This window comes from Rhizobium sp. LC145 (assembly GCF_001005825.1).
Taxonomy (GTDB): Bacteria; Pseudomonadota; Alphaproteobacteria; order Rhizobiales; family Rhizobiaceae; genus Neorhizobium.
In genome coordinates this window covers 228,952-284,862 of the sequence record NZ_LBHV01000002.1, presented here as the reverse complement: position 1 = coordinate 284,862, position 55,911 = coordinate 228,952, and the positions used below count along the sequence as shown (strand labels likewise).

General features: G+C 61.0%; 55 protein-coding genes, 1 pseudogene and 1 riboswitch (2 of these 57 cut by a window edge). Of the genes and pseudogenes, 22 read left to right on the top strand and 34 right to left on the bottom strand.

Annotated features, from left to right (window positions below; all coding sequences use genetic code 11):
* The 3 genes in view from nrdE to nrdH are tightly spaced (at most 12 nt apart) and all read right to left on the bottom strand, a layout consistent with a single transcriptional unit that may run on beyond the window.
* Window positions 1–190 carry the 5' end (the start) of a class 1b ribonucleoside-diphosphate reductase subunit alpha gene (nrdE, locus tag YH62_RS06080; RefSeq protein WP_046793283.1) on the bottom strand. Its footprint begins 1,964 nt before the window's first position, so only the first 190 of its 2,154 coding nucleotides appear in the window; the start codon lies at window positions 188–190; its stop codon lies off the left edge, out of view.
* Window positions 178–585 (bottom strand): class Ib ribonucleoside-diphosphate reductase assembly flavoprotein NrdI, encoded by a 408-nt coding sequence (nrdI, locus tag YH62_RS06075; protein ID WP_046793282.1) that lies wholly within the window; start codon window positions 583–585, stop codon window positions 178–180. Before nrdI ends, nrdE begins: the two co-directional genes overlap by 13 nt.
* Window positions 586–597: 12 nt before the next feature.
* Window positions 598–822, bottom strand: a complete 225-nt coding sequence (gene nrdH / locus YH62_RS06070) for a glutaredoxin-like protein NrdH (RefSeq protein WP_046793281.1) — start codon at window positions 820–822, stop codon at window positions 598–600.
* A 250-nt stretch (window positions 823–1,072) separates the two neighbouring features.
* A riboswitch (cobalamin riboswitch) is annotated at window positions 1,073–1,298 on the bottom strand.
* Between the two features lie 172 nt (window positions 1,299–1,470).
* Here nrdH and aztD point away from each other — a divergent pair.
* From aztD to YH62_RS06020, 10 genes are all read left to right on the top strand, one after another.
* On the top strand, window positions 1,471–2,703 hold the full coding sequence (gene aztD / locus YH62_RS06065) for a zinc metallochaperone AztD (protein ID WP_046793280.1): 1,233 nt from the start codon (window positions 1,471–1,473) through the stop codon (window positions 2,701–2,703).
* A gap of 123 nt (window positions 2,704–2,826) precedes the next feature.
* A complete protein-coding gene (locus tag YH62_RS06060; RefSeq protein WP_046793279.1) occupies window positions 2,827–3,105 on the top strand; it encodes a DUF982 domain-containing protein in 279 nt (92 codons plus the stop codon).
* A 109-nt stretch (window positions 3,106–3,214) separates the two neighbouring features.
* Window positions 3,215–3,946 carry a FadR/GntR family transcriptional regulator gene (locus tag YH62_RS06055; RefSeq protein WP_046793695.1) on the top strand — a complete coding sequence of 244 codons (732 nt, stop codon included), beginning with the start codon at window positions 3,215–3,217 and terminating at the stop codon, window positions 3,944–3,946.
* Entirely contained in the window at window positions 3,943–5,529 is a 1,587-nt protein-coding gene (locus YH62_RS06050) for an ABC transporter substrate-binding protein (protein ID WP_046793278.1), read from the top strand. Before YH62_RS06055 ends, YH62_RS06050 begins: the two co-directional genes overlap by 4 nt.
* A 66-nt stretch (window positions 5,530–5,595) precedes the next feature.
* On the top strand, window positions 5,596–6,555 hold the full coding sequence (locus YH62_RS30450) for an ABC transporter permease (protein WP_046793277.1): 960 nt from the start codon (window positions 5,596–5,598) through the stop codon (window positions 6,553–6,555).
* Between the two features lie 3 nt (window positions 6,556–6,558).
* Window positions 6,559–7,434 carry an ABC transporter permease gene (locus YH62_RS30445; RefSeq protein WP_046793276.1) on the top strand — a complete coding sequence of 292 codons (876 nt, stop codon included), beginning with the start codon at window positions 6,559–6,561 and terminating at the stop codon, window positions 7,432–7,434.
* Window positions 7,435–7,452: 18 nt separating this feature from the next.
* Entirely contained in the window at window positions 7,453–8,370 is a 918-nt protein-coding gene (locus YH62_RS06035) for a dihydrodipicolinate synthase family protein (RefSeq protein ID WP_046793275.1), read from the top strand.
* 8 nt (window positions 8,371–8,378) lie between these two features.
* On the top strand, window positions 8,379–9,395 hold the full coding sequence (locus YH62_RS06030) for an ABC transporter ATP-binding protein (protein ID WP_046793694.1): 1,017 nt from the start codon (window positions 8,379–8,381) through the stop codon (window positions 9,393–9,395).
* Window positions 9,396–10,349, top strand: a complete 954-nt coding sequence (locus YH62_RS06025; protein WP_046793274.1) for an oligopeptide/dipeptide ABC transporter ATP-binding protein — start codon at window positions 9,396–9,398, stop codon at window positions 10,347–10,349.
* 13 nt (window positions 10,350–10,362) lie between these two features.
* Window positions 10,363–11,301, top strand: coding sequence for a dihydrodipicolinate synthase family protein (locus YH62_RS06020; protein WP_046793273.1), 939 nt, complete (start codon window positions 10,363–10,365; stop codon window positions 11,299–11,301).
* Between the two features lie 16 nt (window positions 11,302–11,317).
* On the opposite strand, the gene YH62_RS06015 is transcribed toward YH62_RS06020, so the two are convergent.
* From YH62_RS06015 to proV, 4 genes are all read right to left on the bottom strand, one after another.
* Complete coding sequence (locus tag YH62_RS06015; RefSeq protein WP_046793693.1) at window positions 11,318–11,626, bottom strand: helix-turn-helix transcriptional regulator; 309 nt, start codon at window positions 11,624–11,626, stop codon at window positions 11,318–11,320.
* Between the two features lie 72 nt (window positions 11,627–11,698).
* Window positions 11,699–12,574 (bottom strand): glycine betaine ABC transporter substrate-binding protein, encoded by an 876-nt coding sequence (locus YH62_RS06010; RefSeq protein ID WP_046793272.1) that lies wholly within the window; start codon window positions 12,572–12,574, stop codon window positions 11,699–11,701.
* A 61-nt stretch (window positions 12,575–12,635) separates the two neighbouring features.
* Entirely contained in the window at window positions 12,636–13,517 is an 882-nt protein-coding gene (locus YH62_RS06005; protein WP_046793271.1) for a proline/glycine betaine ABC transporter permease, read from the bottom strand.
* A 23-nt stretch (window positions 13,518–13,540) separates the two neighbouring features.
* Window positions 13,541–14,773, bottom strand: a complete 1,233-nt coding sequence (gene proV / locus YH62_RS06000) for a glycine betaine/L-proline ABC transporter ATP-binding protein ProV (RefSeq protein WP_046793270.1) — start codon at window positions 14,771–14,773, stop codon at window positions 13,541–13,543.
* A gap of 563 nt (window positions 14,774–15,336) precedes the next feature.
* Here proV and YH62_RS05995 point away from each other — a divergent pair.
* From YH62_RS05995 to YH62_RS29070, 3 genes are all read left to right on the top strand, one after another.
* Complete coding sequence (locus YH62_RS05995; protein ID WP_046793269.1) at window positions 15,337–16,980, top strand: alpha/beta-hydrolase family protein; 1,644 nt, start codon at window positions 15,337–15,339, stop codon at window positions 16,978–16,980.
* A 251-nt stretch (window positions 16,981–17,231) separates the two neighbouring features.
* Window positions 17,232–19,319: an ATP-binding protein gene (locus YH62_RS05990; RefSeq protein WP_046793268.1), complete on the top strand. Its 2,088-nt coding sequence runs from the start codon at window positions 17,232–17,234 to the stop codon at window positions 19,317–19,319.
* A complete protein-coding gene (locus YH62_RS29070) occupies window positions 19,319–20,221 on the top strand; it encodes a response regulator (protein ID WP_052760351.1) in 903 nt (300 codons plus the stop codon). Before YH62_RS05990 ends, YH62_RS29070 begins: the two co-directional genes overlap by 1 nt.
* Before the next feature lie 20 nt (window positions 20,222–20,241).
* Here YH62_RS29070 and YH62_RS05980 read toward each other — a convergent pair whose 3' ends face one another.
* The 9 genes from YH62_RS05980 to YH62_RS05940 all read right to left on the bottom strand — a co-directional run bounded on the left by YH62_RS05980 (window position 20,242) and on the right by YH62_RS05940 (window position 29,880).
* On the bottom strand, window positions 20,242–21,657 hold the full coding sequence (locus YH62_RS05980; protein WP_046793267.1) for a hypothetical protein: 1,416 nt from the start codon (window positions 21,655–21,657) through the stop codon (window positions 20,242–20,244).
* Between the two features lie 5 nt (window positions 21,658–21,662).
* Window positions 21,663–22,631: a DUF6384 family protein gene (locus YH62_RS05975; protein WP_046793266.1), complete on the bottom strand. Its 969-nt coding sequence runs from the start codon at window positions 22,629–22,631 to the stop codon at window positions 21,663–21,665.
* Window positions 22,624–23,802 carry a hypothetical protein gene (locus YH62_RS05970; protein WP_046793265.1) on the bottom strand — a complete coding sequence of 393 codons (1,179 nt, stop codon included), beginning with the start codon at window positions 23,800–23,802 and terminating at the stop codon, window positions 22,624–22,626. The genes YH62_RS05975 and YH62_RS05970 overlap by 8 nt, the downstream gene beginning before the upstream one ends.
* 257 nt (window positions 23,803–24,059) lie before the next feature.
* The gene (locus tag YH62_RS05965; protein ID WP_046793264.1) at window positions 24,060–24,896 is read right to left on the bottom strand and encodes a GNAT family N-acetyltransferase; all 837 of its coding nucleotides are present in this window, start codon (window positions 24,894–24,896) and stop codon (window positions 24,060–24,062) included.
* Window positions 24,893–25,639, bottom strand: a complete 747-nt coding sequence (locus YH62_RS05960) for an aspartate/glutamate racemase family protein (RefSeq protein ID WP_046793263.1) — start codon at window positions 25,637–25,639, stop codon at window positions 24,893–24,895. Before YH62_RS05960 ends, YH62_RS05965 begins: the two co-directional genes overlap by 4 nt.
* A 5-nt stretch (window positions 25,640–25,644) precedes the next feature.
* The gene (locus YH62_RS05955; protein WP_046793262.1) at window positions 25,645–26,463 is read right to left on the bottom strand and encodes an ABC transporter permease; all 819 of its coding nucleotides are present in this window, start codon (window positions 26,461–26,463) and stop codon (window positions 25,645–25,647) included.
* A gap of 3 nt (window positions 26,464–26,466) precedes the next feature.
* On the bottom strand, window positions 26,467–27,378 hold the full coding sequence (locus YH62_RS05950; protein WP_046793261.1) for an ABC transporter permease: 912 nt from the start codon (window positions 27,376–27,378) through the stop codon (window positions 26,467–26,469).
* 83 nt (window positions 27,379–27,461) lie between these two features.
* Window positions 27,462–28,754, bottom strand: a complete 1,293-nt coding sequence (locus YH62_RS05945) for a PotD/PotF family extracellular solute-binding protein (protein WP_046793260.1) — start codon at window positions 28,752–28,754, stop codon at window positions 27,462–27,464.
* Window positions 28,755–28,788: 34 nt separating this feature from the next.
* Window positions 28,789–29,880 (bottom strand): ABC transporter ATP-binding protein, encoded by a 1,092-nt coding sequence (locus tag YH62_RS05940; protein WP_046793259.1) that lies wholly within the window; start codon window positions 29,878–29,880, stop codon window positions 28,789–28,791.
* A 251-nt stretch (window positions 29,881–30,131) separates the two neighbouring features.
* On the opposite strand from YH62_RS05940, the gene YH62_RS05935 reads away from it, so the two are divergent.
* Window positions 30,132–30,842: a GntR family transcriptional regulator gene (locus YH62_RS05935; RefSeq protein WP_046793691.1), complete on the top strand. Its 711-nt coding sequence runs from the start codon at window positions 30,132–30,134 to the stop codon at window positions 30,840–30,842.
* An 11-nt stretch (window positions 30,843–30,853) separates the two neighbouring features.
* Here the strand turns inward: YH62_RS05935 and doeB are convergent, their stop codons facing one another.
* The 10 genes from doeB to YH62_RS05885 all read right to left on the bottom strand — a co-directional run bounded on the left by doeB (window position 30,854) and on the right by YH62_RS05885 (window position 40,533).
* Entirely contained in the window at window positions 30,854–31,861 is a 1,008-nt protein-coding gene (gene doeB / locus YH62_RS05930) for a N(2)-acetyl-L-2,4-diaminobutanoate deacetylase DoeB (protein ID WP_046793258.1), read from the bottom strand.
* 4 nt (window positions 31,862–31,865) lie between these two features.
* Window positions 31,866–33,047 (bottom strand): ectoine hydrolase DoeA, encoded by a 1,182-nt coding sequence (gene doeA, locus YH62_RS05925; protein ID WP_046793257.1) that lies wholly within the window; start codon window positions 33,045–33,047, stop codon window positions 31,866–31,868.
* A gap of 35 nt (window positions 33,048–33,082) precedes the next feature.
* A complete protein-coding gene (gene eutC, locus YH62_RS05920; protein ID WP_046793256.1) occupies window positions 33,083–34,075 on the bottom strand; it encodes an ectoine utilization protein EutC in 993 nt (330 codons plus the stop codon).
* The gene (eutB, locus tag YH62_RS05915; RefSeq protein ID WP_046793255.1) at window positions 34,072–35,073 is read right to left on the bottom strand and encodes a hydroxyectoine utilization dehydratase EutB; all 1,002 of its coding nucleotides are present in this window, start codon (window positions 35,071–35,073) and stop codon (window positions 34,072–34,074) included. The genes eutC and eutB overlap by 4 nt, the downstream gene beginning before the upstream one ends.
* 4 nt (window positions 35,074–35,077) lie before the next feature.
* Window positions 35,078–35,854, bottom strand: coding sequence for an ectoine utilization protein EutA (gene eutA, locus YH62_RS05910; protein WP_046793254.1), 777 nt, complete (start codon window positions 35,852–35,854; stop codon window positions 35,078–35,080).
* 1 nt (window position 35,855) lies between these two features.
* Window positions 35,856–36,515 carry an ectoine/hydroxyectoine ABC transporter permease subunit EhuD gene (ehuD, locus tag YH62_RS05905; protein WP_046793253.1) on the bottom strand — a complete coding sequence of 220 codons (660 nt, stop codon included), beginning with the start codon at window positions 36,513–36,515 and terminating at the stop codon, window positions 35,856–35,858.
* A 2-nt stretch (window positions 36,516–36,517) separates the two neighbouring features.
* A complete protein-coding gene (gene ehuC / locus YH62_RS05900; RefSeq protein WP_046793252.1) occupies window positions 36,518–37,177 on the bottom strand; it encodes an ectoine/hydroxyectoine ABC transporter permease subunit EhuC in 660 nt (219 codons plus the stop codon).
* Window positions 37,178–37,332: 155 nt separating this feature from the next.
* Entirely contained in the window at window positions 37,333–38,175 is an 843-nt protein-coding gene (gene ehuB / locus YH62_RS05895; protein WP_046793251.1) for an ectoine/hydroxyectoine ABC transporter substrate-binding protein EhuB, read from the bottom strand.
* A 64-nt stretch (window positions 38,176–38,239) separates the two neighbouring features.
* Window positions 38,240–39,025 carry an ectoine/hydroxyectoine ABC transporter ATP-binding protein EhuA gene (gene ehuA, locus YH62_RS05890; RefSeq protein WP_046793250.1) on the bottom strand — a complete coding sequence of 262 codons (786 nt, stop codon included), beginning with the start codon at window positions 39,023–39,025 and terminating at the stop codon, window positions 38,240–38,242.
* A gap of 122 nt (window positions 39,026–39,147) precedes the next feature.
* Window positions 39,148–40,533: a PLP-dependent aminotransferase family protein gene (locus YH62_RS05885; protein ID WP_046793249.1), complete on the bottom strand. Its 1,386-nt coding sequence runs from the start codon at window positions 40,531–40,533 to the stop codon at window positions 39,148–39,150.
* An 88-nt stretch (window positions 40,534–40,621) separates the two neighbouring features.
* Here YH62_RS05885 and YH62_RS05880 point away from each other — a divergent pair, with 88 nt between their 5' ends.
* The 4 genes from YH62_RS05880 to YH62_RS05865 all read left to right on the top strand — a co-directional run bounded on the left by YH62_RS05880 (window position 40,622) and on the right by YH62_RS05865 (window position 45,224).
* Window positions 40,622–41,140, top strand: coding sequence for an Lrp/AsnC family transcriptional regulator (locus YH62_RS05880; RefSeq protein WP_046793248.1), 519 nt, complete (start codon window positions 40,622–40,624; stop codon window positions 41,138–41,140).
* Between the two features lie 89 nt (window positions 41,141–41,229).
* The gene (locus tag YH62_RS05875) at window positions 41,230–42,726 is read left to right on the top strand and encodes an NAD-dependent succinate-semialdehyde dehydrogenase (protein ID WP_046793247.1); all 1,497 of its coding nucleotides are present in this window, start codon (window positions 41,230–41,232) and stop codon (window positions 42,724–42,726) included.
* Window positions 42,727–42,749: 23 nt separating this feature from the next.
* Window positions 42,750–44,129 carry an aspartate aminotransferase family protein gene (locus YH62_RS05870; protein ID WP_046793246.1) on the top strand — a complete coding sequence of 460 codons (1,380 nt, stop codon included), beginning with the start codon at window positions 42,750–42,752 and terminating at the stop codon, window positions 44,127–44,129.
* A 15-nt stretch (window positions 44,130–44,144) separates the two neighbouring features.
* The gene (locus tag YH62_RS05865; RefSeq protein ID WP_046793690.1) at window positions 44,145–45,224 is read left to right on the top strand and encodes an alcohol dehydrogenase family protein; all 1,080 of its coding nucleotides are present in this window, start codon (window positions 44,145–44,147) and stop codon (window positions 45,222–45,224) included.
* Between the two features lie 196 nt (window positions 45,225–45,420).
* Here YH62_RS05865 and YH62_RS05860 read toward each other — a convergent pair whose 3' ends face one another.
* Window positions 45,421–45,834 carry a type II toxin-antitoxin system VapC family toxin gene (locus YH62_RS05860; RefSeq protein ID WP_082118259.1) on the bottom strand — a complete coding sequence of 138 codons (414 nt, stop codon included), beginning with the start codon at window positions 45,832–45,834 and terminating at the stop codon, window positions 45,421–45,423.
* The gene (locus tag YH62_RS05855) at window positions 45,831–46,103 is read right to left on the bottom strand and encodes a type II toxin-antitoxin system VapB family antitoxin (protein WP_046793245.1); all 273 of its coding nucleotides are present in this window, start codon (window positions 46,101–46,103) and stop codon (window positions 45,831–45,833) included. The genes YH62_RS05860 and YH62_RS05855 overlap by 4 nt, the downstream gene beginning before the upstream one ends.
* Window positions 46,104–46,300: 197 nt before the next feature.
* Between YH62_RS05855 and YH62_RS30740 the strand changes: the two are divergent.
* Window positions 46,301–46,495: pseudogene (locus YH62_RS30740) on the top strand (aspartate aminotransferase family protein); the annotation flags it as partial.
* Between the two features lie 18 nt (window positions 46,496–46,513).
* On the opposite strand, the gene YH62_RS05850 reads toward YH62_RS30740, so the two are convergent.
* Window positions 46,514–47,281, bottom strand: coding sequence for an aldolase/citrate lyase family protein (locus tag YH62_RS05850; protein WP_046793244.1), 768 nt, complete (start codon window positions 47,279–47,281; stop codon window positions 46,514–46,516).
* Window positions 47,278–48,285 (bottom strand): 4-hydroxythreonine-4-phosphate dehydrogenase PdxA, encoded by a 1,008-nt coding sequence (gene pdxA, locus YH62_RS05845; protein WP_046793243.1) that lies wholly within the window; start codon window positions 48,283–48,285, stop codon window positions 47,278–47,280. The genes YH62_RS05850 and pdxA overlap by 4 nt, the downstream gene beginning before the upstream one ends.
* Before the next feature lie 194 nt (window positions 48,286–48,479).
* Between pdxA and YH62_RS05840 the strand changes: the two genes are divergently transcribed.
* Entirely contained in the window at window positions 48,480–49,568 is a 1,089-nt protein-coding gene (locus YH62_RS05840) for a four-carbon acid sugar kinase family protein (RefSeq protein ID WP_052760350.1), read from the top strand.
* The gene (locus tag YH62_RS05835) at window positions 49,565–50,344 is read left to right on the top strand and encodes a FadR/GntR family transcriptional regulator (protein WP_046793241.1); all 780 of its coding nucleotides are present in this window, start codon (window positions 49,565–49,567) and stop codon (window positions 50,342–50,344) included. The genes YH62_RS05840 and YH62_RS05835 overlap by 4 nt, the downstream gene beginning before the upstream one ends.
* 78 nt (window positions 50,345–50,422) lie before the next feature.
* Here YH62_RS05835 and YH62_RS05830 read toward each other — a convergent pair whose 3' ends face one another.
* On the bottom strand, window positions 50,423–51,322 hold the full coding sequence (locus YH62_RS05830) for a dihydrodipicolinate synthase family protein (protein WP_046793240.1): 900 nt from the start codon (window positions 51,320–51,322) through the stop codon (window positions 50,423–50,425).
* A gap of 446 nt (window positions 51,323–51,768) precedes the next feature.
* Between YH62_RS05830 and YH62_RS05825 the strand changes: the two genes are divergently transcribed.
* Window positions 51,769–52,899: an iron-containing alcohol dehydrogenase gene (locus tag YH62_RS05825; protein ID WP_046793239.1), complete on the top strand. Its 1,131-nt coding sequence runs from the start codon at window positions 51,769–51,771 to the stop codon at window positions 52,897–52,899.
* A 62-nt stretch (window positions 52,900–52,961) separates the two neighbouring features.
* On the opposite strand, the gene YH62_RS05820 is transcribed toward YH62_RS05825, so the two are convergent.
* The 3 genes from YH62_RS05820 to YH62_RS05810 all read right to left on the bottom strand — a co-directional run.
* Entirely contained in the window at window positions 52,962–54,581 is a 1,620-nt protein-coding gene (locus YH62_RS05820; RefSeq protein ID WP_046793238.1) for an ABC transporter ATP-binding protein, read from the bottom strand.
* Complete coding sequence (locus YH62_RS05815) at window positions 54,574–55,431, bottom strand: ABC transporter permease (RefSeq protein ID WP_245282062.1); 858 nt, start codon at window positions 55,429–55,431, stop codon at window positions 54,574–54,576. Before YH62_RS05815 ends, YH62_RS05820 begins: the two co-directional genes overlap by 8 nt.
* An 85-nt stretch (window positions 55,432–55,516) precedes the next feature.
* A protein-coding gene (locus tag YH62_RS05810) for an ABC transporter permease (protein WP_046793237.1) crosses the window boundary here: on the bottom strand, window positions 55,517–55,911 show its end. 520 nt of this gene lie beyond the right edge of the window; only the last 395 of its 915 coding nucleotides appear in the window; its start codon lies beyond the right edge, outside the window — the gene reads right to left on this strand; it ends in the stop codon at window positions 55,517–55,519.

Sequence of the window (55,911 nt, the reverse complement as noted above, 5' to 3'; positions counted from 1 at the left end):
CCCTGAGATTATGGAAGAAGACGGTGTTCTGGTTGACATGGCTGAGGAAATACTGTCGCGCGGCTAGCCGGTCCTTGTCGAACTGGATTTGCCCCTGCTCGTCGTAGAGGTTCAGCATGGCATTAAGCGCATGGTAGTCGTGCGCGGTCTCGGCCGTCTTTGCGGGCCTTTCAAGCGTTAGCGTGTCCAAAATCGTTCCAATCCATGTCTGACGTTCACGACATCCTCCTGCGTGCCCAGAAGCTCGAACCGGTAAAGATACGGCACCTGGCATTTGGCGGAGATGATGTCGCCGGCGATCCCGAAGGTCGCTCCGAAATTGCTGTTGCCCGCGGCGATCACGCCGCGAAGGTTTGCGCGGTTTTCAGCATCGTTGAGAAAGCGGATCACCTGTTTTGGAACGGCACCCTTCACACCCCCTTGACCGTCTTCGCCGCAATAGGTCGGCACAACGAGAACAAAGGCTCCTTCGACCTTCAGCGCCTCATCAGCACGAAGAGGAATGCGCAAAGCCGGGACGCCGAGCTTTTTGACAAAGCGGTGGGTGTTTTCCGATCGGCTGGAAAAATAGACGATCTCGCCCATTACACGGCATCTTCAGGCTGCAAGCGCGCTGATCATGTCCGGGCGGAAGCCGGCCCAATGCCGTTCGCCGGCGATGACGACGGGAACCTGGCGATAACCGAGACCCTGGACGAGTTCATAGGCTTCGGCATCGGCGGAGACGTCGACCACGGTATAGTCGACACCCTGCCGGTCGAGCGCGCGTGTGGTAGCAGCGCACTGGACGCAGGCCGGCTTGCTGTAGACGGTGATTGTCATTTGTAATCCTCGTATCTTGGATAAGGGCGTGCGAACTCGTTCGGGCATCCGCCGATGTCCGAGCGAAGGAGTTGGAAAATGAAGGCAGCCGTAGCCGATTGCCGGGCGCTATACGCCCGTCACTCGCGCCGGTGCGGATTGGAACTCATAGACATAAGACTTCCCCCGAAGTGGCTTTGCGGCGCGTTCGGGAGCGGTGTGCGCGAGCACATACCCACGCATCATCGCGACCCTCCGGACACCCCCGCCCGTGGACGTTCAAGTTCGAGGCAGGTCTCCTGGCTTGCGGGTCGCGGCATCCGTTTTCACCTTCCCAGGACCTCACGACCCCAGTGGCTTTTCTGAACGAACGCTCGCCGCTTACAGTTGCGGGGGCAGCTCCGGCATTGCTCGGCCCATCATGGACGTCACGCACCGTATTCCCGTCTTAGCTCCCGATCTTGCGAATCGGGAGAACCTCGAACACTAGATATAGTAGCCGAGGTTAAATTTACGTCAATAGCTTCGATGCCGCGCTTTCTTTTTCGCGACAACAGCGCCCGTCATGTTTTCCCTTTTTTCAACCGGGGCCCGCCTGCCTTCTGGACAAGTGGTTCGTAACTTTATAACAGAAACTTCGTAATGTTATTACATTCAAGAGGAGCAACCATGTCCCGCCCCGTTTCGAGCGCCACCCTCAGGGTGGCTGCCTTCACCTCCACTGCCCTGCTTGCATTTCCGTCATTCGCGGAAGAGGCCGAAAAGGAAAGCTGGAGGCTTTTCATCGCAGACCATACGCTCCCCGTCGTCCGCGCCGTGGATGTCGAGAGCGGCAAGGAGCTCGGCCGGTTCGACCTCGAGGGATATGCCGCGCTTTCGCTCAGCGAATCGGGCAAGACCGTCTTCGCCATACAGGGCGACAAGAACATCGTCCACGCCATCACCACCGGCATATCGCTCTCCGACCATGGCGAGCACCGGGATATCGAGATTTCGGAGCCGAAGCTCCTGACCACGACGATCAAGGGCGAGAAGCCCGGCCATGTGGTGACCCATGGCGACGACGTGGCGGTATTCTACGACCGCACCGCAAGGTTCGATCTGCTCAAGGAAAGCGCTTTGAGCGAAGGCCATGCCGATATCAAGGCCTTCGATACCATTGCCGCCCATCACGGCGTCGCCGTGCCGATGGGCAACCACCTCCTGGTGTCGGTGCCGAACACGGATGCCGCGGTCAAGGAGGGCGAACTGCCGCCGCGGCTCGGCCTGCGGGTCGTGGACATCGAGGGCAAGCAGGTTGGCGAAGTCGCGCCCTGCACCGCGTTGCACGGAGAAGCGACGTCCGCGCGGCTGGTGGCCTTCGGCTGCGAGGAAGGCGTACTTGTCGTGCGCCCCGGCGGCATGGACGGTCCGGAGCTTGAAATGCTCGCCTATGGCGACGCCCTGCCGAAGGGAAAGGTCTCGACCCTGCTGGGCGGCACTTCCATGCAGTTCTTTCTGGGCAACTATGGCGAGGACAAGGTCGTGCTCATCGATCCGGATAGCGATGAACCCTACAGGCTCGTCGAACTGGCCACGAGGCGCGTGGATTTCGTGCTGGACCCGGCCAAGCCGCGCAATGCCTATATCCTGACGGAAGACGGCAAGCTGCATCTTCTCGACGTCGTCAGCGGCGCTGTCACCAAATCCGAGACGGTCACGGAACCCTACAGCAAGGACGGCCATTGGCGCGATCCGCGCCCGCGCCTTGCAGTCGCCGGCGACCGCATCGCGGTTACCGATCCAAGACACAGCCTCGTCCGCCTCGTCGATAGCGAGACGTTGAAGGAAGCGCGGACCATTCCGGTGGAAGGTCAGCCCTTCGCGATCGTCGCGGCAGGCGGTTCCGGCGCGACGCACTAAAGCCCGCCCAATCCGTCAATCCGCAAGGGACGCTGGTCTGATGACCGGCGTCCCTTCGTGCATAGGCGCCCTTAAGCGAACTCACCGCCGTTCCGGCATGCATTTTGCAACGCCATCGTCGTCATGGTGAACAAGCGGCAAAAAGTCCCGAAATCGGACAGTCTGCATCGGTTCCGCTCTGTTGGGGTGGCGGTGCACGGCCCGGTATTGTGCCGAATCGTCAATTCCGTCGAGGACGCAGCCCACCTCCTGCTCCGCGATTGGCCGCTGGACGACGGCGACGAATTCTATGTAGCCGTCAAGGCCTGTCTGGACGGGCTGCACGGTGAGATGCCGGCTGCGGAGGTAAGGGCTGCCTTCGTGGCGGCCGCGCGGGAAGCCAATCTTAGCGTCTTCGCCTGATCGTCTTTCAACCATCTCCCCAGGGTTCTCTACTTTTCGTGTCCATTTGACAGATATCCTACAAGTGGATATGTTTCGGAACATGGCCGCCAATCTGGATGGAACCTGCATGACGCTCAAGACGATGAAGCCTTTGATCCGCGCGCCTTTGTTGCACGTTTCCGTCCAGGAGAGCCTCCGGGCCTATATCGCGGATAACGGGCTGCAACCGGGCACCTTGCTGCCGGCGGAAGGCGAACTTGCCCAGCAGCTCGGCGTCAGCCGCAATTCCCTGCGGGAGGGCATCAAGGCGCTGGAATCACTCGGTGTCCTCGAAACGCGCCGCGGCGTCGGCATTTTCGTAAAGGCGTTCTCTTTCGAGCCGCTGCTCGACAATCTCGCCTATGGGCTCGGCGGCGCTCTCCGGCAGATCGAAGAGGTCATCGAGATCCGGCGCACGCTCGAAGTCGGCCTGATCGGCAAGACGATCGAGATGATCGGCGAGGACGATATCGCCGAACTGCGGGGAACCGTGAACCGCATGGGCCTGCATGCGCAACGGGGGGAATCCTTTGCCGAAGACGACCAGCTCTTCCATCGCCTGCTCTTTCGCTGCCAGGGCAACGAGACGCTTGCCCGACTGATCGATGTGTTCTGGCTCGCCTTCTACAAGGCGTCCGATTTCGTGAATCTCGACAATCTCGACCCGATCGGCACCTGGAGGGATCACGCCGCGATCGTCGATGCGGTGGAGGCCAGGAATGTCGAGGAGGCCAAGCTGCGCCTGGATCGCCACTACGAAGGCATTTCCAGGGTGATTGCCAACAACAAGACGAATTCAAATGTGGGAGGAACACAATGAATCGACTGACCAGACTCTCGTCGGCCCTCGCCGTGGCCGCAATGATGGCGACGACCGCCGTTCCGGCATTCACCGCCCCGGCGAAGGCTGCAACGCTTTCCGGTGGGTTCGACGTCGGGCCCGGCGGCTTCCAGGGCAATTTCAATCCGCTGGCTGCGACCAGCGGCTTTACCTGGCTCAGCACCTACTACGAGCCGCTCATCGCCTATGACGAAAAGCTCCAGAAGGTGGTGGGCGTACTGGCCTCGTCCTATCAGGTCAGCGACGACCAGCGCACCTACACTTTCAAGCTCGCGGATGCGAAATGGCACGACGGGCAGCCTTTCACCGCCAAGGATGCGAAGTTCACCATGGAACTCGCCAAGGACGCCAAGAGCGGTTCGGTTCTCGCCGCCCGTCTGAAGGCCGTCTCTTCGGTAGAGGCGCCCGATGACAAGACGCTGGTCGTCAAGCTGGACGCTCCTTCGGCCAGCCTTCTCGACACCATGACCAAGGTCATGATGCTTCCCGAGCACGCGTTGTCGAAGATCCCCGCCGATCAGCTGGCCAAGAATACCTGGTGGTCCACATCCCCGATCGGAACCGGACCGTTCAAGTTCAGCAAATATGTCACCGACCAATACGTGGAGCTGACCGCCAATACGGATTATCGCGGCGGCAAGCCGGTCCTGGAAAAGCTCATCAACCGCTATTTCGCGGACCCCGCCGCTGCGATCGCCGCTCTTCGTGCCGGCGAAATCCAGTTCACCTATGTCGACTCCAACGATGTTCCGACCTTCAAGGATAATGACGCCTTCAAGGTCATCGAAGGCGATTCCTTCGTGGTCAACTACCTCGGCTTCAACCACGATTCACCGATCTGGAAGGATCTCAAGATCCGCCAGGCCGTGATGCATGCAATCGACCGCAATGCCATCATCCAGAGCCTTTACGGCGGAGCGGCCAAACAGGCCAATTGCGCCTATGTCGCCGATCAGCTCGTGCCAAAGGACGTCGATCCCTATGCCTACGATCCGGAAAAGGCCAAGCAATTGCTGGAGGAGGCCGGCTGGGCGGAGATCAACGGCGACAAGCCGATCACCCTGTTGACCTACTATACCACGCCGCTCGCAGCCAATGTCATGGCGGCGGTTCAGGCCATGCTTGCCCAGGTCGGCATCAACGTGACACCGCGCGCGGTGGACACGCCAACCTATAACAGCATCGTGCTCAATCCCACGCCGGACGTATCGCAGTTCCAGATGGTCTTTGCGGGACTGCAGAACGGGCCAGATCCGGGCAGTATCAATGTCGGCCTCAACGAGAAGCAGATCCCGCCGGCCGGCCCCAACGTCGTGCGCGCCCGCATGCCCGATCTCACCGCCGCGCTCGACGCAGCCCTTGGCGAGACCGATCTCAGCAAGCGGACCGAACGCTATCAGGAGGTCTGCAAGGTGATGAACAGCAAGCTTCCCTGGGGCACGCTCTGGGTCGCCAATCGCTATGGAGTCGTCTCATCCAAGGTGAAGGACTTTATCTGGACGCCGGCACCCGGCGGCGGGCCCTATCAGGCCCATCCGGAAAAATGGTCGCTGGCCGAGTAAGCCCAAAAATAGCACCAGAAAGGGTGGCGCGGGCTTGCCGACGCCACCCCCACGGGATTGATTTTCATGCTCAGCTTTACGTTCCGGCGCCTATTGATCGGATCCGGCATGCTGCTCGCGCTCAGCCTGCTGATCTTTATTCTGCTGCGTCTCACCCCCGGCGACCCGATCGATGCCTATATCGATCCGAACGTGCCGATGTCGCCCAGTGACCTTGCGCAATTGCGCATCCAGCTCGGCCTGGATCAGCCGCTGCCCTTCCAGTATCTCGCCTGGCTCAAGGAAGCGGTTACCGGCAATCTCGGCTATTCGATCAAACGGTTCGACCAGCCGGTTCTCGATCTGGTGCTCTCCCGCATCGGCCCCACCGTGCTTTTGATGGGATCGGCAATCGTGATCGCCGTCGTTGCCGGCATTGCGATCGGCGTGGTCAGTGCCGTGCGCCGCAACTCGGTATTGGATATCTCCTTTTCCGTCTTCGCGCTCGCAGGCATTTCAAGTCCCGCGTTCCTGAGCGCGCTGATCGGGCTTTATATTTTCTCCGTCCGGTTCAACTGGATGCCATCCGGCGGAATGTTGACACCGGGGGCGGAATTTTCGATCGGCGACCTGCTGCATCATCTCATCCTGCCCGCTTCGCTTCTCGCCATTGCCCAGGCGGCACTCATCACCCGCTACATGCGTGCCTCCCTATTGGAAGTGCTGAACCAGGACTATGTGCGCACCGCCCGCGCCAAAGGCGTCTACGAGTTCTGGGTGATCACCAAGCACGCGCTGCGCAATGCACTACTGCCGGTCGTGACGCTGATCGGCTCCACCATCGGGCTCGCGATCGGCGGCGCAATCTTCATCGAAAGCGTGTTCAACTGGCCGGGCATGGGGCTGCTGCTCGTGGATGCGGTGGAAACCCGCGACTACCCAGTCATCATGGGTGCTACGCTGGTGATCGGTGCCTGCGTCATCGTCGTCAATCTTCTGACTGACATTACTTATGCGGTGATCGATCCGCGCATCAAGGTGGGGTGATCCATGCTCGCTCGCACTCCCACCCGCAGCCCCGGCCCGATCGCCCGTGCCCTCGACCGCTTCGTGACCAACCGCGTCGCGATCTTCGGCGTCTGCCTGATCGTACCAATACTCGTGCTGATCCTCTCCTATCCGTTGTGGTGGAGCTTCAGGCCGAATGATATCGATCTTCTCGCCATGAACAGCGGCCCGACGGCCAAGCACTGGTTCGGCACCGATGGCGTTGGCCGCGACGTCTTTGCCCGTGTTCTCGAAGGCGGCCGCATATCGCTGCTTGTGGCGATCGGCTCCACGGCGATCGCTGCCGTCATCGGTTTTCTCGTGGGCGCGATCTCCGCTCTTGCCGGCCGATGGGTTGACGCCACAACCATGCGCTTCGTCGACTTGGTGATGACGCTGCCGCCCGTCATCTTCCTGCTGGTTCTCGCCTCCATAGCCGGCACCGGCATCTGGCCGACGATCCTGGTGATTTCGCTGCTTTCCTGGCCCCTATTGGCGCGAATGATACGCTCGCGGCTCCTCGAACTTCGCGAGCGTGATTTCGTGATGGCGGCAAGGGGCATGGGTGCCGGTCTCCCGCATCTCCTCTTCCGCCACGGCTTGCCGAACTCGATCGACATCCTCGTCGTCTTCGCGACTCTGCAGATCGCCAATGCCATCCTGCTCGAGGCCGGCCTCTCCTTCCTCGGTCTTGGGATCGCTCCGCCGGCTGCAAGCTGGGGAAACATGCTGAACGCGGCCCGCTCCACGGCCGTGCTCGAGCAATATCCCTGGCAGTGGCTGTTTCCCGGCGGGGCGCTCGTCACCGCCGTTCTTGCCATCAATTTCATCGGCGACGGGCTGAGAGACGCCTTCGATCCCCGCGCCGAACTCCACTGACAATCGAAAGAAAGCAAAATGACCAAATTCAAAGGTGTTGTTCCTCCCGTCGTAACGCCGCTCAACCAGAATTTCACGGTCGACTATCCCTCCTATACGAGGGTTCTGGAGCACTTGATCGAAGCTGGCTGCCATGGCCTTTTCGTGCTCGGCTCGACGAGCGAGGTGATCTTCCATGACGACAGGACCAGACAGGAAATCATCGAGCATTCAGCCAAGGTCATCAATGGCCGCGTGCCACTGATCGTCGGCGTGATCGACCCGACCACCGACCGCGTCATCCATCACGCCAAAGTGGCAAAGGCTGCGGGCGCCGACGCTGTCGTGGTGACGGCGCCGTTCTACACCGTCACGAGCCAATCCGAGATCGTCGACCACTTCCGTTACATTCGCGACGCCGTCGACATACCGCTGATTGCTTACGACATCCCGGTCTGCGTGCATGTGAAGTTGCAGCGCCAGACGACAGTCACCCTTGCCCGAGAGGGAACGATCATCGGCCTCAAGGACTCCAGCGGAGACGACGGCAATTTCCGCTATGCGCTGCTCGATCTGGCCGACAAAAAGGACGTCTTCCTGATGACCGGATCGGAAATCGTCGTCGACAACGCGCTGCTCATGGGTGCTCACGGCGTCGTTCCCGGCGTCGCGAATGTCGATCCGCATGGCTATGTGCGCCTCTGGAACGCCGCCCAAAGCGGCGACTGGGGAGCAGCTCGCAAAGAGCAGGAGCGGCTTTGCCGCCTCTTCGAGATCGTCTGGGTGGCGCAAGGGCGCGTCAGCGGAGGCGCGTCAGGCATCGGCGCATTCAAGGCGGCCATGAAGAGCCTCGGCATCATCGATACCGCCGTGATGCCCCGCCCGCGCGCTGCGCTCAACGAAGCCGAAACGGCAAGGATCAATGAGATCCTTCGAGCAACGGGCCTCCTGTCCTGATGAGCATGATGCAACCGGCAGCCGAAACCATACTGGATATCAAGGGACTGCGGACCGTCTTCCGTATCCGCTCCGGCGAGGTGACGGCGGTCAACGATGTCGATCTCGCCGTCGCCGCCGGCGAGACGCTGGCGCTTGTGGGTGAATCCGGCTCCGGAAAGTCGGTGACCAGTCTTTCGGTCATGCGCCTGCTCACCCGCAATGTCGGCGCGATCGCCGCGGGCAGCATCTCTCTGAGGCGCAAGGACGGCGCCGTCATCAATCTGGTCGAGCTCGACGACGGCAGGATGCGGGAAATCCGCGGCAACGACATCGGCATGGTCTTCCAGGAACCGATGTCGAGCCTCAACCCGGTCTATACGATCGGCGATCAGATAGCCGAGCCCATCCGCATCCATCGCCGGGCGAACCGGAAGACTGCGATGGATGCGGCGATCGGCCTTCTGGAAAGCGTCGGCATTCCGGATGCCAAGCGTCGCGCCGGCCAATATCCTCACGAACTTTCAGGCGGCATGCGCCAGCGCGCCACCATCGCCATGGCCCTTTCCTGCGATCCGACGCTGCTGATCGCGGATGAACCGACGACCGCGCTCGACGTGACCATCCAGGCGCAAATCCTCGACCTGTTGCAGAACCTCCAGCGCGAGCGCGGCATGGCCATGCTGTTCGTCACGCATAACCTCGGCGTGGTCGCGGAAATCGCCCATCGGGTAGCGGTCATGTATGCTGGCAGGATCGTCGAGACGGGGCCCGTGAAAGAGGTGTTCCGCAATCCAAGGCATCCCTATACGATGGGCCTCCTCGCCTCCATGCCGAAGCTCGGCGATGCGACCCGCATGAAACAGGCCGGCGAAAAGCTCGCCGCCATTCCAGGCGTCGTGCCGAGCCTGATGACCATGCCGAAGGGCTGCGCCTTCTCTCCTCGCTGTCGGTTCGCGATCGATGCCTGCCGCGCCGCCGTCCCCCCGTTGGCGAAGGTCAATGCCCGGCACGAGAGCCGCTGTATCCGCTGGCAGGAGATTTAAATGAGCGAACCACTCCTCTCCGTCCGCGATCTTGAAAAACACTATACTTCGCGTGGCACAAAGCTCACCATCCTGCAGGGCATCTCGTTCGATATCGGCAAGGGCGAGGTCGTGGGGCTCGTCGGAGAATCCGGCAGCGGCAAGACCACGATCGGCCGCTCGATCCTGCGTCTTATAGAACCTTCCGCTGGCAGCATCCGTTTCGACGGGACAGAGATCACCGCGCTTTCGGGATCGGCAATGCGGCGGACCCGACCGCGGATGCAATACATTTTCCAGGATCCGTTCGCGAGCCTCTCGCCGCGCATGACGATCGGGGAGATTTTGACGGAGGGGCTGAAGATACAGAACATCGGCACGCGCAAGGAGCGGCTGGAGCGCGCTCGCCAGGCGCTCGAACGGGTGGACCTGCCGGCGGATGCGATCAACCGCTACGCCCATGAATTCTCCGGCGGCCAGCGTCAGCGGATCGGCATCGCCCGTGCGCTGACGCTTGGTCCGGAATTCATCGTGGCCGACGAGCCTGTCTCGGCGCTCGACGTTTCGATCCAGGCCCAGGTCATCAATCTGCTGCGCGACCTGCAGCAACGCCTCGGCCTCACCATGCTGTTCATCAGCCATGATCTCGCGGTCGTCGAATATATCTGCGACCGGGTGATCGTGCTCTATCTCGGGCGCGTCATGGAGATCGCCTCGAGCGCCGATCTCTATGCCAGACCGCAGCACCCCTATACCCGCGCGCTGCTTTCGGCGATCCCTTCGCCCGATCCGGATGTCCGGCGCGACCGCCAGATCCTGAAGGGCGATATTCCAAGCCCCGCCAATCCGCCGAGCGGCTGCGTCTTCCGCACCCGCTGTCCCCATGCGCTTCCCGCCTGCGGCGAGGCGGTGCCCGAGCTCAGGCAAACCGCGCCGGGGCATTTCAAGGCCTGCATCCGTGACGATCTAGATTGAAGGGAAAAGGATAGTGACAGCAAGAGCACGCCGGCATCCGATTGCCGGCAATTGGGCAAGCCTTCTTCTTCCGATTGTGGCGGACGGCAGCATCGATTTTGGAAAACTGGCAGAAGAAATCGACCTCCTGATCAAGGCCGGCGTCGACGGCATCTATTCGAACGGGACGGCGGGCGAATTCCATAACCAGACAGAGGCGGAATTCGGCCGCATCCAGGAAATCCTGGCCGAACGATGCAGAAGTTCCGGCATGCCCTTCGTGATCGGCGCCTGCCAGCCGGACGCCACCATCATGCTCGGCCGCGTGCGCCGGATGGTATCACTCAAGCCTATGGCAATCCAGGTTATTCTGCCGGACTGGTGGCCGCTTTCCGATCCCGAGGCGATCGATTTCCTGAAGCGCATCGCAGAGGGTGCCGACGGAATTCCACTGATCCTCTACAATCCGCCCCATGCAAAGCGGGTGCTTTCACCGAAGGAGCTTGCCGAGGTCTGCGGCCCCTGCCCTTCTGTCGTCGGCATCAAGCTCGCCGATGGCGACGAGCGCTGGTATGAGGAGGCTCGTTCGCATCTGTCGGAATTCGCGCTCTTCGTACCTGGCCATCACCTGGCCACGGGTATCAAGCATGGGATTGCAGCCGGCGCCTTTTCCAACGTGGCGTGTCTCAGTCCGCGCGGGGCGCAGAACTGGACGGAACTCATGCGGACCGATCTCGATAAGGCTCTGGAAATGGAAGGGCGCATCTGCGCCTTCATGGACAATCACATCGTCCCGTTCCGCCGCGATCACGGCTTTTCCAATGCTGCCCTCGACAAGCTGCTCTGCGGGATCGGCGGCTGGGGGCCCGTCGGGACGCGGCTTCGCTGGCCCTACCGATGGATCGAGGAGCGCGAGGCGATCCGCCTGCGCGAGATCGCGCGCTCGGAAATCCCCGAATTCATTTCCGATTGAGCCGGCAATCTGCCCTCTAGTGGAACCGGCTGGAGCTATTGACCACAAACCGGGCCTTATCTTCGAAACCATCCCATAACGGTCCGATGCCCCTGCCGCTCAAGAGCCAGGCAAGGCTTACCTGTAAGACGCCGGCAATCTTGTCCAGCCGGTTAGCGCGCGGCGCGGCGCGATCGTTTTCCCAGTCCTGCCAGGTTTCCGGCGTGACGCCGATAATCGCGGAAATCTCTTCGACGGAGACATTCAACGCATCGCGCGCAAGCGAAATGCGGCCACCGATCGTATCGTCTTCGGCGGATGCCGAAACCTGTTGTCCATCATACATGCTGAAGCGCTCCACCGGATTGAGCTGAGAAAGCGGCTCCGCGGATGGTTTCCGCGGAGCCGTCAACGAGGCCTAGCCTTCGTTTCCACCGAGCCAGGCTTTCACCTGGTCCGGGTGGTCGGTGATGTATTTCTCGACAGCTGCGTCGTAGGAGGTTTCCTGCGCATTGAACATCGCCGCCTCCAGATCCGAGATCGGCAGCTTCATCCGGGAAAGGAACTCGGCGACCTTGGGATTGTCCTCCTTGAAGCCCTGGCGAGCGAGGATGTCGACATGCTCGGCTTCGCCGAGGGATTTATTCGGATCCTCGATATAGCGAAGCTCATACTTGCCGAACATCCAATGCGGGCTCCATGAGGTCGCGACGAACCATTTCTCCGACCGCATGGCGCGATCGACGGAGGTCAGCATGCCAGCCTCGCTGGAAATCTGCAGCTTGTAATCGTCGAGACCGTAGTCCTTGATTGCCTGTTCGGAAAGACGCGTCAGGCCGGCACCGGGGTCGATCCCGAGCACCTGGTTTCCGAGCTGTTCCTTGACGTCGTCCTTCTTGAGATCCTCGATGGAAGCGATCGCATCCTCTGGAACGTATTTCGGGACGACCCAGCCGAGCTTTGCTCCGTCATAGACGGTGCCGAGCGTCTCGACCTTGTCCTTCACCTTGGCGAAATAATCGGCATGCGTCTGCGGAAGCCAGGCCATCATCATGGCATCGAGATCGCCGCGACTGACGCCCTGATAGAGCGGCGCCACATCCGTCTGGACCAGTTCGACCTCTTGACCGAGCTCGTCCTTGATGAGCTTTGCCGCGAGCTTGGTGACGAATTCGGCGTCCGACCAGGCAGCCCAGCCGATCTTCACCGGCTTGGCGTCCTGCGCCATCGCCCCGGTGGTCGCGCTGCCGAAGAGAACGGCAGCGAGGCTCATTGTAACGAGTGTCTTGAACATATCTGCTCCTTTTTTGAAGGTTCGCATGCGGCGGCAAGCCGCCATTAACGAGCGCTGCGGATCAGGCGGGAGCTTCCGCCACCTTCTGCTGCGCCGTATTCCGGAAAAGCACGCGCCAGATGCCGGCACTCTGCTTTCCGAGGCTTTGGGTGATCCGGTCGAGGATCACGGCAAGGATGACGACGGCGATGCCGCCTTCGAAACCGGTTCCGACATCGAGACGCTGGATGCCGGTGAGCACCGTATTGCCGATGCCGCCCGCCCCGATCATGGAGGCGATCACCACCATCGAGAGCGCCAGCATGATGGTCTGGTTGATGCCCGCCATGATGGAGGGCATGGCATTCGGGAGTTGCACCTTGAACAGCAATTGCGAGGACGTGCAGCCGAAGGCATTGCCGGCCTCGATGAACTCCGCATGCACCTGGCGAATGCCTAGATTGGTCAGCCGGACGACCGGCGGCATGGAGAAGATGACCGTCGCGATCGTCCCGGGCACAGCGCCAAGACCGAAGAACATGGCGGCCGGAATGAGATAGACGAAGGCCGGCATGGTCTGCATCAGGTCCAGCACCGGCCTCGTCACGGCCGCAAAGCGGTCGCCGCGCGCCATTGCGATCCCAAGCGGCAGGCCGATCAGCATGGCGATCAATGTCGAGGCAATGACCAGCGACAGGGTCTCCATCATCGGCGACCAGAGCTGCATGTGGTCGACGAGCCAGAGGGAGGCGGCCGTGAAGACACCGAAGCCGAAGCTCACGCGCCACAGTGCCAGTGCTACGAAAATGGCAATCCCTACGGGCATTGGAATAGCGAGCAGCGCATCCTGGATGCCGCCGGTGACCAGACCGATCGCGGCCGCGATGAAATCGAGGACCGGCGCGAAATTGTCGAGAATGTAATTGACGGCGGCATCGATGCCGTCACCGAGATCGAAGTTCATGTGTCTTTCCGTTCTGCTGGTGTTCAGCCGGCGCGGTCGAGCGTCTCGAGAAGGGCCGATTTGCTGATCGAACCGATATAGCGGTTATCGTCATCCACCACGGGCACCGGCCAGGCGCTGGCGGCAACCTTGCCCAGCACGTTCGACAGCGGCTCGCTGGCGAAAACCGGCGCGGCTTCGGGCAGGAAGGCGCTACGGTAGGGATCGGCGGCGCCGCCGCGGACCTTCTCGATCAACGAGCTCTGGCTCACCACGCCATGATAGGTCTTGTCACGACCGACGATGATGGCGAACTCGCGATCGAAATTCTTCATTCGCTCCAAGGCCGCAGCGGCCGAGACACCCTGCCGTTCGATAATGGTCACCTGCGTCTTGCGGGCAATGTCACCGGCCTTGAAGACCTGGCTGACATCGACATTGCGGAAGAAGGAGCGGACATAGTCATTGGCCGGATTGAGCACGATCTCGTCGGGTGTGCCCACCTGAACCACATTGCCGTTCTGCATGATGCAGATGCGGTCGCCGATCCGCATCGCCTCATCGAGATCGTGGCTGACGAAGACGATCGTGCGGCTGTGTTCGGCCTGAAGGCGAACGAGCTCGTCCTGCATTTCCGCGCGGATCAGCGGGTCGAGAGCCGAAAACGCCTCGTCCATCAGGAGAATGGTCGGCTCGCTGGCAAGCGCACGGGCAAGGCCCACACGCTGCTTCATGCCGCCTGAGAGCTGGTCCGGGCGGCTATCTGCGTAGCCGGCGAGCCCGACGGCGTCCAATGCGGCATTCGCCTTCTCTTTTCGCTCGGCCTCACCGACGCCTGCAACCTCCAGCCCGAAGGCGGCGTTGTTGAGCACGGTGCGGTTCGGCAGCAGCGCAAAGGACTGGAAGACCATGCTGATATCGCGACGCCTGACGTCGATCAGCTCGCGGCGGGACATATTGGTGATATCCCGGCCATCGATCTCGATGTTTCCGGACGTCGGCTCGATCAGGCGGTTGAGGAGGCGCAGCAACGTGGATTTTCCGGAACCGGAAAGTCCCATGATGACGAAGATCTCGCCCGCCTTGATATCGAAGCTCGCATCATTGACACCGATCGAACAGCCCGTTGTTGCGAGAATCTCCGATTTGGTCTTGCCCCGCCTAAGAAGATCAAGCGCCTTTTCCGGCCGCTCACCAAAAACCTTGTAGACGTTCTTGATACTGATCTTGGTCGAACTCGGTTCCACCGATGCGTCATTTTCAGTTGCAAAAACCATAAAACTACAGGCCCCGGCTCGACAGCGGAGGCACTCTCCTTCTCGTCAAAACTCAACGGCGCAGAAAGTAAATCTCTACGCTCATCAAGTATTGTATCCAGCATTTTTCAGCGGAATTTATTTCCGCCAGCACAGAATTTCGCTTGCCTCTACATACGAAAATTCTATCGCGAGAGACAGCGATTATGATAGGCGAGGATGCTTGATTGTTGCTTTGGAAGCGACGATCCCCGCAGCGAAAGGTTGCCCTTATTTATGGGAACGATCTTTGAATGTCCATAAAAAAATCAAATTTTGTTATCGCGGCCGCTCTCCAACGGCTGGTTCCACATGCCCGAACCGCCGAGATTTCCGAGCTTCCGGTCCAGTCGTGGGTGGTCGCACGAGGCTCACCTCGCCTCGATGGAAGGCTTCATCTGCACATTTTCCGAAGCCTCCTTGAAGGTGAGACAACGCTTCGGTCCGCGCCGTCTCGACATAGGCATTCGGTGCCGCGTAAAAAGCTCGGGCCTGTTGCCGTCATCCTTCGCCAGTACCATCGGACTATCCAATGAGAGACTGACATGCTGCGTCCCTTCATCACGATGTTTCGTTCCCTCTCCGCCACCGGGATGCTCGTCGGGCTGATCTTCTTCGCAATGTCGCTTACCCCGAGCCTCATGCCGCGGTCCTATCTGGTCCAAGGCGCGCTTTCGGGCGTATGCGCGGCAACCGGATACATGATTGGTGTCGGCCTCTTCTGGCTATGGCGCTACCTTGAGCTCCCCTATCCGGAAGACCGCGAGCAGCGGCTGAAGGGCCTCGTGGCCGCGGCGGGATTGCTGCTCTGCATCTGGTTTCTCTGGCACGCGGTCGGCTGGCAGAATTCGATCCGAACGCTCTGGGCAATGCCGCCGCTCGACAGTGCCGATCCGTTCCGGCTGGCCGCCGTCGCCTCAGTCACCTTCCTTGCTGCGCTTATCCTGGGGCGGATATTCCAGTGGCTGTGCATCCGGCTCTCCGCCCTGCTCAAGCGGTATGTTCCCCGGCGAGTTTCGCTGCTCCTGGGCATCTTGATCGCCTTCGCCATCTTCTGGTCTCTCGGCCAGGGCGTGCTTTTGCGCCTGGCGCTCGATGCCGCCGACGCTTCGTTCCAGCGGCTCGATGCGCTCATCGACGAGGGTACCCTGCAACCAGGATCCGACACGACAGGAAGCGCGTCCTCGCTGATCTCCTGGGAAGGACTTGGGCGGCAGGGAAGGCATTATGTATCCGCCGGTCCAGGCGCCCCGGAAATCGGCAACTTCTGGCGCGAAGCCGCCCTTCAGCCGATCCGCGTCTATGTGGGATTGAACAATGCCGATACCGCGGAAGCGCGGGCGCGGCTTGCCCTGGCAGAACTCCGGCGACAGGGCGGGTTCGAGCGGCGGATACTGGTGGTCATCGCGCCGACCGGAACGGGATGGATTGATCCCGCCGCAATGGATTCGCTCGAATACCTGCACCGGGGAGACGTGGCGAGCGTCGCGCTGCAATATTCCTACCTGACGAGTTGGCTTTCTCTTCTCGTCGAGCCGGATGACGGGCAGGAGTCGGCGCAAGCGCTTTTCAAGGAGATCTACAGCTTCTGGAAGACCCTGCCGAGGCAGAGCCGTCCGCAGCTTTATCTTTACGGCTTGAGTCTCGGTGCATTCAACTCACAACTCGCCACCGACATTTACGACGTCGTGGCCGACCCATTCCAGGGAGCGTTATGGGCCGGGCCTCCTTTTAGGAGCGCAAGATGGCGCTCGGTAACGGCACAAAGAAATCCTGCCTCGCCCGCATGGCTGCCCCGCTTTCGGGATGGTTCGACCATTCGCTTCACCAATCAGTCGAACCACCTGGCGGAAGCGGATGCCGAATGGGGGCCGATCAGGTTCATCTATCTGCAATATGCGAGCGACCCGATCGTTTTCTTCGAGCCGGCTTCCGCGTTCAAGGAGCCGGCCTGGATGCGCGAGCCGCGCGGGCCCGATGTCTCGCGCGATCTGCAGTGGTTACCGATCGTGACCATGCTGCAGCTCCTGTTCGACATGGCGATCGCCACCTCGTCGCCGCTCGGTTTCGGGCATGTCTATGCGCCCGAGCATTATATTGACTGCTGGATTTCGCTGACGGGACCTCCCAATCTTGAAGCTCGCGAGGTTGATCGATTGAAGCAGCTTCTTCGGGCGCGCATGGCCTGAGGAATGTCGGCGGCCGAATATTGGGAAGTGAAACTATTTGGCACCGGATCGGAACCGAAAGTTCTGGCGACCGCCATGATTTGATGTCATCGGAACAAACAAACGGATCGGCGCCCGGGGACCGACGGTCCCTGCAAACAGGCTTCCAGTGACAATGCGATTTTTGTTGGCAAAGGACCCCCTGTATTCTATCAATTCGGAGTTGTGGCTACCGCTTCCACGGGCGACGCAGCGCCCCTGATCGAGGAAGAATGAAGGCGTTTAATCAGACTGCCCGCTGGGCGCTGACTGCCTATTGGACGGGTGCAAGCGTCGTCCTCCTCATCGCCGTCGCGCTCGCGGTTTTCATGAGCTGGCGCGACTACAATAATAGTTTCGAAACCGCTGCAAAGAACAATCTCAATCTCGCTGGTGCGTTGGCCGAGCAAACAACGCTCACTTTCGTTAAGCTCGAGGCCCTGGCCAAGGCCGTTATCGAAGACAGATCAGATCCGATCGTTCCTCCAGACCTCTTCTCTGAGGTCCTGAACCGACGGGCCGCCGCCGAACCCGCCGCAAAGGCGATCGTCCTCGTCGACGCCAGCGGCAGGGTCTTTGCCACCAGCAACCCGGCTCATCCCGTCGGTGAGGACCTCTCTCAAACAGATACCTATCGGGCATTGAGCATTCAGTCCGGACTGCCACGGCATCTCAGCCCATCGTATAGAATTTCCTCCGGCATCGCAGAAAGCCAATGGACGTGGGCGATGGATTTTGCCCAGCGAATCAATGATCTGGACGGCAATTTCGCCGGCTATGTGCTGATCGAGATCGACAAGGCGTCCCTCTACAACTTCTATGTGAACCTGCCGCAGGAAGACGGAAGGGTGATCGGCCTGGTCGGTGAAGACGGCATCATCCGCATTTCCAACAACCAAAGCGTCATCGGAAGCAATATCAAGCCTCTTCTTCATGACGTCTCGGGGGGCGATATCCGCATCGCCAACTCACCACTCACTGGCATTCGGCAGATCTTCGCATACAGCAAGCCCACCGCCGCGCCTCTGCTGGCCTATGTCGGGACGCCGGTCGAGGCCGTCTATGAAGCGTGGCGCGGCCCGGCCCTCATCGTTGCCAGCGCGCTTACGGCTCTCGGCGGCGCCCTTGTCGCCCTCGGCGTGATGCTCGGCAAGTATATCCGCAATCAGAAATTCCTCATTCACAATCGTATCGAAATGGAGCGTGAGCAGCAGGAGCGCGTGTTTCTCGAGGCAATTCTTAATACCGGCGGCGCGTTGGTGGCGGTAACCGATGCCGCCGGAAAGCCCATCGTGGTCAACCCTGCACTCCAGGAATTGTTCGGCCGCGTTGAAACTGGTGAGAGCGGCCAGTTTCGGCTCGCAACGGCTTTGAATAGGGGCGTCGATGAAATCATCGAGCATCTGCCGTTGGAAACGGGCGTCCGGACCATGGACCAGCACGGCCGGATGCGCGAACTTTCATGGACCGTCACCGCCATCCGGGATTCGGCGGGCTCCGTGCGCAACCTCGTTGCGATCGGCTTCGACAACACCGAACGGCGGGAGGCCGAGCTTGCCATCTACCAGTCCGGCAAGCTCATAACTCTCGGAGAAATGGCAACGGGGCTTGCCCATGAGATCAATCAACCGCTTGGCGCCATCGTCCTGACGCTGGATCATATCCAGGCACGGCTGCTGCAGAAAAATGCGGATGCGGCCTTTCTCAGGAAACATCTTGACACCATGACGGCTCAGGCCGAACGCGCGTCGAGGGTGATCGACCACATGCGCATCTATGGGCGTCGCAGCGACGGCAGCACCTATCCGCTCGACCCCGTGGAGGGGATCGAGGGTGCGCTTACCATCGCCGGCCGGCAGATCGAAAACGCAGGCATCGCGCTTCGCAAAAACTATCAAGCCGGCACGATCTGGATAACGGCAGAGATAACGGCTCTGGAGCAGATCCTGATCAACCTGTTGCTCAATGCGAGAGATGCCATCCTCGAAAAGCACCCACACAGAAAAGACATACAGGACTGGATCGCGATCGATCTCAGCAAGACAGATGATGGCTTCGCTTGCCTCGGCGTTCGCGACAGTGGCGGGGGCATTCCAACCGATGCGATCCACCGCGTGTTCGAACCGTTCTTCACAACCAAGCCTGTCGGCAAGGGCACCGGCCTCGGACTTGCCCTGAGCTACGGGATGGCCAGGAGCCTCGGCGGGCGATTGGAAGTACGCAATGGCGCCGAGGGCGCCGAATTCCTTCTGTTCTTTCCCAAGGCCGAAAAGCCGGAGGAAGAAAGGACAACCGAGATGACAGCGGAAAGGCGGCACTGATGGAATTTGCCGAAAAGCAGCTCGATACCCAGATCCTCCTCGTCGACGACGAGGAACCCTTGCTTGAAATCACCTCCTCGATATTGACGGATGCGGGGCATAAATGTCTGCTCGCGCCCAACGCATCGGAAGCGCTTCGGCAGCTTGAAAACAATGCCGCGATTGCCGTCGTCGTCAGCGACATCCGGATGCCCGAGATGGACGGCATATCGCTGCTACAGGCGATCCGTAGCCGCTTTGCCGATCGTGACTGGCTACAGGTGCTGTTCGTAACGGGACATGCCACGCTCGACATAGCCGTTGAGGCACTCAGGCTCGATGCCGTCGATTTCCTGCATAAGCCAATTCGCCGCGACGAGCTGCTGGAAGCAGTCGGACGCGCCATCATGCGTTCCAATGCGCAGCGCCGCAGGCGGTCGGGTCGGGACGATTGGCCCTATTCGCTCGACAAGCTGAGCGAGGAAGTCCGACGGCTTGGCACATTGCTCCAGGGGACCGACACGAAGGGATCTGCCGCATCGGCAGCGCGGACAGAAAACCCGCCCGATGCAAAGACCGATACGCAGCGCCTGCTCACGTTGATCCGTACCCGGCAGCTGCGCGAGAAAATGTTCAACGATGAACTCTTCGCCGATCCCGTCTGGCAGATGCTGCTCTATCTCCTAGAGTATCAACTGCAGAACGATGTCATATATCTCACCAATCTGTACATGGCGTCCGGCGTGCCGATATCGACGGCCTCAAGGCGATTGCTGGAGCTGGAGCAGGCCGGGCTTGTCCGGCGCGTGAACGACCCGGCCGACGGACGTCGGCAGATCGTCGCATTGACGCCCGAGGCCATGCAGCGCCTGGTCGGCTATTTCGAGATGCTCGACAAAAAGCTGAGCGAACAGGGAGCCTGAAGACTCACTCCGCAAGCGGCTCAGAAGCGGCCGCCGGTCCGGAAGCCGCCTCCTCCCGAGGGAGGGCGGATTGGCGGCATGCCCATACCGCCGCCCCAACTGCCGCCTCTGGGCAGCCGCAAGCCGCCGCCGAAGCCGCCGGGAGACCGGGGCATTCGCCGGCGGAAGCCCTCGTTCAAAACGTCTTCTAGATTGCGGGATGAAAGGGCTCCTTTGAGGATGCCGCCGATGACGGTGCCGATCATGTCCTCATTCGTGAACTCACCCAGGGGATCGCCATATCCTCGCTGGCGGAAGTGGCCACGTGCGCGCTCGAGCTCTATCCGTTTCCTACCGAGTTCGGCCGTCGTTCTGCGGACATCCTGGACCTCAGCGTCCGCACGAGCGATCGCCTCGTCGATTTTGCCAAGCTGCTGCACGATCTGCTCGTCTGCCGGGGTCGGCGTCCTGGTTGCTTCCGCATAGAGGACGCGGAGATCCTCTCTGCTCAGCCTTTCGGCCAGTATCTGCACGGCCTGCCGGTAATCGGCATCGCCCGCCGCTTCGGTCTCGCCCGCCTGCTCCTCGTCCAAGGCTGCAAGGTCGGATCTTGCCTTTTCAAGTGCCGTCTCGACCTCGTCCAGCGCCTTTTCCGCGGCCTCGAGTTCCTCTTCCAGCTTCACGATGCCGTCGTTCTCGAGCGCCCGGCGCTCGATGGCACTTCGCTTGGAAATTTCCGCGTCAACCATTTCCGCGACGCGATCGGCATGCTCTCGCAGACGCAGGGGTATCTCGTTGAGCATGTGATAATTGGCCCGGGCGTTTTGATAGCCGAGCAGGCGTGCAATCTTGCCATCGAAATACCGGGTAATGGAGCCTGCGCGGTACTCGGACGTTCCGTAGCCGGCGCGCCACAAATACATGAACAGCGGGTCCTTCTGATAAGGATTGCCCTTGCTTTCCCGATCCGCCTCGGACTGGACGGCCTTGTCGGCGGCTGCCTGGGCCTTTACCTGCGCTTCCGCCACCCTTTGCTGCTGAGCGATCCAGGCAGGATCGGCCTTTATGGCGGCTTCCACCTTGGCTGTGAGTTGATCGATCCGGTCGCCGACCGCCTCCACGACCCTGGCCTTTTCAGCACGGTCCGCTTCTGCCACCGTTGCGGCGACCGTCGCCTTGGCGCGCCGATCGGCGAACTCCGCAAGCCTGTTGCGCCGGCGGGCGATGAGTTCCAGGGCCCTCTGTTCCGCGGCGTTCAGGTCTTGCACAACCTGGTCGCGCGCCAGCGACTCCAGGCGGATTTCGGCAAGCGCCTTGAAATTATCCGCCTTCAGCGTCCGCAGCCGCGCGGCCTCCTCCTCCGCGGAGCGAAGCGTTGCGACCAGCTGATCCTCTTGCGAGCGAACCCCGAGAATAGCGCGCTCTATGGAGGACAATGTTTCACGTCCCGAGATCATCTGCCCTACCATTTCGTGATCGCGCCGCCCGAGACCTGCATCAGATAGCCGGGATCGAGCATGCCGCGTCGTTTTTCTCCAAGTCTGCTGTTCTGGACGATGCCATCATCCATCTTGTCCCGGCGCACGGCGTCAAAGACCGCCTGGGGTACTCTGATGCCCCATTGCGTTACATTCTCGGTGCGGCCGGTTTCCTCGCTTGCGACGGGCAGGCTCAAGGTCTGTCCGTCGGGAGTGACCGCCTCTACGATCAGATAGTAGTTGCGGCTCGCCTGGTTGACGTCCGGAATGCGGTAGACGCCCGTATCCGCCCCCGGCCGGGAGACGATGCGCAATGTATATTCGCGCAAAAGCCGCTCGCGAAGCTGACCCAATCCGGAAATTGCCGCACGGGCAGCCGCGGCATCGCCGGCAGCGATCGCAGCCTGACCATCACCCCTAAGCCGGTCGATCATCTCCCGGGCCTGCGGTTCCTGAGCCTCTCTCGAAGCCCCCTCCGCCGCGGTGGCGAGTGCCTGCGGCAAGGTCTCCGTCAGTTCGATCCGCGTGGCGTCGGCGGCTTGGCGTTCCGCACGCCAGTTCCAGGCCTGCCAGCCCACCCCGGCGATCGCAAGCAACAGTACGAAAGCCGCGACCTTGCCCACAGTGTGCCTGCGCACCCAAAGATTTGCGAGGGTACGGCCAAAGCTCGGCGGCGGCGGCTCGTAAACGAACCGGCTTTCCTTCAGTGCCTTGATACCTTCGTCGAGGATGCGGTCGGTGACCTCCAGCCCCTGTCCCTCATAGATTTGGCGAAGCCGTTTTTTCAGCTCGTCATCGCGCTCTTCCTGGGCCAGTTCCTTGGCGACAAGACCCTCCTGGTGACGGAGCGTATCGACGACATCCATCGCCAGCATCAGGTCATCGAGTTTCGGCGCCGGAGCTTGGCCGCCGGGAATGCTGGGCGGCGGTTCGGCGGATTGGACGTTAGCCATCGATCAGCAGCGCATTGCCCCTTTCCGCAAGCCGCGCAATGCGCCGCTTGCCGTCCTCCACGGCATCGCGAATTTCGTTTGAATTCTGCGTCGCCAGCTTGCGCATTTCCGCGATGATCTCAGTCGAATGTTCCTGGAAGTTGACCACGGAATCAACGAGTTTCTTGACCGCATCGGCGCGGATCGTGGGACCGTAGCCCGCCTTGATCGCTTCTTCCTGCACCTTGCCGCCGATCTCGGCGAGAACCTCGATCGATTTGGAGACCCCCTCCTTCATCTCGTTGAGGGTCTGAGTGGATTCATGCAGGCCGAAGAGGCCCGTGAAGGACGCTTTAAGCGCGGTCAGAACGGATTCATTGGTCGAGAAGAAAGACACCGACTGCTGATAGACCCGCTCCTTGGCATTGGTCGTCTGCATCAGTCTGGCCATGATGACCTCGGAAGTATTGTAGCCGATCGTCAGATTGTCGGCCAAATCCTTGGCGATCTGATAGCGGCCTTCCTCGTTCTGCATCACCCGCAGCTTTTCGTCACGCGCAAGCTCGAGCTTGGCGCGGCCGGCGGGATCGTTGGCGGTGAAGCCTGCCACCTCATCGGAGGCTTTCGTCAAGACACCCTTGGCGTCCTCGAGCTTGGCTTCGGCAGTCTTGAGAACCTCGAGCGCGGAGACCTCCGCCTGCTTCAACGCGCCCCGGAAGTCGCGATAGGCTTCCAGGATCACATGCTCGCGCTCGATATTTTCCTTGGTATCCTTGGCGACCTCGAGATAGGTGTCCTTGATCTCATCGAACCGCGCAGCGACATCGCCGCGGGAAATCTTCATCCAGACATTGGTGGAACGCTCGAAAATATCGAGCTTGCCATCGGAGATCTGGTCGACCATGCGCTTTGCATCGTCACGGATGGAATTGAAGCCCTTGGTGATCTTCTCGTAGCGCTCGCCGATCGACATCTGCGAGATCTGCTCGCGCACCACCTCGTTGAAGAAGCTCATCTGGTCGAGCGTGCGGGTAATCACAGCGACCTTGTCGGGTTCCAGATCGCTGATCTTCTCCAGCAAGCCGACGATTGGCGCCTCTCCGTTCCGCTCCGGGACCAAGCCCAAATCGCGAAGCGATCCCATCGCCTTTTCAAGATATTGCATCGGTGTCTTCCCAACGACATCGCTCATGGCTGCATCTCCCTCGCGAGCAATAGTTGCGGTGAGCTTAGAACAAAACCCATCCCTGTAAACCGGAATCTATGGCGGCTCGCGTGCTTTTCCATAGGCGTGACGGAGGCTTGCTTTCTGCATCTTTAGTGGGGTTCAAACAGTTCGACGACCCGGGAATACAACCACGCTACCGCAGCTATTCCGTAGAAGAGCGATATGAAGGCGTCGTGACAGTGATCTCGCGGATGCGGCACATAGCATCCGGCCGCTCGCAATCAGCCGAGCTCCAGAGTGGAGACCGCAAAAACGCCTGCCATCCGCACCGGCGGCGCCGGGCCACGATACATGCGAGCGGTTGCGAACCCCTTTGAAAAGCCGTTGGCTTCCAAGATCCCGGCGAGCTCTGCCTGTAAGACCGGCACGTCGATATGAATGGTTCGGCCTGCGGTCTGCGCCGCACAGGCTTTCAGCAGACACTCCGCATCGGCCGCGGTGTCCGCAAATAGCGGGCCGATCTTGAAGCCGTCATGGCATTTTCGGCAGACGGCATAGCCATGTACGACACCGTCGCGGACCATCACCATGGCAAGTCTCGGCGGCGTCAACCATTGCGCAAGAAAGCCGCTTCTTTCAGCGGGAAAGAAGTGCCGATCATAGCTGACAATGCTTTTTCTCATATCCGGCGAGGCCGCGGCCACATCCCTGCACGCCGCTCCCGGTATGCTGCCGCTCCAGCGAAAGGTCTCGTAATGCGGCTCGAACCCCATGCCCCGATAGTTGGCCTGCTGTTCGGGAACGCCGTCGAGGCCGACCGTCCGGCCTTCAAGATGTGCCATCGCGGCATCCCAAACCCTTCGGCCATAGCCTTTGCCGCGATAGCCTGGATGGGCGATGTAGAGCCCGATGAAACCGAAGTCGTCGCCATATCTCACGGCTGATATGCCTGCCGCCATCTCGTCATCGACGAAACAGCCGATAAAGCCTTGGGGATCGGCCGCATGGAAAGCGGAGGCGTCGGCAAGACCGGGGTTCCAGCCTTCGATGCGCGCCCAATCCATCAATGTTTCCGTTTCAAAAAGGGTGAGCGATCGAGTGGTTGGAGCAGTCGTCATGATCGGCCGAGTTTCCGGGGCTCGAAATCCTCGAGCATGCCCTTGTAGGATTTCGGGAGGGGTGAAGCATAGGCGCCGCCTTTCGCCGTGGAAAGGCCAAGAGCCACCAACCCCTCGACCTGCTTGACGGCGGCGGCCACGCCATCAACGACCGGCACCCCGAACTCCGCCCTGAGCGCGATGGCGAGATCGGCCATGCCGGCGCAGCCGAGTACGATCGCCTCGGCCTTATCCTCCTCCAGCGCTGCTGCGATTTCTCCGCACAGGCGGACGCGAGCATTGGAATTGGGATCTTCCAGCGAAAGCACCGGAATATCGGCGGCGCGTACCTTTGCTCGGGAGGACATGCCATAGCGGTGCACCAGCGCCTCGACCGGCAGGCGGGAGCGCTCCATTGTCGTCACCACGGTAAAACGTTGCGCAATGAAGGCGGTTGCGGCAAGCGCGGCCTCGCATATGCCGACCACCGGAATATTCGCCAGCGCGCGGGCGGCATCGAGGCCCGTATCGTCGAAGCAGGCGATGACCGCGGCATCGGCGCCCTCCCGCTCGCCCCTGGCGATTTCCAGCAGAAGGCCCGGCAATGCCAGGGCTTCGTCGTAATAGCCTTCGATCGAAGCAGGCCCCATGGACGAGGTTACGGCCAGAATGTCCGTCCCGGCATTGGCGACCTGGCGGGCGGACTCCGCGATCTTGGCCGTCATGCTGGCGGTGGTATTCGGATTGACGACGAGGATACGCATCGGTCTTAGGCCCTAGTCCGGCGCCGGTTAAGATGAACGATGAACCCCAGCGTGCCGGCGATGACAAGCAAGGAAAAGAGCGTCGTCACCGTACCCAGCGCGTAGAGCACCGGTGTCGTCACATTGGTGGTCATGCCGTAGATTTCGAGCGGCAGCGTATTGAAGGTGCCGGCCGTCATCAACGTTCGGGCAAACTCGTCATAGGAAAGCGTGAAGCCGAACAGTCCGACGCCGATGAGGCTCGGCGCGATCATCGGCAATACGACATGGCGGAAGGTCTGCCAGGAGGTGGCGCCGAGATCGCGCGCAGCTTCCTCGTAGGCGGGCGAAAAACGGTTGAAGACGGCAAACATGATGAGCACGCCGAAAGGCAGCGTCCAGGTGAGATGCGCGCCGAAGGCGGACGTGTACCAGGAGGGCTGCAGGCCGAACTGCTGGAAGAGCACGCCGATGCCGAGCGAAATGATGATCGACGGCACGACGAGGCTAGCAACCGCCAGGTAGAAGAGCGCGGTCGAGCCGATGAAACGGCGGCGGAAGGCGAGGCCCGCGAGCAGCGACACGATCACCGTGACGGCCATTACCATCAGGCCGAGCGCCAGCGAACGGCGGAAGGAGCCTCCGAAATCGCCGACCGCCTGGGTTTCGAGCAGGTTGGCGAACCAATGCAGCGACGTGCCGTTCAATGGAAAGGTCAATCCGCCATTCGGCCCCTGGAAGGAGAGGATGAGGATCGCCGACAGAGGCCCATAGAGAAAAAGCACGAAAACGGAAAAGAAGATGGCGAGGATATAGAACTCCCTGGAGCGTTTCTCACGATACATGGATCAAAGCTCCTTGCGGATGTCGACGATGCGCAGGATGCCCGCGACCATCAAAAGAACGAGGACGAGAAGCACCACGGCATTGGCCGCAGCCGCCGGGTATTGGAGTAGCGACATCTGGTTCCTCATCATCAGCGCGATGGAGGCGCTCTGCCCGCCCGACATGACTTGCACGGTGGAGAAATCGGCCATCACCAGCGTCACGACGAAGATCGTGCCGATCGCCATGCCGGGTTTGGCAAGCGGAATGATGATGTTGACGAGAACCTGCCAGCCGCTGGCGCCGGCATCGCGCGCCGCCTCTATCAGGGAGTGATCGATACGCATCAGCGTGTTGAAGATCGGCGTCACCATGAACAGCGCGTAGAGATGCACCATGGCCAGCACCACCGCGAAATCGGAATAGAGAAGCCATTCGATCGGCTGCGGAATGATCCCCGCGTCGATGAGCGTCGTGTTGACCAGACCATTGCGTCCGAGAACCGGAATCCAGGAAATCATGCGGATGATGTTGGAGGTCAGGAAAGGTACGGTGCAGACGAGGAAAAGCACCATCTGCATGGCAGAAGTGCGGATATGGAAGGCGAGGAAATAGGCGACCCAGAAGCCGACGAACAACGTGATCGCCCAGACGAGCAGGGCGAATTTCAGCGTGTTGAGATAGATTTTCCACGTGACCCAGGAGCCGAGCGTCTCGGCATAGTTGAAGGTCACGAAATCCGGGTACATCCGGGCGAAATCGTAGTCCCAGAAACTGACGACCGCGATCATCAGGATGGGCACGAGCAGGAAGGCGCCGAGAATGGCTGCAAGCGGCGCTGCCTGAAGATAAGAGATCAATCCCGACGGCAAACGGAGGCTTTTGGCTCCCGTGCTTTCGATCTTTTCCGTTTCCGAGGAGGTCATCGTCGCCATTTCATCTTCTTCTTTGGAAGGGTAGCAGGGCGTGCCAAGCTTCCCTCCCCGCTTGGCGGGGAGGGAACAGGTTGGCGAATGCCTCAAGCCGCGATGAATTCGTTCCAGCGGCGGACCATGTAGCGGTCCTCGTCCATGACCGAATTCCAGCAGGCGACCTTGCCCATGCGCTCCTCAAAGGAGCCGCCATCGCGCACTGCGCCTGCCTTTTCCATGACTTTGCCGTCGGGGCCGAGAATATCGCCCTGGGCAGGCTTGCCTTCGACCCAGAAGCCCCATTCGTCGGCGCTCATATGTTGCTTTGCGGTTTCCATCGCCGCCGAATAATAACCCTGTCGATTCAGATAGGCTCCGACCCAGCCGGAGAGGTACCAATTGATATATTCATAGGCCGCGTCGAGCTGCGCACCCTTGAGATGCGCGGCAAGTCCCAGCCCGCCGCCCCAGGCGCGGTAGCCTTCCTTGAGCGGCTGATAGACGCAGGGAATGCCCTTGGAGCGGACGGCCGCGACAGCGGGCGACCACATGGATTGTATGACCACTTCCCCGGAAGCCATCAGATTGACGCTCTCGTCGAACGATTTCCAGAAGGCGCGGAATTGGCCGTCCTGCTTGGCCTTGATGAGGAAGTCGATCGTCTTGTCGATCTCCTCGGTGGTCATGTTGCCTTTGTCGGCATATTTGAGCTCGCCCATCGCCTCCATGATCATGGCAGCATCCATGATGCCGATCGAAGGGATGTTGAGGATCGAGGTCTTGCCCTTGTAGGCCGGATCCATGAGGTCCGCCCAGGTGGTGATCTCGCGACCGACAAGATCCGGGCGGATGCCGAGCGTATCGGCATTGTAGATGGTCGGCACCATCGTCATCCACTCGGTCGGTTCCGTGGCGAATGTCTTTGCCTCCTGGCTTTCGACAAAGCCTACGGTGTGAGGCGCGGTGCCCTGGGCGACGACGCTTTCGGGCGTCAGCTTACCGTTGACGAAGAGCGGCACGATCTTGTCGAAATATTTCAGCTTCTTCACGTCCATCGGCTGCAGGACGCCTGCCGGATAGACTTTCTTGGCAATCCAGTATTCGACGTCGGCGACATCGTAGGAATTCGGCTGCGTGACGGCCCTTTGCGCGGCGGCGTCGGAATCCGTGGCCGTCATCTCAAGCGTGATTCCGAGGTCTTCCTTGCACTTTTGTGCGATCGCATTCAGGTTCGAGACGCCGGTGCCGAACTGGCGCAAGGTGATCGGGTTCTGAGCCCAGATGGTGGGAAATCCGGTGATCGCGCCGGAGCCGGCAGCCAGACCTGCCGCCGCAGACGCCGTCTTCAGGAGCGATCGGCGGGAGATTCCCTTGGCCTTCTTCTTTTGAGTATCGATCATTGCTGTTCTCCTCTGTTGGGTTTTTGTTTCGATATCAGTGACGTTTCGGGCTGCCGAGAACGATGGCGTCCTGGCGCTCCCAGGCGAGCGGGATCGCTTCGCCGACCTTCACGGGGTGGGCGAAATATTCCGTGTCACCCAAGATGGCGGTGAAATCCTCGATGCCGGCGCCGTTTACCGACAGTTTCACCGAGGAGCCGCGATATTCGATGTTGGTGACCGATCCAGTGAAACCGAGGCCCAGCTCCGCCGGCTGGCCGATCCGGACACGATCGGTGCGAATGACGATATCTGCGGCATCGCGAAGGGTCTGCGCCCCCCCATCAGCAAGGAATTCTCCGCCCCCAGGAACACCGAGAAGAAGACGCTCGGCCTTGTGTTCGATCACCCGGCCGGAGATCACGTTGTGGTCACCCATGAAGCGGGCCACGAAAGGTGTCGCTGGGCGTTCGAACACTATGCGCGGGTGGGCGGCCTGCTCGATGCGGCCGTCGTTCATCACCACGATAAGATCGGCAAGCGCCATGGCTTCTTCCTGGCTGTGCGTCACATGCACGAAAGTGATGCCAAGCGAGGTCTGGAGCTTCTTGAGTTCTGCCCGCATGCGGATTTTGAGAAAGGGATCGAGCGCCGAAAGCGGCTCATCGAGCAACAGCGCCTCTGGGTCGGTGATGAGCGCACGGGCGAGCGCCACACGCTGTTGCTGGCCTCCGGAAAGCTGGGCCGGGCGGCGGGTCGCATAGGCTTCAAGCTGCATCAGGCGCAGCATATCGAGCGCCTTTGCGCGGCGCTGATCCCTATCGACACCCTTCATCTTGAGGCTGAAGGCGACATTGTCGACCAGATCGAGATGGGGAAACAGGGCATAGGACTGGAACATCATGGCCGTGCCGCGGCGCGCCGGCGGCAAATCGGTTACCACGGTATTTCCGAGCCGTATATCGCCGCTCGATATCGTTTCGTGGCCGGCAATCATGCGCAGCGTCGAGGTCTTTCCGCAGCCGGAGGGCCCAAGCAGGCAGCAATAACTGCCTGCCGGAATCTTCAGGCTTATGGACTGCACGGCGGTCGTGGAACCATAGATTTTTGAGACAGAGGCGATATCGATTTCGGCTGCTTTACTCATCCGCACGCTCCTTTGCGTCGGCTATCGCGATGCATGGAACATGCCAAATCCATCAAGTCCTTGAAGAAGCGCATACTTCCGGGAGCGACGGGACGGCGGCCGTTTCGATGGCTTGCGCAATGCGCAAAAAACAAGCGGCTGTCTGCGATCCATTGCAAAAATTGTATGCAATCTTCTTCTGTATCGCTGACAAAAGCCGCTTGGTTTTGCCGCGGGGCCGCGATACAAACGCTGAGACAGCGGACCTGAACATGAATATCGGCGAAAAAATCGTTCTCACCGAAGCAGCGCCCGAGGACCGCTCGGCCGCGATCCGGGAAGCCCTGCGCGACGCGATCATCGACAGGCGGCTTGCACCAGGCACCAAGCTTTCGGAAGCCGAGGTCGGCTCCCTGTTCGACGTTAGCCGAACGGTCGCCCGCGCAGCACTTCAGATACTCGCCTTCGAGGGCTTGGTGACGATCGAGAGGAACCGCGGCGCCTTCGTCTCGAACCCGTCTCCGGAAGAGGCCCGTCAGATCTTCGCCTCACGGCGTCTTATCGAGCCCGGCATCATCGCCGCGGCGGTGGAACGCATCACCGCCGAGGATATCGAGCAGTTCCGCCGGCTGCTGGATGAAGAGGCGCGCTATATGAACGAGCGTGGCCCTGCGGCGCGGCGTGCCGAGATCAAGGCATCCGGCGAGTTTCACCTGATGCTGGCCAGACTTTCCGGAAATACGATCCTCGAGCGTTTCATGGACGAACTGGTCGCCAGATCCTCGCTGGTGATCGCCATCTATGGGCGTTCCGGCATCTCGAGCTGCGGCCACGGCGAGCACGCCGCTATTGTCGAAGCGTTGGAGAAGCGCGATGCGGCGCGCACGAGCCAGCTCATGCTTCACCACATCGATCATATCGAAGCCGATCTCGACCTTCGCCTGCAGGAAGGCATGGCATTGCGCAATGCTTTAGGCTTCTAGAGAGCGCTGTTTCAGCCAACGACGACGGCGATCACCGATACACAATCCCCAGCTTTCACGAGGCCCGGGAAATGCCGGGCGCAGAGAATGCCGTCCATCTTGGCGCGGATTTCATGCGGAGCCGCACCCGTTCGTCCTGTCGGATAAATGCGTGCGACAACGGCGTTCCTGGTTATCTGGTCGCCGAGATCGAAGACGGGTTCGATCAAGCCGTTCTCCTGCGCAAAGGAAAAGCAATCGCCATCCGGCATGTCGAGCCAGGTCGTGGAACTGCTCTCGGGGCTCCCTGCGACGATACCCGCACGGCGCAGCGTGTTCATGACGCCGCGCTTGGCAATCCCGGCGCTTTTCGCCGTGGCAGTTCCTCCGCCGCCGAGCTCGGTGGTGATGAAGACCTTTCCCATCTCCTCGGCGGCGGTGTCGTACATGCCGATCGCATCGATCTCGAGCATCTTCATCGAATATGGCGCCGAGAACGCCTTCACCAGTTCGAAGGCACGGGCTTCCTGTTCCTTGTCCGGCAAGACATGTGCGGCGCAGAAAGGCAGGAAGTCCAGCGTCTTGCCGCCGGAATGGAAATCCAGCACGATATCGGCGCGGGGCAGCAGTTCGCGTTGGAAGTAATCGGCGATCTTCTGCGTCACCGTCCCGTCCGGACGACCCGGAAAGCTGCGGTTCAGGTTGCCCTTGTCTATCGGCGAGGTCCGGGTGCCGGCCAGGAAGGCGGGATAATTCATCGCCGGCACGATGATCACCGTGCCGCTGACATCCTCTGCCTCAAGGCTGCGGGCGAGATCGAAGAGCGCGATCGGCCCTTCGTATTCGTCGCCGTGATTGCCGCCGGTCAGGAGCGCCGTTGGCCCGTCGCCGTTGCGGATAACCGTAATGGGGATCATCACCGATCCCCATGCGGAATCATCGCGGCTGTAGGGCAGCCGCAAGAAACCGTGCTGTACGCCTTCGGCATCCAGATCCACCGTAGGGCTGATCGGTGACGGCCGCAAAGCCAAGTTGCTCATTATCTCAATCCTTGACCATCAGCCTGCGCGGCACGTTTGCCAGGCATTCGACGCCGGTATCGGTGACGAGAATGCTTTCGGTGGTCTCGAAGCCCATGTCTTCTAGCCATAGACCGGTCATGAAATGGAAGGTCATGCCGGGCTTCAGTTCCGTGCGGTCGCCCGGCCGCAGGCTCATGGTCCGCTCGCCCCAATCCGGCGGATAGGAAAGCCCGATCGGATAGCCGGTGCGGTTGTCCTTGACGATCCCGTATTTCTTCAGCACACCGAAGAAGGCATTGGCGATGTCCTCACAGGTATTGCCGGGCTTTGCGACTGCGAGACCGGCCTCCATGCCCTCGAGCGTCGCCTTTTCCGCGTCCAGGAAGGCTTGCGTCGGCTTGCCGAGGAAGACGGTTCGCGACAGCGGCACGTGATAGCGGTTATAGCAGCCGGCGATTTCGAAGAACGTACCCTCGTCTCTTAGCATCGGCCGGTCGTCCCAGGTCAGATGCGGCGCGGAGGCTTCCACGCCCGACGGCAAAAGCGGCACGATCGCCGGATAATCGCCGCCGATACCGTCGACGCCGCGCGTACCGGCATCGTAAATTTCCGCGACCAGGTCGCATTTACGCATGCCCACCTCGATCTTGTCGAAGATGCGCTGATGCATGGCCTCCACGATGCGGGCGGCATTGCGCATATACTTGATCTCGGTCTCGCTTTTCACTGCGCGCTGCCAGTTCACGAGGGCTGTCGCATCGGCGAAACGCGCATTCGGAAGATGCTTCTGCAGCGAAGCAAAGGCGGCCGCTGAGAACCAGTAATTGTCCATCTCCACGCCGATCGTCAGCTTGTCGAGGCCACGTTCGGCAAGCTTAGTCGACAGGTAATCCATCGGATGACGCTCGGTCGATTGCACGTAGTGATCGGGATAGCCGATGATGTTCTCGTGCTTCAGATAGGCGGTGAGCTTGGCGCCGTTGGCATCCTGACCGCGGCCGAACCAGATCGGTTCGCCGGACGGCGGCACGATGACCGCCTGGTGCACATAGAAGGACCAGCCGTCATAGCCCGTCAGCCAGGCCATGTTGGAGGGATCGCTGACGATCAAGAGGTCGACCCCCTTCTCCTCCATGGCGCGCCGTGTCTTTTCCAGCCGCGCGGCATATTCGCCGAGCGAGAATTTGAGATTGGGCTGGTTCATGTTTCTTTCCTTCTCCTCCGGCGTCCCAGGCCGGTTCAGCTTTCAAATGTTGCGCCCACGCCTGCGGCGGTTGACCGCGCGAAGGCGAGCGTGGCGATAGCGGTATCTTGGATACCCGTGCCGGTGAGATCGGCGAGCGTGATCTGGCCGCCACTTTGGCGGCCGGAGCCACGGCCGGCGACGACCTGACCAAGCTCTGGGAATGGCGCATCGGCGGCGACGAGCCCCGCCTTGATAGCGTGATGGAGCTCACCAAGCCGGCGGGTCTGCGTCAGACGATCGGCGACATAGACGTCCGCCTTGACGATGACCGCCGGATCGATCTCGTTCTTGTGCTCGGCATCCGAGCCCATCGCCGTCACGTGCTGGCCGGGCCGAAGCCATTCGGCTTTCAGGATCGGCGTCTCGGAGGGCGTGGTGGTGACGACGACATCGGCACCACCGATTGCGGCTTGAGGATCAGCTTCGGCGCGAACCGGAAAACCGAGCTTCGCGGTCAGTTCGGCAGCGACCGCCTCGGCCTTGCCGAACTCCCGGGCCCATATGCGCGCCTCGCGGATCGGCCGGACCAGCGTCAGCGCCTCAAGTTGCAGGCGCGCCTGCATGCCGGCGCCGAAGATTGCCGCCACGGCGCAATCCGGCCGCGAAAGATGTTTTGCCGCGACCGCGCCGGCGGCGGCGGTGCGCACGTCGGTCAGGTAGCCATTGTCGAGCAGGAGGGCTTGCACGAGACCCGTGCGGCTCGACAGCAGCACCATCATGCCGTTGGTGCTCGGCAGGCCGATCTTCGGATTGTCGAAGAAGCCCGGGCTGATCTTGATGGCGAAACCTTCGAGATCCGGCACATAGGCCGTCTTCACATCCACCTCGCCGCGATGCTCGGGAATGTCGAGGCGCAGGATCGGCGGCATGGCAACCGGCTTGGTGGCGAGCGCGTGGAAAGCATCCTCGACGCAGGCGATCGCCTCGCGATCAAGCGGAACCAGGTCGCGTAGATCCCTTTCGGTGAGAATGACCATCCGGCTCATGCAGCGTCCTTTCCACAGATGGTGTCGCCGTTGATGATCCGCCGATGCTGATCCATGTCGACATTGCGGCCTGAAAGGATAGCAACGACCGGGCCATGGCCCATGATCTTGCCTGCCAGGAGTGCTGCGATACCGACAGCGGCAGCGCCCTCGATCACTTCACGCTCGACCGCATAGGCATGCCGCATGCCGGCAGCGATTTCGGCTTCCGAAAGCAGGACGACATCGTCGAGAAGGTCGCGGCACATGGCGAAGGTGACGCGATTGTCGAGACCGATGCCGCCACCGAGCGAATCCGCAAGGCTCGGCAGTTCTTCGACCTGTACCGGCATGCCGGCGTCGAGGCTCGCCTTCATCGCCGCTCCGCGTTCCATCGTCAGGCCGACGACCCGCACCGAGGTCCTCCGTCCCTTGATCGCGGCCGCGACACCTGCCGCCAATCCCCCGCCGGACAGAGGCACGAGAACGGTTTCGACGTCGGGAAGCTGATCGAATAGTTCGAGGCCGAGCGTCCCTTGCCCGGCGACAACGGCCGGATGGTCGAAGGGCGGCACCATGACCAGCCCTTTTTCTGCCACCAGTCGGTCCACTTCCTCCTGCGCCTCGTCCTGAGACCGACCGACAATGCGGACATTGGCGCCGAGGCGACGGATTTCCAAAACCTTGTTCTCCGGCACGAGCGAGGACATACAGATGGTCGCGAGCGAGCCTTCCGCCTTTGCCGCAAACGCGAGAGCGCGGCCGTGATTGCCTGTGGAAGCGGCAACGACACCCCGTTTACGCTCCTCCACAGTCAGGGAGAGAACCGCATTCTTGGCACCGCGGAGTTTGAAGCTGCCGGTCGTCTGGTGGTGTTCCAACTTCAGATGAACCGGAACACCGGCAATCTCACTGAGCGCGGCCGATTCCACCACTGGCGTTTTCAACACGCGCTCACCGATGCGTGCCGCGGCGGCGCGGATATCGTCAAATCGGACCGGCAGGCTCCCCACACTCATGGCATCAGCCTTCCGGATAGGACTTGGTCATCAGCGTCCCCAGTTCAGGACGCGCTGCCGTCTCGCCGCAAAGGTGCAGGCAGGCCCAGGCGGTCGCGAGATTGCTGCTCACCATGGGCTTGCCGATTTCGGCCTCGATCCGGGCCGCCACCTGGGCCGCGCGGACAGCCGTGCAGGAGATGAAGAGCGCATCCGATTGCGGCGCCGTCACCTCGTGGGCAAGCGAGACGATTTCGTCCGGTGCGATGCGCGCCATTTCGCGGTCGTCCTCGAAACCGAGGCATGTGAACCGGTCGATCGTGAAGCCGAGCCGAGCGAAATAGTCGGCCATCGGGCGGCTTGTCTCCACCGTATAGGGCGTGAGGATCGAAATCCGCTTGGCACCGACGGCCTTCAGCCCTTTGACGGCCGCCGCAGTCGGCGTCACCACGGGAACTCCGGGCTTTGCCGCACGGATTGCCTGCTCGACCCTCTCGTCGCCGATCACCACGGAGGCGGACGTGCAGGAATACATGACCGCATCCAGTGTCTCGTCGGGCAGAATGAGCGAGGCGCCCTCGGTCAGCACCGGTTGCATCTTCATCAGGTTTTCGGGCGTCGTCGGGTTGGCATAGGGAATACGGCTCACATAGACGCCAACACGCTCTCCGGCGACCATGCGCTGGAAATCGACCTCCGTCGTATGGTCGGTCGCCAGGATGACGAGTCCGATCCGCTTTCGAAGCGGCCGGTCGTCGAGGCGAGGCCTGTGTCGGGCAAGATGTACGTCAATGGAAGTCATGTCAGTCATCCATCCGGGCGTAGCGCTCCTCGAGCCAGCGCAGTCCGACGACCGAAACCAAGCTGACGGCGAGGAAGAAGACGCCGACCAGCGTCATCGGCTCGATATAGCGGTAATTGCTGTTGGCGATGCTTTTCGCCTGGTTCATCAGCTCCAGCACGGTGATGGCCGAAAGCAGCGGCGTTTCCTTGAACATGGCGATGAAATAGTTGGCGAGCGCCGGGATCATCGGCGGCACGGCCTGCGGCAGCACGACATGTATCCAGGCCTGCCGCGTGGTGAGATTGGCGGCCTTGGCCGCCTCCCATTGGCCGCGCGGCACGTTCTCGATACCGGCACGGTAAACTTCCGCGGTATAAGTGGCATAGTGCAATCCGATGCCGATGACGCCAGCCACCAGGGGCGGCAATCTTATCCCGATGTCCGGCAGTACGTAGAAGATGAAATAGAGCTGCACTAGAAGCGGCGTTCCGCGGATGAATTCGCAAACGAAGCCCACCGTGCGCGATAGCGCGGTAACCGGCGAACGCCGGGCGATCGCGATGGCCAGCCCCAGCACCGCGGCCACCGCCGCCCCGAGAACGGTCGCCAGAATGGTGATCTTGAACCCTTCGAGAAGGGTCGGCATGATCTGCCAGACGAATTCCCAATCCCATTCCATCGTCAGGTCCTCACGCCATCGAGGCTGCGGCTCATGCGCCGCTCCAGCCAGCGCATGCCAATCGAGATCGACCAGGCCATTGCGAAATAGAGGATGAGGATCGTCGTGAACGGGATGAGCGTATTGCCGGTCTGGGCACGCACGACCTGGGCCTGAAATGTCAGATCTGTCAACGAGATCAGCGACACGACAGCCGTTCCTTTCAGAAGCTCGATGGCATTGTTGCAGAAGGTCGGCAGCATCAGAGGAAGCGCCTGGGGCAGAATGACATGGCGCATGCGCTGATAGCGGGAGAGATTGAGCGCGACGCATGCTTCCGTCTGTTCGCGACCTACCGCCTTGACTGCGCCGCGCACCACCTCGGCCGCATAGGCCCCGACATTGAGGCCGAGCGCCAATACGCCCGCTTGCAGCGGCGTCAGCGTTAGTCCCGCAAACGGCAGCACGAAATAGACCCAGAAGAGCTGCACGAAGATCGAGGTACCCCGGAAGAATTCGATATAGGTCGTGGCAAGCGCCCGCACGATGAAGAAGCGCGACAGGCGCCCAAGTCCGGCAAGGAAAGCCATCACCAGCGCCAGAGCGGACCCCATCACGGTCAACTGCAGCGTCACCAGCGCGCCTTCCAAGATCAGCGTCAAATAGCCTGACCAGTCGATCATCGGGTCCGAGTTCCTAGTCTTCTGATGGGATTGCCCTCATCCGCCCGCCGGCCCCTTTCCCAGGCTGGCGGTGGAAGGTCGATGTGCAAGACCGCCGGGGCGTCCAGCCTTCCCTCTCCCCGCTTGCGAGGAGAGGGTCGGGGTGAGAGATAAGCTTACTGCGCGGCGGCGCACTGCTTCTCGCGGTTGGTCGAAATCGCGGCGGCTGCCGAGAAGCCGTAGGGCTCGACGATCTTGGCGAACTCTCCCGATTCCTTCAGCTTCTTCAGTTCCACGTCGAAGGCGTCGCGAAGCGCCACGTCCTGCTTGCGGAAGGCCGCGCCGTCGCAATAGACCGGAGCACCCTGGACCGGAGCCACGACCTCGAGGTTAGGGTCGTTTGCCTTGCTCATCAGATCGTGGATCGAGAGGACCGGCAGCGAGTAGACGTCGATGCGGCCGTCTTGCAGCATCTTGATGCCGCTCTGGCCGTCCGGCACGACGATGACGCGATCGCGCGGAACGCCGGCTTCGAGCGCGAGCTTTTCTTCCGTGCCGCCACCCGGAGCGCCGATCCTGGCATTCGGATTATCGGCGATATCCTTGTAGCTCGCGAACTTCATGGGGTTGCCCTTCTTGACGGCGAAGGCTTCGGCGTCGCACAGGACCGGCTCGGAATAGGCGACCGCATTGCAGCGTTCCGGCTTCATGAAGAGGCCAGCGGTGATGACGTCGTGACGGCCGGCCTGAAGGCCGGGGATCATCGCGCCGTATTCGGAAATCGATGCCACGACGTCCTTGACACCGAGGCGCTCGAAGATGACGCGCGCCACATCCGGAGCAGCGCCCGAAACCTTGCCGTCGGCGCCGACTGCGGTATAGGGCGGCTCGTTGGCGATGGCGATGCGGGCAAACCCCTGTTCCTTCAGTTCCTCCAGGTCCGCGGCGAATGCCGACACACCGCCGGCGACGGACATGAGCGCCGCAAGGCTTGCGGCTGCGAGAAATCCTGTTTTCATGGTTCCCAATTCTCCTCTGGTTTTTTCCCGTTTATTTGTTCGGGCAATGTCGCCGCGCTTGCGGTCAGACGCGGTGCCCTGCCGCTATGATCTTGCGCAGGAAGGTCTGCGTGCGCTCTTGCCTCGGATTGCGGAAGATCTCTTGCGGCTTGCCCTCCTCGACGATCTTGCCGCGATCGAAGAAGAGCACGCGGTCGGCGAAATCGCTGGCAAAGCCCATTTCATGGGTCACCAGCAGCATGGTCATGTCACTCTCGGCGGCAAGCCGCTTCATGACGTTCAAGACCTCCTCCACCAGCTCAGGATCGAGCGCCGAGGTCACCTCGTCGAACAGCATGATCTTGGGAGACAGAGCCAGAGCGCGGGCGATCGCGACGCGCTGCTTCTGGCCGCCGGAAAGCTGCGCCGGTACGGATTTGGCCTTGTCGGCCATGCCCACCATATCGAGAAGCTCCATCGCCCGCTTCTCGGCATCGGCCTTTTTCACGCCCTGCGTCAGGATCGGCGCCAGCGTCACGTTGTCGAGCACGCATTTGTGGGGAAATAGATTGAAGTGCTGGAAGACCATGCCGATCTTCTTGCGCATTCGGTGCAAGTGAGCCTCGTCAGCCGGCGCCAGATCGGCGCCTTTCTTCATGTGGTAGAGTTGCTCTCCGTCGACCTCGATATGGCCGCCGCTGATCGTTTCCAGCGTCATCAGGATGCGCAGGATCGTCGTCTTGCCCGAACCCGAGGGGCCGATCAGTGCCAGCTTCTCTCCGGGCATGACATCCATCGACAGGCCATCGAGGACGGTCAGCGGACCGTATCTCTTCACGATGTTGTCGATGCGGATGATAGGCGACGCCATTCATGTCTCTCCCTGTTGAGACAAGCAATGGGCTAACGATGACGGCGCCAGGAAATCATGTCAATTCGGAAAATAATATCATGACAATATTTGTGCGTCTGCCCATTCGGCAGGCGTTTGCCTCAAATCGCAAGCAGCAGCGCCTCGGGATTTCCCTGGGCAAGCGAAGCGACCACACCAAGCCCGGTTCTCAGATCCGCTTCCGACGTCGAGCCGAGCGAAATACGAACGGCCGACGCCCCGCCCTGACCGGCGGTGCGGAAGGAGGTTCCCGGCGCGATGGCAACCCCGCGCAGCCTGGCCTGCGACACGAATCCTTCCTCGGTATGCGGATCGGTAAGCGGCAGCCAGACATGCAGGCTTTGGGGATGCGAATAGTAGCGCAGCCCCGCAAGCGTTTCCTGGGCAATATCGTGGCGGCTGGCCAGAGCCCGGCGCTGCCACTCGACCAACGCCGCTGCGGTGCCGTCGCTTACCCAATGCGTGGCGATCTCGGCAATCGCCGGGGTTGCCATCCAGTTCGATACCAGATGCCGGTTGGCGACGGCTGCCACATAGCGGTCCGGCGCGACGAGATAACCGATGCGCAGACCGGGCACGGTGATCTTGGTGAAACTGGTGATGTAGAGCGTGCGTTCTGGCGCATACGCCGCCAGCGGCGGCGATCGGTCGGTGACCAAGGGACCGAGAATATCGTTCTCGATGATCGCGATGTCGTGCTTCCTGGCGACTTCGGCAAGTGCCTCACGGCGTTTCGCACTCATCAAGGTCGCTCTCGGATTGATGACAGAAGGCTGGAGGAAAACCGCCCGGATAGGGCTTGTGCGGCAGGCTTCGTCCAGCGCCTCGGGGATCATGCCCTCGTCGTCGATCGGCAGTCCTTCAAGGTGAATGCCGAGATAGGTGGAGAGAGGCACGAGCGTATGATGGCTGATCGCCTCAGTCGCGACGATCGATCCGGGCGGCGCGACGCTCATCAACGCAACCGTCATGCCGGAGGTCGCGCCATTGGTGAGACTGACGTTGAGCGGTGAAACCTGCAGCCCGCAATGGGAGAGCCATTCCGCACCGATTGCCCGGTGACGCGGAAACACCATGTTCGGCCGGAACGACAGAGCCGAACTTGGCGGCAGGTTTTCCGAAAGCCAGCCGAAGGCTTCGCGCATCTTTTCCAGATGGAAATGCTCGCAGACGGGCTTCAAGATCGAAAGATCGATGACCTCGCCCAGCCTTTCGGGCAGATAGGGTGGCTCCGGCTCGCGCGGACGCGTCTGCACGAAACTGCCTCGGCCGATCTCCCCGGAAATCAGCCCCCGACGGATGAGATCGTCATAGGCGCGGCTAACCGTCTGGACCGAAAGATCGAGATCGTCGGCCATGCGACGATGCGTCGGCAGCTTCGTCCCATTGGCGAGCTTGCCCTCCTGGATCGCACGCGCGATCTGCTCGGCGAGCGAAAGATAGGCCGGGCGGCGGAGCTGGGATGGATCGGGGCGCCAATTTGTCATGATTTCGACTGTGCTTAAAATCAGTTCAATTGACAATGGCAAAACGAGTTTTCATTGTCATTCTCAACAATGCACGACAAGGCACCCGATGAAGCTCGACGCAATCGACCTGAAAATCCTGGAGGCGGTCCAAGCCGACGGCCGTATCACCAAGCTGGCGCTGGCCGAGAAGGTCGGACTATCGCCGACACCCTGCTGGATGCGCCTGCGTAAGCTCGAAAAGGCGGGCATCGTCGCCGGCTATCATGCGCGCCTTGCTGCGCGCAAGATCGCGCCGATCGCCAGCGTCATGGTGGAGATCACGCTCGCCAATCATCGCCAAGGTGATTTCGATAGGTTCGAACGAGCCGTGGCCGCCATTCCCGAGATCACCGCGTGCTGGTCGGTCGGCGGCGGGGTCGACTATATCGCCAAGGTCGTGACGGCCGATATCGACGCCTATCAGCGCCTGATCGATGGGCTTTTGGACCGGGAACTCGGTATCGAGCGATATTTTACCTATATCGTCACCAAGACCGTGAAGGAGGAGGCCGGCGTACCGGTTTCGGCTCTGTTTTCGGCAAGCGGTGACGATAGACAGTCTCTCCGGGCAGGCCCGCGAGTTTAGACAATCTCTCTATTTCCACCCTGCGGAATGGACAATCTCTCGCTTGAGGCCGGGCCACACTTGGCACGCCCTTGAAGGAGGAGTTGGCCATGACCGCAATTTTCGCACGTCCCGCCTTTCATGATGCTTTGACGCGCCTCTCCGACCGCCATCTCCTGCGTGATCTTGCCTATGTGAACGGCCGCTGGGTGGCGGGTTCCGACAGCCGGAGCTTTCAGGTCACCGATCCTGCGACGTCCGCAACGCTTGCCTGGGTGGCGAGCCTCGGAGTGGATGAGACCAGCCTCGCGATCGACGCCGCCGCGGCAGCATTCCCTGCTTGGCGCTCGAAACTGCCCCAGGAACGCGCCGCGATCCTGAAGGAATGGCATAGGCTGATGCTTGGCGCCAAGGAGGACCTCGCCCTTCTGATGACCCTCGAACAGGGCAAGCCGCTTGCCGAGGCGCGCGGAGAGATCGATTATGCGGCCTCCTTCATCGAGTGGTACGCGGAGGAAGGCAAGCGGGTGAACGCGGAAAGCGTCACCAGCCATCTTCCCGGCGCGGAGATGATCGTGCGGCGCGAGCCGCTTGGCGTCATAGGCATCGCAACGCCCTGGAACTTCCCTTCCGCCATGGTGACCCGCAAAGCGGCAGCGGCCCTTTCTGCCGGCTGCACGGTCGTTGCCCATCCTTCTTCCGAGACGCCGCTTTCTGCGCTGGCGCTTGCCAAACTGGCCGAGCGTGCCGGAATGCCGCCTGGCGTCTTCAACGTGGTGACGGGCGATGCCGCAACCATCGTCGGCAGGCTCTGCGAGGATGCGCGGATCCGGGCCATGAGCTTTACGGGATCGACGGAGATCGGCCGCCTGATTGCCGCCCAATGCGCGCCGACCATGAAGCATCTGGTGATGGAACTCGGCGGGCATGCGCCTCTCATCATCTTCGAGGATGCGAACATTGATCGAGCGGCCGATATCGCGATCGCCGCCAAGTTCGCAACCTCGGGTCAGGATTGTCTGGCGGCCAACCGAATTTTCGTACAGCGGTCCATTCTCGAAGCCTTCAACGAGGCCTTTGCCAAACGGATCGCTGCCCTCAAGGTCGGCAACGGATTGACGGATGATGCAGACATCGGCCCGCTGATGCATGAGCGCGCGGTGATGAAGGTCGAGGCGCAGGTAAGGGATGCGCTCGGTCGAGGCGCAAGGCTGATTGCCGGCGGCAAGCGCCACAGCGTCGGTCCGCTCTTCTTCGAACCGACGCTTATCGTCGATGTGCCACAAGATGCGGACATCATGCGCGAGGAGACCTTCGGACCGGTCGCGGCCGTTACCGCCTTCGACACCGAGGAGGAGGTCATCGTCCGCGCCAATGACACCGAATACGGCCTGGTTGCCTATGTGGTCACCCAAAACGGCGCGCGTCAGATGCGCCTCGCTCGCGCCCTCGAATACGGAATGGTCGCCATCAACCGGGTGAAGATCACCGGCGGGCCGATACCCTTCGGCGGCTGGAAGCAATCCGGCCTTGGGCGTGAGGGCTCCCGCCACGGCATCGAGGCTTTCACCGAACTCAAATATCTCTGCATCGACACCGCAGGCTGAACGCATTCATGAAAGGACATGCCATGCTCGAGAGAAACAACGAACTCACCGCCTGGGACCGGGACCATTTCTTCCATCCGTCGACCCATATGGGCATGCACGCGCGTGGCGAGACGCCGACGCGGGTGATCGGCAGCGGCGAAGGCGTCTACATCACCGACAGGAACGGCCGCACCAGCCTCGATGCTTTTGCCGGCCTCTACTGCGTCAATGTCGGCTACGGCCGCCAGAAGATCGCCGACGCGATCGCCGAACAGGCGCGGGACCTTGCCTATTACCATGCCTATGTGGGCCACGGCACGGAAGCTTCCATCACGCTTGCCAAGATGATCATCGACCGGGCTCCGGCGGGCATGAGCCGGGTCTATTTCGGGCTTTCCGGTTCGGATGCCAACGAGACCAACATCAAGCTCATCTGGTACTACAACAACATCCTCGGACGGCCGGAAAAGAAGAAGATCATCTCCCGCTGGCGCGGCTATCACGGCTCCGGCGTGATGACCGGCAGCCTCACCGGGCTCGAGCTCTTCCACAAAGCCTTTGACCTGCCGCGCGTGCCGGTTCTTCACACCGAAGCACCCTATTATTTCCGCCGCCCCGACCGCTCCATGAGCGAGGAACAGTTCTCGCAATATTGCGCCGACAAGCTGGAAGAGCTGATCCTCGCCGAAGGCCCGGAGACCATCGCGGCCTTCATTGGCGAACCGATCCTCGGCACTGGCGGCATCGTACCGCCGCCGAAAGGCTATTGGGAAAAGATCCAGGCGGTGCTCGAAAAATACGATGTTCTGCTTGTCGCCGACGAGGTCGTGACCGGCTTTGGCCGGCTGGGTACCATGTTCGGTTCCGATCACTATGGCATGAAGCCGGACCTCATCACCATTGCCAAGGGCCTGACCTCGGCTTACGCGCCGCTTTCAGGCACGATCGTTTCCGACAAGTTCTGGCAGGTGCTCGTGCAGGGTTCCGACGAGCTTGGTGCGATCGGCCACGGCTGGACCTATTCCTCCCATCCGATCTGCGCGGCAGCCGGCATTGCAAACCTCGAGCTCATCGACGAGATGGACCTCGTGCAGAATGCTAAAGAGACCGGCGCCTACTTCCGCTCCCAACTGACCAAGGCCGTTGGAGACCATAAGCATGTCGGCGAGGTACGCGGCGACGGCCTGATGGCCGCCGTGGAATTCGTCGAAGACAAGGACGACCGCAGGTTCTTCGAACCCGCGCGCAAGATCGGCCCGCAGATCGCAACGGCGTTGCTCGAACGCGGCGTCATTGGCCGGGCGATGCCGCAGGGCGATATCCTAGGCTTTGCGCCACCGCTCTGCCTCACCCGCGAGGAGGCGGATATCGTGGTGAAGGCCACGGCCGATGCGATCGACAACGTCTTCGCAAATCGCTGACGGAGCCGACCAATGATCTCGATACCCGATACGATGGCGGCCGTTCTGCTGACCGGCCATGGCGGTTTGGATAAGCTCGTGTACCGGCAGGACGTGCCGGTGCCGAAACCGGCAGCCGGTGAAGTGCTGATCCGCGTCACGGCCTGCGGCATGAACAATACCGACGTCTGGGTGCGTCAGGGCGCCTATGGCACGGAGGATGACCCCGCCGCTGTCTCCACATGGCGGCGGCAGGGCAATACCCTCACCTTTCCGCGCATTCAGGGCACCGATACGGTCGGTCACGTGGTGGCGGTTGGCGCAGGCGTCGATCCTTCCCGTATCGGCGAGCGGGTGATGGTCGACTTTTCGATCTACAATCGCGACGACGACAGCCTGGCGGATATCGATTACATGGGTCATGGCCGCGATGGCGGCTATGCGGAATACATGGCATTACCCGCTGAGAACGCCCATGTGGTCGAGACCGGCATGAGCGATATCGAGCTTGCGACCTTCTGCTGCGCCTACCTGACCGGCGAGCGAATGCTGGAAAGAGCAAGGCTCGCCGCCGGCGAGCGGGTGCTCATCACCGGCGCTTCCGGGGGTGTTGGCTCGGCCATTATCCAGCTTGCCCGCGCTCGCGGCGCCATTCCGATTGCAATCGTCGGCCCCGGCAAGGAGGAAGCGGTGCTCGATATCGGCGCCGAGGCGGTGGTGACGCGCGGCCAGGACAATCTGGTGGAAGCCGTCGCTGAAGCGATCGGTGGCGCCCCGATCGATGTGGTGGCGGATCTGGTGGCCGGCCCGATGTTCAACGACCTCCTGAGGATCCTCCGGCCGGAAGGTCGCTATACGACGGCAGGCGCGATCGCCGGACCGGTCGTGCAGCTCGACTTGAGGACCATGTACTTGAAACAACTCGAGCTACACGGCTCCAGCCAGGGAAGCCGTGCCGATTTCCGCCGGCTCGTCGGTTACATCGAAAGCGACAAGATCCGCCCGCTCGTCGGAGGGATCTACAGGCTTTCGGATTTCCACCGGGCCCAGAGCGACTTCATGGCCAAGAACTTCGTCGGAAAGCTTGTCGTGGTTCCGGACGCGGTCGCCGATTGACGGCACGTCATGCGCCTCATGCTGAGCCGATGCACGGGTAATTCGCAGGATGTTTCGTCGGCCTCCCGTGTGAAACGGAGCGAGTCAGCCAGGCGCACGGAAGCATGACGACCTGAGGCATGATCCAGGAGACGTCGTCACGGGAGCGGCGATGACATCCTCATCGTCCACCGCCTCTGTTTTCCTGCCGGCTAGATCATGGCTCCAGAGCCGATTGAATGTCTGTCAATGCGAAATCGTTGCCGACATAGAGTAATGGGGCGGAATACTGTTTTGCCAGCGCATAGGCGAAGCAATCGCCGAAATTCAGCCCACCGCGCGTGCCGAACCCCTGACCATAGTCGATCCTCGCCTTCATCGCCGCGCGGGCCAGGCGGTCATGGACCGGGGCGATGTCGATGTCGAAGTCGGTCAGGAAAGCGTGCAGATCAGCAATCGCTTCGTGGCGATCCCCGCTTCTGATCCTGCCCGCCATGACAGTACCAGCTTCGACATAGTTCACTGCCGAGAGGAGACGTGGACCGTTCTTCTGAAGTGCGGCCATACAGGCAGGCGCTTCCGCCTCATCAAACATGATCGCGATGATGGAGGATGAATCCACGACAATCATCGAGAAAAGCCGAGTTCCTCGGGCGTGTCTCCGACCGCTTCATCCCACTCCCGCTTGGTAACCGGACGACGATCATAGCGGTCAGTGCGTTCGCGTACGAAAGCCTTCATGCGTGCGACGTAATCGCTATTAGCCGCCTGCTCGGCGCGCAGGCGCTCCAGCCGCTCCCGCATGGCTTTGGTGATGGCCTCGGTCATGGTCTCACCGGTAAGGCGGGATAACTCACGCGCCAGCCTATCGGCTTCCTCCGTCTTGATGCTCAGACTCATGGCGCATCCCTTTCTAGATTAGGTTTCTAGATACCATATCGATAATCTGAGTCCAAATTCAACCTTCGCTCCCCGCCTGGCGGGCTTTCTCGACCAGCGCCTGGGCGACTTCCGGATCAAGGCCCGGAGATTGACATTCAGGCGGGCCTATATCACGGAATGAGTGTTGAGAGTCTGAGTATAGTTGCGTACCGGCGCAAGTCGTGACCAGCTTCGGTCGGCTCGGTATCATGTTCGGTCCTGACCTCTACGGCATGACGCCAAATCTCATCACCACTGCCAAGAGTCTGATTTCGGCTTACGCCCCGCTTTCCGGCACGATTGTTTCCGACAAATTCCGGCAGGTTCTGGTGCAGGGTTCCGACCAGCTTGGCCCGATCGGTCACGGCTGGGCCCCGGTCTGGCGGACATCAATTTCGCGCGAACTTCAAATGATCTGCAGCCGCTTTGTCCATATGGTTGAGGTCTGAGGAGATGGTGGCGAAGGTATAGCCCTCGGCAAGCCGTCTCGCCGCAAGATCGCCGGCGCTTGTATGGATGCCTGCGGCGATATCGGCCTTCGCGGCAACCTCCGCAATCCGGGTGAGTACGTCTTCGAATTCGGCAGCCTTCTCGGAATCGCCGATCGTTCGGCCGCCAAGCGCCAGCATCAGGTCGGCCGGGCCAACATAGATGCCGTCCACACCGTCCACGGAGCAGATTTCCTCAAGGTTTTTAAGGCCCTCTTCGGTCTCTATCATGACGATGCAGGCAACCTCATCGTTCATTCTGTCCGTTTCCGGTCCCGAGCGAAGGCCCGCACGCATAGGCCCGTAGGAACGCAGACCCGAGGGTGGAAAACGGCAGGCCCGGACGGCGGCGCGCGCCTCATCGGCGGTATCGATCAAGGGCACGATGACACCCCGCGCGCCAGCATCGAGAGCCTGGCCGATCAAGGCCACGTTGTTTGCCGCCACACGAACCAGCCCGGCGCAATCGTTCTTGCCGAGTGCGGCACCGGCGTCGATGGCGATCAGCCCATTGAGAACTGCCTGGTAATCCAGAAAACCATGCTGCGCATCGAAACAGACATAGTCATAGCCATGACGCGCAATCCGCTCCTGCACCGCCGGCACGGGGAGCTGCGTCCAATAACCGACGATCCGCTCGCGGTTTCTGAGCCTTGCCGCGAAACTCATGCCGCGGCCCTGTGCTGCCGGTTGGCGGCAAGGCGTGCCGCGTAGTCGAGCGCGGCCAGCATGTTCACATGATTGGCTTTGCCGGTGCCCGCAATATCAAAGGCCGTCCCATGATCGACCGAGGTCCGGTCGATCGGAAGGCCGAGCGAAACGTTGACGGCGCTGTCGAAGGCAACGAGCTTGATCGGAATATGGCCTTGATCGTGATATTGCGCGATCACGAGGTCGAAAGCGCCTTGATAGGCGCGGTGGTAGACCGTATCCGCCGAGATCGGCCCCACCACATTGATGCCTTCCGCAATTGCCGCCTCAACTCCGGGACGAATGGAATCATCGTCCTCGGTCCCGAACAGGCCGCTCTCGCCACAATGGGGATTTATGCCGGCGACGGCAATTCGTGGATTGTCGTAGCCCATCCGCTTCAGGTGCTCATGTCCGGTGCGGATGGTCGCGAGAATTCGTTCCGGCTTTGCCCGCTCGATCGCGGTGCGGAGCGACACATGGGTGGAGACATGGATGACCTTCAGGCGCTCGGACGCAAGCAGCATCCAAGAGGACTTGGAGCCGGTCAGCGCCGCTAGCATGCCCGTATGGCCATCATAGTGATGGCCCGCCGCATTGAGCGCTTCTTTGTTGATAGGGGCGGTGACGATGCCGGCAGCCTCCCCTGCCTCGGCCATTCGGACCGCCGCTTCGATATAGCGGAAGCTTGCCTCGCCACATCGAGGGGAAAGAACTCCGAATTCACCCGGAAGCCCCTCCACCGAAACGTGGCGCAGCGCGAGACTGCCGGAAGCGCCGACAGTACCATATCGATGGAAAGCAAGATCCACGCCGCAGACCTTGGCCGCACGCTCCACGGTGTCGGCATCGCCTATGACGACAAAGCCACCCCGTTTGTCTACTGGAATATCGGCGATTGCCTTGACGATGACTTCGGCACCCACGCCCGAAGGATCTCCCATCGTGATGGCGATCGGCGCGCGTGACGTATCCTGGGTCATGACATTCCTCCTATTATCCTTCTTATTGGCAGCAGTTTTCTTAACTTGTCAACTTTTCAACGGTCGAAAAATTCGAACCAGCGATTAAAAATACCTCCTGAATTAAAAGGCTTTCTCAATCGACGATTTCTCTCTAGGATTGAACCGAAGGCATTTTCTGTTTACATGTTTACCTGCATGGAGGAACCGGAAGCTTGCTCGCGCTCATCGTTGCAGACGATCTGACAGGAGCCTTGGATTCCGCGGTAATGTTCGCGGCCCGCGGCATGCGCTGCTGCGTCCTTCGGCATCCGGAAGCCCTAGTCTCGGCCGACTTGTCCGATATCGATGTCTGCGCAGTCAGCACCGGCTCGCGGGAAGGTGGCCGAAACCAGGCGCGGGATGCGATCGCCGCCGTTCTTGCCGCGCTCGAACCTCCCTTTCCGGATTACATCTTCAAGAAGGTGGATTCCCGCCTGAAGGGTCACGTCGGGCTGGAAGCCCGCCTGCTGGCCGAGGGCACAGGCCGGACCTGCCTTCTCGTCTCGCCGGCCATTCCGGAGATGGGGCGGTTTGTTACCGATGGATATCTTACGGGAACCGGCGTCATTGGGCCAATCTCCGTGGCCTCCCGTGTTGCCGAAACGGAAATGCCCCTCGCCATCCCCGAGGCAAAGAGCGATACGGATCTCGTTCATTGCGTTGGCCTCGCGCGCTCCGAGACGACACTGTTTGTCGGGGCGCGCGGACTTGCCGCGGCATTGGCCCGGCACCTGAAACCGCATGGCAAGGCACCTTCGGAAATCCGGCTTCCGCGTCCGGCACTGTTTGTTATCGGCTCGCGGGACCCCATCACAGAGGCGCAGGTCGAAAGGCTTTGCTCAAAGCTGGACGTGGGCTTCCTGATCGCCGAGAATGGACGGGTGCCGGCGGGAGCCGAGCCCGGATCGGACCTGACGATCGCGAAGATGACCTCCGGAAATGCCGCTGTTGCGGCCGAGCTCGCGGGCGGCTTGTTCGCCGATGGAATTTCCGCTCTCATCGAGACGACGCAACCTGCAACCCTGCTCGCCTGTGGCGGAGAAACCGCCAACGCGCTTCTGGAGCGCCTCGGCGTCGAGCGGCTCGATGTTCTTGACGAGATTCTTCCCGGCGTTCCCCTTGCGAGCGCCGTCCTCCGTGGCAAAACCACGAGAATTATTACAAAATCCGGCGGGTTCGGAGATGCCGATACCCTTCTCCGATTGGCATCTTCCGTAGAATCGTTGGAAGATATTTCCACGGCAGCTGAAAGCGAACCATGACGACCACTTCGCAAGAACGTGCAGCGAAACCGGAGCGGGCTAAACAACGCTCGTCGCTCGGTGATCGCATCTACCATCTCCTTTACAGCCGGATCGTCAATGGCGAGTATCCGGCCAACCAGAAGCTGCCGCCAGAACTCGCGCTTGCCGAGGAATTCGGCGTTTCGAGGCCTGTTTTGCGCAACGCTTTAGAGCGCTTGCGCGAGGAAGGCCTGCTTTATTCGCGACAGGGGGCCGGCAGCTACGTGCGCAAGCCCCAGCAGGCGGCACTCGGCTTTGCCCGGGTGGAAACGATCGCCGATATTCAGCGCTGTTACGAATTCCGGATCACCATCGAGACCGACGCCGCCTATCATGCAGCACTTCGCCACAACCGGACAGCGCTGCGGAAAATCAAGGAGGCGCTCGATCTCTTGGATGCGGCGACCGGCTCGTTCAAGCATCGCGAGGATGCGGATTATGCCTTCCACATGGCGGTCATCCACGCATCGAACAATCACTTCTACGAAACCTCGCTACGGGCTCTTCGCGAACACATCCAGGTCGGCATGAAGATGCATGGACAGTCGCTGATGTCCGATGGTCCACGCGGGCTTGAACAGGCTTATGCCGAACACAGCGCGATCTATGAAGCAATCCGGGCACGCGATGCCGGCGGCGCTGAAAAGGCAATGCTTCAGCACATACGTAATTCCCGCGACCGACTTTTCGGCGGCAGCATGATCAATCTCGCGATGGACAATGATGCAGAGGAAACCGGACAGGCTGAGGCCTGATCGGCTTGCTGTAGGGGCGGATGCAGCTCACGAGGAGCCGATATTTCAAACCGGGTGATATAGTGGCAACGACAGCGCTCACGCCGCCGTACCGGCGAATAATTCATATTTCCGCAGGATCTCAGCGATCTTCCGGTCCTGTTCCGGATCTGGCAAAAGCGCGGGCTGGCGGCTGGCGCCGACGGAATGATCCATCAGATAGAGCGCGCGTTTAACCAGCGCCGGCGGATAGCCGAGGCCGTAGAGATCCTTCCGAAAGCCGGCAAAAATCTCCTGCTGCCGCTGCGCTTCGGCAACATCGCCTGCGTTGAAAGCCCGGCTGATACTGGCGAGGACTTCAGGCATGACGTTGCCAAGACCGGAAATGCAACCCTTGGCGCCCTGCTCAAAGGACCAGAGCACCAGGTGATCCGGGCCGGAATAGACATCGAACCCCTCCACATCCCGGCCTATGGCCATATAGGCCTCCAGGGTCTCCTGCGCGCCGCCCGAATCCTTGATACCGGCGATATTGCCATGTCCGGCAAGCTTTCGCGCGGTCTCCGGCTCGATATGGTTCTGGGTTCGCGCCGGAATGTCGTAGAGATAGACCGGGGTCGCGACCGCATCAGCGACCGAGGAGAAATGCCGGATCAGGCCATCCTGCGTGCAGGCGATAAAGAACGGCGTGATGACGGCAATTCCGTCCACGCCCATGCGGTCAAACTCCTTTGCGAGCAGCTTGGTTTCGAAAGTCGCGGGCATCCCGGCATTGACGATGACCTTGGCACGACCGGCAACCTCGTCCACCACCTCCTCCGTCAACCTGACCTTCTCCTCGAAAGTTAGGGCAGAGAAATCTCCATTGGTGCCCGCGCACATGATGTTGTTGCCGGCGGCAACCTGCCGGCGGACCTGGGTGCGCGTCGCTTCGAAGTTGACCGTTTCATCGTCGTTGAAGCAGGTGACGAGCGCAACGAAGGTTTCGCTATGAGCCATAGGATCTCCCAGGTTTATCAAATCGCAGTCGCCGATTGCGGAAGAGTTTTTCCATTTCGGCCAATTGAAAAAAGGCCGGACCGCCAATCCGGCCGGCTGCCTAAGGGACCTTCGCGCCTTCTGGTAAAGTTGTCAACATTGTAAGCGCAGAAATTACCAGCTACGGAGCTCCCAAGACAGCTTTACCAGCGACAAAACCCCTGGAGAACCACCTGGAATTATCCACCATCATGTTGATTTATTGATATTTTTAATGGACCTCCCCAACCACACAATCTGCGATGTGGCGCCGCTCGAAGCAGATTGCGCAAGGCTCTTCAATACTAATTGACAAATCTTTTCATTTCACCCAGGCTTGGAGCAAATGAGAAATCTCGGGAGATTGCCGGCAGCCGCTGCAAACGCAATCGACAGTGATTACGCGATATCAGGGATGCGAGGACATAATGACGGCAATCAGTCGACCGCTCGAAATGCTGCGACCTGCGATGGTGCGCTTCGGAGAAGGGACAATCGCGACATTGGCCTCATGGCTGGCGGAGAAGAAAATTTCCCGGCCCTTTATCGTGTCGGATACGTTCAATGCCACCCGGACGGATCTTTTGGGGATTTCAGGCGCCACGACATTCGGAAAGGCCATGCCCGAACCCGACCTGCCGAATCTCATGGAAGCGGTTGCGGCAGCGCAGGCGTGCGCTCCCGATGCGGTGATCGGCTTCGGCGGCGGCAGCGCCATGGATTTGGCCAAGCTGGTGGCCGTGCTGTGCGGGTCTGGAAAATCGCTGCACGATATTTCCGGATTAAACCGCGCGAGCCCTCGCCGGATGGCGCTCATCCAGATCCCCACCACCGCGGGCACCGGCAGCGAGGTGGGTACCCGCGCGCTCATCACCGATCCGGCGACCATGAACAAGGTTGCCACCGAAAGCCCGCAGATGTTGGCGGATCTCGCGATCATCGATCCGGTTCTCACGATGACCGTACCGCCCATGATAACGGCCGCGACCGGGATCGATGCCATGGCCCACTGCGTGGAGGCCTTCACCAGCAAGCGTTCCCACCCGCTCATCGATGCCTATGCTCTCGAAGGCATCCGGCTCGTGGGCAGGTACTTGCCCCGCGCCGTCAGAAACGGCAGCGATATCGAGGCCCGGGCTGGGCTTTCGCTTGCGGCCTTCTACGGCGGTGTCTGCCTTGGCCCGGTCAACACGACGGCGGGGCACGCCATTTCCTATCCGCTTGGAACCCGGCACAAGATCGCGCATGGGGTCGCCAACGCATTGATCTTCCCGCATGTTCTCGCGGCCAATCATGAGGCCGTGCCGGAGAAGACGGCACTGGTCTGTCAGGCACTGGGCTTCGAGGCGAATACCGCGCATGATGTCCTCGAAGGCGCCCAGGCCTTCTGCAAGGGGTTCGGCCTCAACATGGCGCTGTCTTCCCACGGCGTGCCTGAAAGCGATCTGGAGACGATGGCGAAAGAAGCTCACGCCATCCGCCGCCTTCTGGACTTCAACCCGCGTGAGCTCGCTGTCAGCGATATCCTGGCGATCTACAGGACGGCCTATCGCGCCTGAAGAGCAAGCCTCATGTGAAACGGCGCCCCACAGGCGCCGTTTCTGCTGGAAAGCCATTATCCTCAGGCGATAATTGCCTCACGCTCCAGGCGGCGACGCTGCTGCACCTCAGGGTCCGGATCGAGACCTGCAGCCAGAAGCCGCCTCGTATAATCCTGCCGAGGGCTTTCGAAGATTTGGCGGGCCGTACCGCGCTCCACGACCTTGCCCGACTTCATCACCATGACATGATCGGCGAAATCCCGGACGACCGGCAGATCATGCGCGATGAAGATGAAGGCGATCTTCAATTCGCGGCGTAGCTTGTCGAGAAGCGCGATCACTTGCGCCTGGATCGAGACGTCGAGGGCCGATACCGCTTCGTCGCAGATGATGAGCTGGGGCTCGAGCGCCAGCGCACGGGCGATTGCGATACGCTGGCGCTGGCCACCGGAGAACTGGTGAGGATAGCGGCGGGCATGCTCGGGCAGGAGGCCCACCTGCGCCAGCAATTCGTCGACACGCTCGCGCCATCGGGCCTTGGGAAGGATTTCGGGATGAATGACCCAGGCCTCCGAGATCAGCTCGTAAACGGACATGCGCGGATTGAGCGATTGGGTCGGATCCTGAAAGACCATCTGGATCTGCCGACGCAGGCCGAAGAGCTCCTTGCGCGACATGGACAGGAGATCGCGGCCCTTCCAGAGCGCCTGGCCGCTATCGGCCTCCTCCAGCCGAAGCAGGCACCGGGCCAGCGTCGATTTGCCCGAGCCACTCTCGCCGACCACCGCCATGGTTTCTCCCGGCTGGAGGTCGAAAGATACTCCATCCAAAGCCTTGAAGGCGCCGTAGGCCTTTTCCATGCCGGACACTCTCAGCAGCGCCTCACCGCGGCCTTGAGGTTCGTGCATCGCGCCACGGCCGGGCGCAGCGGATATCAGCTTCTTCGTGTAGGGATGCTGCGGGTTGTGATAGACCTCGCTCGGCGTTCCCGTCTCGACGATCTCACCGCCATTCATCACCACGACGCGATCGGCGACCTCCGCGACCACCCCCAGATCGTGGGTGATGAGGAGCAGGCCCATGCCGGTTTCCTTCTGAAGTTCATCGAGCAGCGAGAGGACTTCGGCCTGAACGGTCACGTCGAGGGCGGTGGTCGGCTCGTCGGCGATCACGATGTCCGGCTTCATGGCAAGCGCCATCGCGATCATGACGCGCTGGCGCTGACCTCCGGAAAACTGATGCGGGTATTTCTTCATTGACGCTTCCGGCGAGGGAAGGCCGACACGCTTCAACAATTCCAGCGCCCGGCGTTCGGCCTCGTCCCTTCCGGCGCCATGTACGAGCATGGTTTCGACAAGCTGCCAACCGACGGTATAGACGGGGTTCAGATGGCCTAGCGGATCCTGGAAGATCATGGCTATGCGTTTGCCGTTGATCATCCGGCGCTTGCCGATCGGCATCGTCAGCAGGTCCCTGCCCTCGAAGAGGATCTGCCCGTTGGTTATCTCGCCGGGCGGCATGTCGATCAGGTTCATGATGGCGGAAGCGGAGACCGACTTGCCCGACCCGCTTTCACCTAGAATGGCGAGCGTCTCGCCGCGATCAAGATACCAGCTTATGTTGCTTACCGCTTTGACCGTACCGCCGGCGGTATGAAACTGGACCGAAAGGTTACGGACTTCCAAGAGATGCTCAGCCATTGGACTTTCCTCCGATCTCGAGACGCCATCTTTGCGTGGGGTCAAGCGCGATGCGCATCCAGTTGGAGAGAAGGTTGAGCGACATGGTCGTGAGAATGATCGCGAGGCCTGGCCAGAAGGCCAGCCACCACGCGGTCGCAAGATATTGCCTGCCCTGACTCACCATCAAGCCCCAGGTGATCTGCGGCGGTTGAATGCCGATGCCGAGAAAGGAAAGCGAACTCTCCGCGAGCATGACGAAGGCGAAATCGAGCGTGGCGATCGTCACCAGCGTCGGGATCACCATCGGCAGGATGTGCCGGAAGACGATGCGCGCCGGCGAAGCGCCCATGACTTCGGCCGCTTCTACGAACATGCGCTGGCGGATCTCCATGACCTCCGCCCTGGTGGTGCGCAGATAGACAGGGATACGCGTGATCGCCAGCACGATGACGAGGTTTCCCACCGAAGGCGCCAGGATATAGAGCACGACGACGGCAAGCAGCAGCGAGGGGAAGGACATGATCACGTCCGCCAGGCGCAGAATGACATTGCCGACCCGACTGGAGGCATAACCCGCCACCAGGCCGAGCAGCGCGCCGATGATTGAGGAGCAGAGCACCGCACCTGCCGCGATCAGCATCGTGTTCTGCGCGGCCACCACGACGCGCGGAAGTAGCGGCCGGCCGAGGGAATCCGATCCGAGCACATAGAACCAGCCATTCGCAATGCTGAAGGGCGGGGCGTTGCGGCCGCGCAGGTTCTGGCTCAGCGCGGCATCCCCCATCAGCATGGGGCCGCACACCGCGCAGAAAATGACGACCAACAGGAAAATGGTCGCGGCAAGGGCGAACTTGTCTCGCCAAAGCATGCCGAGCACACCCCTGATCCGGCCTTTCTGCTGGACTTCGGCTTGCGTTGAGGTTCCCGGCAGAGTCTGGGTCATGGTCATGGCCTTAGGTCCGGACGCGCGGATCGAGGATCGCGTAGGCGATGTCGATCAGGAGATTCATGACGAAGATTGCAAGCGCGGTCACCATGATCGCGGCGAGCACGACGTTGAAATCCCGCTGCAGGATGGAATCGATCATCAGCTTGCCGACACCCGGAAAACCGAAAATCGTCTCGATGATCACCGCCCCGTTGAGCATGGCGGCTGCCTGGTCCCCGATCACCGTGATTACCGGCAGCATGGCGTTGCGCAGCGTATGAACGAAGATGATCGACGTATTGCCCACGCCCTTTGCCCGCGCGGTCTTCACATAGAGCGATCCGAAGGACTGGATCATCGACCCGCGGACGATCTGCAAGATGAGCCCGAAGGGACGAATGAACAGGACGGCTACCGGCA

What these genes read in the sequence shown, in the direction of transcription:
- YH62_RS30450 (WP_046793277.1), top strand. Translation starts at nt 5,596, where the DNA reads ATGCTCAGCTTTACGTTCCGGCGCCTATTGATCGGATCCGGCATGCTG.
- YH62_RS05855 (WP_046793245.1), bottom strand. Translation starts at nt 46,103, where the DNA reads ATGAGTCTGAGCATCAAGACGGAGGAAGCCGATAGGCTGGCGCGTGAG.
- YH62_RS05815 (WP_245282062.1), bottom strand. Translation starts at nt 55,431, where the DNA reads ATGCTTTGGCGAGACAAGTTCGCCCTTGCCGCGACCATTTTCCTGTTG.
- YH62_RS05965 (WP_046793264.1), bottom strand. Translation starts at nt 24,896, where the DNA reads ATGACGACTGCTCCAACCACTCGATCGCTCACCCTTTTTGAAACGGAA.
- YH62_RS05950 (WP_046793261.1), bottom strand. Translation starts at nt 27,378, where the DNA reads ATGGCGACGATGACCTCCTCGGAAACGGAAAAGATCGAAAGCACGGGA.
- YH62_RS06055 (WP_046793695.1), top strand. Translation starts at nt 3,215, where the DNA reads ATGACGCTCAAGACGATGAAGCCTTTGATCCGCGCGCCTTTGTTGCAC.
- YH62_RS05960 (WP_046793263.1), bottom strand. Translation starts at nt 25,639, where the DNA reads ATGCGTATCCTCGTCGTCAATCCGAATACCACCGCCAGCATGACGGCC.
- ehuD (WP_046793253.1), bottom strand. Translation starts at nt 36,515, where the DNA reads ATGGAATGGGATTGGGAATTCGTCTGGCAGATCATGCCGACCCTTCTC.
- YH62_RS06035 (WP_046793275.1), top strand. Translation starts at nt 7,453, where the DNA reads ATGACCAAATTCAAAGGTGTTGTTCCTCCCGTCGTAACGCCGCTCAAC.
- YH62_RS05880 (WP_046793248.1), top strand. Translation starts at nt 40,622, where the DNA reads ATGAAGCTCGACGCAATCGACCTGAAAATCCTGGAGGCGGTCCAAGCC.
- YH62_RS05870 (WP_046793246.1), top strand. Translation starts at nt 42,750, where the DNA reads ATGCTCGAGAGAAACAACGAACTCACCGCCTGGGACCGGGACCATTTC.
- YH62_RS05955 (WP_046793262.1), bottom strand. Translation starts at nt 26,463, where the DNA reads ATGTATCGTGAGAAACGCTCCAGGGAGTTCTATATCCTCGCCATCTTC.
- ehuB (WP_046793251.1), bottom strand. Translation starts at nt 38,175, where the DNA reads ATGAAAACAGGATTTCTCGCAGCCGCAAGCCTTGCGGCGCTCATGTCC.
- eutA (WP_046793254.1), bottom strand. Translation starts at nt 35,854, where the DNA reads ATGACTTCCATTGACGTACATCTTGCCCGACACAGGCCTCGCCTCGAC.
- YH62_RS05850 (WP_046793244.1), bottom strand. Translation starts at nt 47,281, where the DNA reads ATGAGTTTCGCGGCAAGGCTCAGAAACCGCGAGCGGATCGTCGGTTAT.
- YH62_RS05825 (WP_046793239.1), top strand. Translation starts at nt 51,769, where the DNA reads ATGACGGCAATCAGTCGACCGCTCGAAATGCTGCGACCTGCGATGGTG.
- eutC (WP_046793256.1), bottom strand. Translation starts at nt 34,075, where the DNA reads ATGAGCCGGATGGTCATTCTCACCGAAAGGGATCTACGCGACCTGGTT.
- YH62_RS05970 (WP_046793265.1), bottom strand. Translation starts at nt 23,802, where the DNA reads ATGAGCGATGTCGTTGGGAAGACACCGATGCAATATCTTGAAAAGGCG.
- YH62_RS05990 (WP_046793268.1), top strand. Translation starts at nt 17,232, where the DNA reads ATGAAGGCGTTTAATCAGACTGCCCGCTGGGCGCTGACTGCCTATTGG.
- YH62_RS05885 (WP_046793249.1), bottom strand. Translation starts at nt 40,533, where the DNA reads ATGACAAATTGGCGCCCCGATCCATCCCAGCTCCGCCGCCCGGCCTAT.
- YH62_RS05830 (WP_046793240.1), bottom strand. Translation starts at nt 51,322, where the DNA reads ATGGCTCATAGCGAAACCTTCGTTGCGCTCGTCACCTGCTTCAACGAC.
- YH62_RS05835 (WP_046793241.1), top strand. Translation starts at nt 49,565, where the DNA reads ATGACGACCACTTCGCAAGAACGTGCAGCGAAACCGGAGCGGGCTAAA.
- proV (WP_046793270.1), bottom strand. Translation starts at nt 14,773, where the DNA reads ATGGTTTTTGCAACTGAAAATGACGCATCGGTGGAACCGAGTTCGACC.
- YH62_RS05995 (WP_046793269.1), top strand. Translation starts at nt 15,337, where the DNA reads ATGCTGCGTCCCTTCATCACGATGTTTCGTTCCCTCTCCGCCACCGGG.
- YH62_RS06050 (WP_046793278.1), top strand. Translation starts at nt 3,943, where the DNA reads ATGAATCGACTGACCAGACTCTCGTCGGCCCTCGCCGTGGCCGCAATG.
- YH62_RS06060 (WP_046793279.1), top strand. Translation starts at nt 2,827, where the DNA reads ATGGTGAACAAGCGGCAAAAAGTCCCGAAATCGGACAGTCTGCATCGG.
- YH62_RS05875 (WP_046793247.1), top strand. Translation starts at nt 41,230, where the DNA reads ATGACCGCAATTTTCGCACGTCCCGCCTTTCATGATGCTTTGACGCGC.
- YH62_RS05820 (WP_046793238.1), bottom strand. Translation starts at nt 54,581, where the DNA reads ATGGCTGAGCATCTCTTGGAAGTCCGTAACCTTTCGGTCCAGTTTCAT.
- doeB (WP_046793258.1), bottom strand. Translation starts at nt 31,861, where the DNA reads ATGAGCAACTTGGCTTTGCGGCCGTCACCGATCAGCCCTACGGTGGAT.
- YH62_RS06005 (WP_046793271.1), bottom strand. Translation starts at nt 13,517, where the DNA reads ATGAACTTCGATCTCGGTGACGGCATCGATGCCGCCGTCAATTACATT.
- YH62_RS06010 (WP_046793272.1), bottom strand. Translation starts at nt 12,574, where the DNA reads ATGTTCAAGACACTCGTTACAATGAGCCTCGCTGCCGTTCTCTTCGGC.
- YH62_RS05940 (WP_046793259.1), bottom strand. Translation starts at nt 29,880, where the DNA reads ATGAGTAAAGCAGCCGAAATCGATATCGCCTCTGTCTCAAAAATCTAT.
- YH62_RS05980 (WP_046793267.1), bottom strand. Translation starts at nt 21,657, where the DNA reads ATGATCTCGGGACGTGAAACATTGTCCTCCATAGAGCGCGCTATTCTC.
- YH62_RS06015 (WP_046793693.1), bottom strand. Translation starts at nt 11,626, where the DNA reads ATGTATGATGGACAACAGGTTTCGGCATCCGCCGAAGACGATACGATC.
- YH62_RS30445 (WP_046793276.1), top strand. Translation starts at nt 6,559, where the DNA reads ATGCTCGCTCGCACTCCCACCCGCAGCCCCGGCCCGATCGCCCGTGCC.
- ehuA (WP_046793250.1), bottom strand. Translation starts at nt 39,025, where the DNA reads ATGGCGTCGCCTATCATCCGCATCGACAACATCGTGAAGAGATACGGT.
- YH62_RS06030 (WP_046793694.1), top strand. Translation starts at nt 8,379, where the DNA reads ATGCAACCGGCAGCCGAAACCATACTGGATATCAAGGGACTGCGGACC.
- YH62_RS05945 (WP_046793260.1), bottom strand. Translation starts at nt 28,754, where the DNA reads ATGATCGATACTCAAAAGAAGAAGGCCAAGGGAATCTCCCGCCGATCG.
- aztD (WP_046793280.1), top strand. Translation starts at nt 1,471, where the DNA reads ATGTCCCGCCCCGTTTCGAGCGCCACCCTCAGGGTGGCTGCCTTCACC.
- eutB (WP_046793255.1), bottom strand. Translation starts at nt 35,073, where the DNA reads ATGAGTGTGGGGAGCCTGCCGGTCCGATTTGACGATATCCGCGCCGCC.
- YH62_RS05860 (WP_082118259.1), bottom strand. Translation starts at nt 45,834, where the DNA reads ATGATTGTCGTGGATTCATCCTCCATCATCGCGATCATGTTTGATGAG.
- YH62_RS05935 (WP_046793691.1), top strand. Translation starts at nt 30,132, where the DNA reads ATGAATATCGGCGAAAAAATCGTTCTCACCGAAGCAGCGCCCGAGGAC.
- pdxA (WP_046793243.1), bottom strand. Translation starts at nt 48,285, where the DNA reads ATGACCCAGGATACGTCACGCGCGCCGATCGCCATCACGATGGGAGAT.
- YH62_RS05975 (WP_046793266.1), bottom strand. Translation starts at nt 22,631, where the DNA reads ATGGCTAACGTCCAATCCGCCGAACCGCCGCCCAGCATTCCCGGCGGC.
- ehuC (WP_046793252.1), bottom strand. Translation starts at nt 37,177, where the DNA reads ATGATCGACTGGTCAGGCTATTTGACGCTGATCTTGGAAGGCGCGCTG.
- doeA (WP_046793257.1), bottom strand. Translation starts at nt 33,047, where the DNA reads ATGAACCAGCCCAATCTCAAATTCTCGCTCGGCGAATATGCCGCGCGG.
- YH62_RS29070 (WP_052760351.1), top strand. Translation starts at nt 19,319, where the DNA reads ATGGAATTTGCCGAAAAGCAGCTCGATACCCAGATCCTCCTCGTCGAC.
- YH62_RS06025 (WP_046793274.1), top strand. Translation starts at nt 9,396, where the DNA reads ATGAGCGAACCACTCCTCTCCGTCCGCGATCTTGAAAAACACTATACT.
- nrdI (WP_046793282.1), bottom strand. Translation starts at nt 585, where the DNA reads ATGGGCGAGATCGTCTATTTTTCCAGCCGATCGGAAAACACCCACCGC.
- nrdH (WP_046793281.1), bottom strand. Translation starts at nt 822, where the DNA reads ATGACAATCACCGTCTACAGCAAGCCGGCCTGCGTCCAGTGCGCTGCT.